General features: G+C 67.1%; 57 protein-coding genes, 12 pseudogenes and 1 other annotated feature. Of the genes and pseudogenes, 39 read left to right on the top strand and 30 right to left on the bottom strand.

Annotation, left to right across the window (positions count from 1 at the left end; translation table 11 throughout):
- Positions 1 to 287: 287 nt before the first annotated feature.
- Positions 288 to 872 (top strand): annotated as a pseudogene (locus KPF47_RS34120) (IS5/IS1182 family transposase); the annotation flags it as partial.
- Positions 873 to 902: 30 nt separating this feature from the next.
- Here KPF47_RS34120 and KPF47_RS34115 read toward each other — a convergent pair.
- The 8 genes and pseudogenes from KPF47_RS34115 to KPF47_RS34080 form a co-directional block, all read right to left on the bottom strand.
- Positions 903 to 1799 carry an IS3 family transposase gene (locus tag KPF47_RS34115; protein ID WP_224388528.1) on the bottom strand — a complete coding sequence of 299 codons (897 nt, stop codon included), beginning with the start codon at positions 1797 to 1799 and terminating at the stop codon, positions 903 to 905.
- On the bottom strand, positions 1796 to 2107 hold the full coding sequence (locus tag KPF47_RS34110) for a transposase (protein WP_224388530.1): 312 nt from the start codon (positions 2105 to 2107) through the stop codon (positions 1796 to 1798). Before KPF47_RS34110 ends, KPF47_RS34115 begins: the two co-directional genes overlap by 4 nt.
- A gap of 69 nt (positions 2108 to 2176) precedes the next feature.
- A pseudogene (locus tag KPF47_RS34105) lies at positions 2177 to 2713 on the bottom strand (IS1634 family transposase); the annotation flags it as partial.
- A 69-nt stretch (positions 2714 to 2782) separates the two neighbouring features.
- A pseudogene (locus KPF47_RS34100) lies at positions 2783 to 3295 on the bottom strand (transposase); the annotation flags it as partial.
- A pseudogene (locus KPF47_RS34095) lies at positions 3276 to 4010 on the bottom strand (IS5 family transposase); the annotation flags it as partial. The pseudogenes KPF47_RS34095 and KPF47_RS34100, both read right to left, overlap by 20 nt.
- 91 nt (positions 4011 to 4101) lie before the next feature.
- Positions 4102 to 4446 (bottom strand): annotated as a pseudogene (locus KPF47_RS34090) (transposase); the annotation flags it as partial.
- A gap of 59 nt (positions 4447 to 4505) precedes the next feature.
- Positions 4506 to 5339 carry an IS3 family transposase gene (locus tag KPF47_RS34085; protein ID WP_308015375.1) on the bottom strand — a complete coding sequence of 278 codons (834 nt, stop codon included), beginning with the start codon at positions 5337 to 5339 and terminating at the stop codon, positions 4506 to 4508.
- Between the two features lie 47 nt (positions 5340 to 5386).
- Entirely contained in the window at positions 5387 to 5680 is a 294-nt protein-coding gene (locus tag KPF47_RS34080) for a transposase (RefSeq protein WP_224392787.1), read from the bottom strand.
- A gap of 361 nt (positions 5681 to 6041) precedes the next feature.
- Here KPF47_RS34080 and KPF47_RS34075 point away from each other — a divergent pair, with 361 nt between their 5' ends.
- The 4 genes from KPF47_RS34075 (at position 6042) to KPF47_RS34060 (ending at position 8891) form a co-directional block, all read left to right on the top strand.
- The gene (locus KPF47_RS34075; protein WP_224392786.1) at positions 6042 to 6596 is read left to right on the top strand and encodes a hypothetical protein; all 555 of its coding nucleotides are present in this window, start codon (positions 6042 to 6044) and stop codon (positions 6594 to 6596) included.
- Between the two features lie 5 nt (positions 6597 to 6601).
- A complete protein-coding gene (locus KPF47_RS34070; protein WP_224392785.1) occupies positions 6602 to 7174 on the top strand; it encodes a hypothetical protein in 573 nt (190 codons plus the stop codon).
- A complete protein-coding gene (locus KPF47_RS34065) occupies positions 7171 to 8163 on the top strand; it encodes a hypothetical protein (RefSeq protein ID WP_224392784.1) in 993 nt (330 codons plus the stop codon). The genes KPF47_RS34070 and KPF47_RS34065 overlap by 4 nt, the downstream gene beginning before the upstream one ends.
- Before the next feature lie 86 nt (positions 8164 to 8249).
- Positions 8250 to 8891, top strand: coding sequence for a plasmid pRiA4b ORF-3 family protein (locus KPF47_RS34060; protein ID WP_224389088.1), 642 nt, complete (start codon positions 8250 to 8252; stop codon positions 8889 to 8891).
- Between the two features lie 34 nt (positions 8892 to 8925).
- Here KPF47_RS34060 and KPF47_RS34055 read toward each other — a convergent pair whose 3' ends face one another.
- Together KPF47_RS34055 and KPF47_RS34050 are read right to left on the bottom strand one after the other, a co-directional pair.
- Complete coding sequence (locus KPF47_RS34055) at positions 8926 to 10173, bottom strand: hypothetical protein (protein ID WP_224392783.1); 1248 nt, start codon at positions 10171 to 10173, stop codon at positions 8926 to 8928.
- Positions 10174 to 10490: 317 nt separating this feature from the next.
- On the bottom strand, positions 10491 to 10784 hold the full coding sequence (locus KPF47_RS34050; RefSeq protein WP_224392782.1) for a MobC family plasmid mobilization relaxosome protein: 294 nt from the start codon (positions 10782 to 10784) through the stop codon (positions 10491 to 10493).
- 664 nt (positions 10785 to 11448) lie between these two features.
- On the opposite strand from KPF47_RS34050, the gene KPF47_RS34045 reads away from it, so the two are divergent.
- Positions 11449 to 11742: a transposase gene (locus KPF47_RS34045; protein ID WP_224388526.1), complete on the top strand. Its 294-nt coding sequence runs from the start codon at positions 11449 to 11451 to the stop codon at positions 11740 to 11742.
- Positions 11743 to 11789: 47 nt separating this feature from the next.
- Positions 11790 to 12623: an IS3 family transposase gene (locus tag KPF47_RS34040; protein WP_308015423.1), complete on the top strand. Its 834-nt coding sequence runs from the start codon at positions 11790 to 11792 to the stop codon at positions 12621 to 12623.
- A 94-nt stretch (positions 12624 to 12717) separates the two neighbouring features.
- Here the strand turns inward: KPF47_RS34040 and KPF47_RS34035 are convergent, their stop codons facing one another.
- Entirely contained in the window at positions 12718 to 13098 is a 381-nt protein-coding gene (locus tag KPF47_RS34035) for a hypothetical protein (RefSeq protein WP_224392781.1), read from the bottom strand.
- 2 nt (positions 13099 to 13100) lie between these two features.
- Positions 13101 to 13559, bottom strand: coding sequence for a hypothetical protein (locus KPF47_RS34030; RefSeq protein ID WP_224392780.1), 459 nt, complete (start codon positions 13557 to 13559; stop codon positions 13101 to 13103).
- Between the two features lie 338 nt (positions 13560 to 13897).
- Here KPF47_RS34030 and KPF47_RS34025 point away from each other — a divergent pair, with 338 nt between their 5' ends.
- Both KPF47_RS34025 and KPF47_RS34020 read left to right on the top strand, forming a co-directional pair.
- Positions 13898 to 14275, top strand: a complete 378-nt coding sequence (locus KPF47_RS34025; protein WP_224392779.1) for a hypothetical protein — start codon at positions 13898 to 13900, stop codon at positions 14273 to 14275.
- 153 nt (positions 14276 to 14428) lie between these two features.
- Entirely contained in the window at positions 14429 to 14644 is a 216-nt protein-coding gene (locus KPF47_RS34020; protein ID WP_224392778.1) for a hypothetical protein, read from the top strand.
- 22 nt (positions 14645 to 14666) lie between these two features.
- Here KPF47_RS34020 and KPF47_RS34015 read toward each other — a convergent pair whose 3' ends face one another.
- Positions 14667 to 15500 (bottom strand): IS3 family transposase, encoded by an 834-nt coding sequence (locus KPF47_RS34015; protein ID WP_308015423.1) that lies wholly within the window; start codon positions 15498 to 15500, stop codon positions 14667 to 14669.
- A gap of 47 nt (positions 15501 to 15547) precedes the next feature.
- Positions 15548 to 15841, bottom strand: coding sequence for a transposase (locus KPF47_RS34010; protein ID WP_224388526.1), 294 nt, complete (start codon positions 15839 to 15841; stop codon positions 15548 to 15550).
- 153 nt (positions 15842 to 15994) lie between these two features.
- Between KPF47_RS34010 and KPF47_RS34005 the strand changes: the two genes are divergently transcribed.
- The 4 genes and pseudogenes from KPF47_RS34005 (at position 15995) to KPF47_RS33990 (ending at position 17618) form a co-directional block, all read left to right on the top strand.
- The gene (locus tag KPF47_RS34005; RefSeq protein WP_224392777.1) at positions 15995 to 16843 is read left to right on the top strand and encodes an Lsr2 family protein; all 849 of its coding nucleotides are present in this window, start codon (positions 15995 to 15997) and stop codon (positions 16841 to 16843) included.
- 94 nt (positions 16844 to 16937) lie between these two features.
- Positions 16938 to 17144: pseudogene (locus KPF47_RS34000) on the top strand (IS5/IS1182 family transposase); the annotation flags it as partial.
- Between the two features lie 46 nt (positions 17145 to 17190).
- On the top strand, positions 17191 to 17481 hold the full coding sequence (locus tag KPF47_RS33995) for a transposase (RefSeq protein ID WP_178374588.1): 291 nt from the start codon (positions 17191 to 17193) through the stop codon (positions 17479 to 17481).
- Complete coding sequence (locus KPF47_RS33990) at positions 17478 to 17618, top strand: hypothetical protein (protein ID WP_224392776.1); 141 nt, start codon at positions 17478 to 17480, stop codon at positions 17616 to 17618. The genes KPF47_RS33995 and KPF47_RS33990 overlap by 4 nt, the downstream gene beginning before the upstream one ends.
- A 22-nt stretch (positions 17619 to 17640) precedes the next feature.
- On the opposite strand, the gene KPF47_RS33985 is transcribed toward KPF47_RS33990, so the two are convergent.
- Both KPF47_RS33985 and KPF47_RS33980 read right to left on the bottom strand, forming a co-directional pair.
- A complete protein-coding gene (locus KPF47_RS33985; RefSeq protein ID WP_308015423.1) occupies positions 17641 to 18474 on the bottom strand; it encodes an IS3 family transposase in 834 nt (277 codons plus the stop codon).
- Between the two features lie 47 nt (positions 18475 to 18521).
- Positions 18522 to 18815 carry a transposase gene (locus KPF47_RS33980; protein ID WP_224387616.1) on the bottom strand — a complete coding sequence of 98 codons (294 nt, stop codon included), beginning with the start codon at positions 18813 to 18815 and terminating at the stop codon, positions 18522 to 18524.
- 7 nt (positions 18816 to 18822) lie between these two features.
- On the opposite strand from KPF47_RS33980, the gene KPF47_RS33975 reads away from it, so the two are divergent.
- The 8 genes from KPF47_RS33975 (at position 18823) to KPF47_RS33940 (ending at position 29226) form a co-directional block, all read left to right on the top strand.
- Positions 18823 to 19671 carry an IS3 family transposase gene (locus KPF47_RS33975; protein ID WP_308015564.1) on the top strand — a complete coding sequence of 283 codons (849 nt, stop codon included), beginning with the start codon at positions 18823 to 18825 and terminating at the stop codon, positions 19669 to 19671.
- 1232 nt (positions 19672 to 20903) lie between these two features.
- Positions 20904 to 22130 (top strand): IS110 family transposase, encoded by a 1227-nt coding sequence (locus KPF47_RS33970; protein WP_224388552.1) that lies wholly within the window; start codon positions 20904 to 20906, stop codon positions 22128 to 22130.
- 121 nt (positions 22131 to 22251) lie between these two features.
- Positions 22252 to 23292: a tripartite tricarboxylate transporter substrate binding protein gene (locus KPF47_RS40630; RefSeq protein WP_224388550.1), complete on the top strand. Its 1041-nt coding sequence runs from the start codon at positions 22252 to 22254 to the stop codon at positions 23290 to 23292.
- Positions 23293 to 23460: 168 nt separating this feature from the next.
- A complete protein-coding gene (locus KPF47_RS33960) occupies positions 23461 to 24051 on the top strand; it encodes a hypothetical protein (RefSeq protein ID WP_224388548.1) in 591 nt (196 codons plus the stop codon).
- 330 nt (positions 24052 to 24381) lie between these two features.
- On the top strand, positions 24382 to 24693 hold the full coding sequence (locus tag KPF47_RS33955; RefSeq protein ID WP_224388530.1) for a transposase: 312 nt from the start codon (positions 24382 to 24384) through the stop codon (positions 24691 to 24693).
- Positions 24694 to 27121: 2428 nt separating this feature from the next.
- Positions 27122 to 27691: a hypothetical protein gene (locus tag KPF47_RS33950; protein ID WP_224392775.1), complete on the top strand. Its 570-nt coding sequence runs from the start codon at positions 27122 to 27124 to the stop codon at positions 27689 to 27691.
- Positions 27692 to 28021: 330 nt separating this feature from the next.
- Entirely contained in the window at positions 28022 to 28333 is a 312-nt protein-coding gene (locus tag KPF47_RS33945; protein WP_224388530.1) for a transposase, read from the top strand.
- The gene (locus tag KPF47_RS33940; protein WP_224388541.1) at positions 28330 to 29226 is read left to right on the top strand and encodes an IS3 family transposase; all 897 of its coding nucleotides are present in this window, start codon (positions 28330 to 28332) and stop codon (positions 29224 to 29226) included. The genes KPF47_RS33945 and KPF47_RS33940 overlap by 4 nt, the downstream gene beginning before the upstream one ends.
- 328 nt (positions 29227 to 29554) lie before the next feature.
- Here the strand turns inward: KPF47_RS33940 and KPF47_RS33935 are convergent, their stop codons facing one another.
- Complete coding sequence (locus tag KPF47_RS33935) at positions 29555 to 30031, bottom strand: hypothetical protein (protein ID WP_224388546.1); 477 nt, start codon at positions 30029 to 30031, stop codon at positions 29555 to 29557.
- 286 nt (positions 30032 to 30317) lie between these two features.
- Between KPF47_RS33935 and KPF47_RS33930 the strand changes: the two genes are divergently transcribed.
- From KPF47_RS33930 to KPF47_RS33910, 4 genes are all read left to right on the top strand, one after another.
- Positions 30318 to 30551 carry a hypothetical protein gene (locus tag KPF47_RS33930; RefSeq protein ID WP_224388544.1) on the top strand — a complete coding sequence of 78 codons (234 nt, stop codon included), beginning with the start codon at positions 30318 to 30320 and terminating at the stop codon, positions 30549 to 30551.
- A gap of 723 nt (positions 30552 to 31274) precedes the next feature.
- Entirely contained in the window at positions 31275 to 32711 is a 1437-nt protein-coding gene (locus tag KPF47_RS33920; RefSeq protein ID WP_224388543.1) for a hypothetical protein, read from the top strand.
- Between the two features lie 330 nt (positions 32712 to 33041).
- Complete coding sequence (locus KPF47_RS33915) at positions 33042 to 33353, top strand: transposase (protein ID WP_224388530.1); 312 nt, start codon at positions 33042 to 33044, stop codon at positions 33351 to 33353.
- A complete protein-coding gene (locus KPF47_RS33910; RefSeq protein ID WP_224388541.1) occupies positions 33350 to 34246 on the top strand; it encodes an IS3 family transposase in 897 nt (298 codons plus the stop codon). Before KPF47_RS33915 ends, KPF47_RS33910 begins: the two co-directional genes overlap by 4 nt.
- A 328-nt stretch (positions 34247 to 34574) precedes the next feature.
- On the opposite strand, the gene KPF47_RS33905 is transcribed toward KPF47_RS33910, so the two are convergent.
- Entirely contained in the window at positions 34575 to 35051 is a 477-nt protein-coding gene (locus KPF47_RS33905) for a hypothetical protein (RefSeq protein WP_224388546.1), read from the bottom strand.
- Positions 35052 to 35337: 286 nt separating this feature from the next.
- Here KPF47_RS33905 and KPF47_RS33900 point away from each other — a divergent pair, with 286 nt between their 5' ends.
- Positions 35338 to 35571, top strand: a complete 234-nt coding sequence (locus KPF47_RS33900) for a hypothetical protein (RefSeq protein WP_224388544.1) — start codon at positions 35338 to 35340, stop codon at positions 35569 to 35571.
- A 721-nt stretch (positions 35572 to 36292) separates the two neighbouring features.
- Positions 36293 to 37729, top strand: a complete 1437-nt coding sequence (locus KPF47_RS33895; RefSeq protein WP_224388543.1) for a hypothetical protein — start codon at positions 36293 to 36295, stop codon at positions 37727 to 37729.
- Between the two features lie 293 nt (positions 37730 to 38022).
- Here KPF47_RS33895 and KPF47_RS33890 read toward each other — a convergent pair whose 3' ends face one another.
- The 3 genes and pseudogenes from KPF47_RS33890 to KPF47_RS33880 form a co-directional block, all read right to left on the bottom strand.
- Positions 38023 to 38919, bottom strand: a complete 897-nt coding sequence (locus KPF47_RS33890; protein WP_224388541.1) for an IS3 family transposase — start codon at positions 38917 to 38919, stop codon at positions 38023 to 38025.
- Complete coding sequence (locus KPF47_RS33885; RefSeq protein WP_224388530.1) at positions 38916 to 39227, bottom strand: transposase; 312 nt, start codon at positions 39225 to 39227, stop codon at positions 38916 to 38918. Before KPF47_RS33885 ends, KPF47_RS33890 begins: the two co-directional genes overlap by 4 nt.
- 35 nt (positions 39228 to 39262) lie before the next feature.
- A pseudogene (locus tag KPF47_RS33880) lies at positions 39263 to 39739 on the bottom strand (IS5/IS1182 family transposase); the annotation flags it as partial.
- 37 nt (positions 39740 to 39776) lie between these two features.
- On the opposite strand from KPF47_RS33880, the gene KPF47_RS33875 reads away from it, so the two are divergent.
- The gene (locus KPF47_RS33875) at positions 39777 to 40532 is read left to right on the top strand and encodes an IS30 family transposase (protein ID WP_224388539.1); all 756 of its coding nucleotides are present in this window, start codon (positions 39777 to 39779) and stop codon (positions 40530 to 40532) included.
- Here KPF47_RS33875 and KPF47_RS41185 read toward each other — a convergent pair.
- The 3 genes and pseudogenes from KPF47_RS41185 to KPF47_RS33860 all read right to left on the bottom strand — a co-directional run bounded on the left by KPF47_RS41185 (position 40418) and on the right by KPF47_RS33860 (position 41987).
- A complete protein-coding gene (locus KPF47_RS41185) occupies positions 40418 to 40690 on the bottom strand; it encodes a hypothetical protein (RefSeq protein ID WP_374108824.1) in 273 nt (90 codons plus the stop codon). The genes KPF47_RS33875 and KPF47_RS41185 overlap by 115 nt on opposite strands.
- 116 nt (positions 40691 to 40806) lie before the next feature.
- Positions 40807 to 41640 (bottom strand): annotated as a pseudogene (locus KPF47_RS33865) (IS3 family transposase); the annotation flags it as partial.
- Positions 41563 to 41694 (bottom strand) — a sequence feature (AL1L pseudoknot). (Overlaps the previous pseudogene by 78 nt.)
- Positions 41652 to 41987: a transposase gene (locus tag KPF47_RS33860; RefSeq protein WP_224388535.1), complete on the bottom strand. Its 336-nt coding sequence runs from the start codon at positions 41985 to 41987 to the stop codon at positions 41652 to 41654. Its footprint overlaps the feature before it by 43 nt.
- Positions 41988 to 42088: 101 nt before the next feature.
- On the opposite strand from KPF47_RS33860, the gene KPF47_RS33855 reads away from it, so the two are divergent.
- Positions 42089 to 42739 (top strand): hypothetical protein, encoded by a 651-nt coding sequence (locus tag KPF47_RS33855; RefSeq protein ID WP_224388533.1) that lies wholly within the window; start codon positions 42089 to 42091, stop codon positions 42737 to 42739.
- 218 nt (positions 42740 to 42957) lie between these two features.
- On the opposite strand, the gene KPF47_RS33850 is transcribed toward KPF47_RS33855, so the two are convergent.
- Positions 42958 to 44520 (bottom strand): CitMHS family transporter, encoded by a 1563-nt coding sequence (locus KPF47_RS33850; RefSeq protein ID WP_374108823.1) that lies wholly within the window; start codon positions 44518 to 44520, stop codon positions 42958 to 42960.
- Between the two features lie 200 nt (positions 44521 to 44720).
- Here KPF47_RS33850 and KPF47_RS33845 point away from each other — a divergent pair.
- Positions 44721 to 44909 (top strand): annotated as a pseudogene (locus tag KPF47_RS33845) (IS256 family transposase); the annotation flags it as partial.
- A gap of 24 nt (positions 44910 to 44933) precedes the next feature.
- Here KPF47_RS33845 and KPF47_RS33840 read toward each other — a convergent pair.
- A pseudogene (locus KPF47_RS33840) lies at positions 44934 to 45062 on the bottom strand (IS5/IS1182 family transposase); the annotation flags it as partial.
- 266 nt (positions 45063 to 45328) lie between these two features.
- On the opposite strand from KPF47_RS33840, the gene KPF47_RS33830 reads away from it, so the two are divergent.
- The 4 genes from KPF47_RS33830 to KPF47_RS33815 all read left to right on the top strand — a co-directional run bounded on the left by KPF47_RS33830 (position 45329) and on the right by KPF47_RS33815 (position 47827).
- A complete protein-coding gene (locus KPF47_RS33830) occupies positions 45329 to 45640 on the top strand; it encodes a transposase (protein ID WP_224388530.1) in 312 nt (103 codons plus the stop codon).
- A complete protein-coding gene (locus KPF47_RS33825) occupies positions 45637 to 46533 on the top strand; it encodes an IS3 family transposase (RefSeq protein WP_224388528.1) in 897 nt (298 codons plus the stop codon). The genes KPF47_RS33830 and KPF47_RS33825 overlap by 4 nt, the downstream gene beginning before the upstream one ends.
- A 119-nt stretch (positions 46534 to 46652) precedes the next feature.
- Positions 46653 to 46946 carry a transposase gene (locus tag KPF47_RS33820; protein WP_224388526.1) on the top strand — a complete coding sequence of 98 codons (294 nt, stop codon included), beginning with the start codon at positions 46653 to 46655 and terminating at the stop codon, positions 46944 to 46946.
- Positions 46947 to 46993: 47 nt separating this feature from the next.
- Positions 46994 to 47827, top strand: coding sequence for an IS3 family transposase (locus tag KPF47_RS33815; protein ID WP_308015423.1), 834 nt, complete (start codon positions 46994 to 46996; stop codon positions 47825 to 47827).
- A 485-nt stretch (positions 47828 to 48312) separates the two neighbouring features.
- On the opposite strand, the gene KPF47_RS33810 is transcribed toward KPF47_RS33815, so the two are convergent.
- Complete coding sequence (locus KPF47_RS33810; RefSeq protein ID WP_224392774.1) at positions 48313 to 49407, bottom strand: DUF1275 family protein; 1095 nt, start codon at positions 49405 to 49407, stop codon at positions 48313 to 48315.
- A 274-nt stretch (positions 49408 to 49681) separates the two neighbouring features.
- Here KPF47_RS33810 and KPF47_RS33805 point away from each other — a divergent pair.
- From KPF47_RS33805 to KPF47_RS33795, 3 genes and pseudogenes are all read left to right on the top strand, one after another.
- Positions 49682 to 50948 (top strand): annotated as a pseudogene (locus KPF47_RS33805) (IS256 family transposase).
- A 104-nt stretch (positions 50949 to 51052) separates the two neighbouring features.
- Positions 51053 to 51937 (top strand): IS5 family transposase, encoded by an 885-nt coding sequence (locus KPF47_RS33800; RefSeq protein ID WP_224388607.1) that lies wholly within the window; start codon positions 51053 to 51055, stop codon positions 51935 to 51937.
- A 215-nt stretch (positions 51938 to 52152) separates the two neighbouring features.
- Positions 52153 to 52992, top strand: coding sequence for an IS5 family transposase (locus tag KPF47_RS33795; protein WP_224386569.1), 840 nt, complete (start codon positions 52153 to 52155; stop codon positions 52990 to 52992).
- 31 nt (positions 52993 to 53023) lie between these two features.
- Here KPF47_RS33795 and KPF47_RS33790 read toward each other — a convergent pair.
- The 3 genes and pseudogenes from KPF47_RS33790 to KPF47_RS33780 all read right to left on the bottom strand — a co-directional run bounded on the left by KPF47_RS33790 (position 53024) and on the right by KPF47_RS33780 (position 55272).
- A pseudogene (locus KPF47_RS33790) lies at positions 53024 to 53616 on the bottom strand (plasmid pRiA4b ORF-3 family protein).
- Complete coding sequence (locus KPF47_RS33785) at positions 53594 to 54010, bottom strand: helix-turn-helix domain-containing protein (RefSeq protein ID WP_224388609.1); 417 nt, start codon at positions 54008 to 54010, stop codon at positions 53594 to 53596. Before KPF47_RS33785 ends, KPF47_RS33790 begins: the two are co-directional and overlap by 23 nt.
- A gap of 266 nt (positions 54011 to 54276) precedes the next feature.
- Positions 54277 to 55272: an acetylserotonin O-methyltransferase gene (locus KPF47_RS33780; protein ID WP_224388612.1), complete on the bottom strand. Its 996-nt coding sequence runs from the start codon at positions 55270 to 55272 to the stop codon at positions 54277 to 54279.
- Positions 55273 to 55632: 360 nt separating this feature from the next.
- Here KPF47_RS33780 and KPF47_RS33775 point away from each other — a divergent pair, with 360 nt between their 5' ends.
- Together KPF47_RS33775 and KPF47_RS33770 are read left to right on the top strand one after the other, a co-directional pair.
- Entirely contained in the window at positions 55633 to 56058 is a 426-nt protein-coding gene (locus KPF47_RS33775; protein ID WP_224388614.1) for a hypothetical protein, read from the top strand.
- A gap of 143 nt (positions 56059 to 56201) precedes the next feature.
- Entirely contained in the window at positions 56202 to 56561 is a 360-nt protein-coding gene (locus KPF47_RS33770; protein ID WP_224388616.1) for a hypothetical protein, read from the top strand.
- Positions 56562 to 57469 lie beyond the last annotated feature (908 nt).

The raw sequence follows: 57469 nt of genomic DNA, 5'->3' as shown, positions 1-57469 counted from the left end.
CCAAGTCGACCTCGCCCGGCACCTGCACCCGACGCCGGACCGCGGCACCACCACCTCGGTCAGGACGATCTCCAACTCGAAAATCTTCGTCTTCTCAGACACACGAGGCGCGACCATCAGCCGATGCTGCCAGCCCCGCCGTCACCGGCAGAACCGGGCCCACCACTTCTGAAACGACGTCTTAGAGCGTCCGGCAGTAGAGGTGGCCGTGTGTCGGTGTTGGTAGAGACACGGACCTGCAAGTGATCATGGGATTGCTGATGTCCTGATGGTCGCCTGGAGGGTCCGTGCCTCTATTGCCAGAATCGCTGATCGACCCCCTCTGGGTCGAGTTCGCTGCCCTGATCGAGGCAGAGCGGCGCCCGGAGTTCGACCCGGCCCATCCGTGGGGATGTCACCGCCGCCGTATCCCCGACCGCCTGGTGTTCGAGCACGTGCTCGCGGCGTTGGTGCACGGCAGCGGCTACGAACGCATTGCCACCCCCGGCTGCTCGGACCGCACGATCCGCCGCCGTCTCGCCCAGTGGGCCGCCGCCGGCGTCGGGGAGCAGGTCCTTCGGGCCGCGCTGGCCGGCTATGACTAGATGATCGGTCTCGACCTCGACGATCTGTCTGCCGACGGAGCGATCACCAAGGCTCCCTGCGGTGGCGAGGTCGCCGGCTGTAACCCGGTCGACCGGGGCAAACAGGGCACCAAACGCTCCGTGGTCTGCGACGGTGCGGGGATCCCGCTGCACCTGATCAGCGCCCGCGCCAATGACCACGACTCGCCGTTGCTGAAACCGACCCTGATCGGGATCTACGACATGATCGGGCCGCTGCCCGAGCGACCGTGCCTGCACCTGGACCGGGGCTATGACTCAGGCAAGACCTGAGCTTCCCCCGGTTTGCCGGAGTGCGGGTTACCTGTCGGCGTCGCGCTGGGCGCGACGATAGTCGTCTTCGTACTCGTCGGGTGAGAGCCCTCCGAGGCGGGCCTGGATCCGGCGCGGGTTGTACCAGCCGTCGAGGTAGCGGATCAGCGCATGCTCGGCCTCGCAGCGGGTCGCGAAGCCCGTCCCGGGCCAGTAGAGCAGCTCGATCTTGAGCGTGGACCACAGGTTCTCGGCGAGGGCGTTGTCATAGCTGTCCCCTGTGGACCCTGTCGACGGGGCGACACCCGCGTCGACCAGGCGCTGAGTGAATCGCAGTGCCGTGTATTGGGCCCCCTTGTCGCTGTGAAAGATCAACTGACCGGGACGCAGGCTCCGGGAGCGCAGCGCGTGGTTGAGCGCGGTCAGCACCAGCACCGTCGTGGCTCGCGGGTCGGTGGCCCAGCCGACGACCCGGTTGGAGAACGCGTCCCGCACCGAGGCCAGCCACAACACGCCCTCACCGGTGACGATGCGAGTCAGGTCCGCCACCCACACCCGGTTGGGCGCGGTCGCGGTGAAGTCGCGTTCGAGCAGGTCCGGCGCCGGGCGGTGGGCCGGATTCTGCCGGGTCGAGCCGCCCTTCCAGCCGCGACGCAGGTGCGCGCCCTGAAGGCCGTGCTCGCGCATGATCCGAGCGACGCGCTTGCGCCCGACGTGCACGCCCTGGCGGCGCAGCTCCAGCCACACCCGCGGGGATCCGTAGGTGGTGGCGAACTCGCTCACCGAGCGGATCTTCACGATCTGCTCAAGCAGGACGGCGTCGTCGAGCTGCCGCTGAGAGGGGTTCGCGCGGCGGGCGCGCCAGTCGTAGTAGGTCGGGGCCGCGATGTTCAGGACCCGTAGTACGAGACCGGCGGGGAAATCATGGGCATCGACGAAGCTCATGATTTCCTCCGGGTCGGGCCGATCTCGCTGGCGAAATAGGCGCTCGCCGCGCGCAGGACCTCGTTGACCCGCCGCAGCTCAGCGTTCTCCCGCGCGAGCCGGCGGTTCTCGGCGAGCATGTCGGTCGACGGCCGATCATGGCGCTCGCCGGTGTCTGCCTCGGCCTGACGGACCCAGTTGCGCAGGGCCTCGTGATGCACCCCGAGCTGCTCGGCGAGCCCCCGGAACGTCGGGCGAGGGTCGGACTCCCGATACAGCCGAACCGCTCGTTCGCGCAGCTCATCGGGGTACTTTTTCGGTGCGGGCACCAGTGCCTTCCTTCCTGGCCCTCAAGATCGAACCAGTGTTCAGACACTCCGGCAAAGCGGGGGAACCTCAAGCGTCGAGACGTCGTAGAGCACCAACGACGCCGGCCCCAGCGCCGCATGCGCGGCGCAGGCCGCGGCCAGCCCACGCCGCCAGCTGTCGTCGGCATAGCGCTGCAAACGGCGTTTCACCGTGGCATAGGAGACGGTCTCGACACCCGCCTCGGCCAGGACACGCAGGCTGTCGAGCTTGCTGGTCGCCTCGATGATCCGCGCCAGCACCAGGTGACAGAACACCTCATCGCCGCTGGTCGCAACGTCAAAACCGAGCTGGCCGTAGGCCGCGTTGAGCGCGTCCCACAGCGGAGTCATCCGCGAGGAGGCGATCGGCAACGGCCCCGATCCACTCGCCGCCGCCACAGCAGCACCGGCCTCGCCCAGGTCGAGTTCCAGCTCGCCCTGTCCACCGGCCAGGCGCTGGCGGGCCGCAGCCTTGAGCGCTTCGACCGCGTCCGGGTCGTGGGCGGAGCCCAGGTGCTCGATATCGCGGGAGCCAGCCCGTGAGCCGTGCACGATCTGGACCGCAGTCGCTCCCGACCCGGTCCGCACCGTGCGCACGTACGCCACAGACCCGAGCCTACGAACCCTCGTTTAGAGGTCGCGCGGATTGGTTGGTGATCATGGACGTCGTGCAGGTCGGGCGTTCCAGCGGTGTGTGGTCCAGGCCTGCCGAATCAAGCTACGGAGTGTGACGATCGTGTCGGCGAGGTCGAAGAACGCGTCGACGACGATTTCTCGTCGTTCGTAGCAGCGCTGCAGCCGGTTGAAGCTGTTGTGCCAAGCGTTGGTCCGCTCGACGTGCCAGCGGCGGGTGGCCTGGATCGGCGCTTTCTCACCCTTGTGCGCGATCTCGCCGTGCAGGCCTCGTTCGGCCAGCGTGTCGCGGGTCTTGCCGGAGTCATAGCCGGCGTCGAGGTGCACGGTGATGTCGTCGGGCAGCGGGCCGAGAGCATCGAGGCGGTCGAGGGTGGGGCCCAGTAGCGGGGAGTCGTGCCGGTTGGCTCCGGCCAGGACTCGGCCCAGCGGGATGCCGTATCCCTCGACGAGCACCGAACGTTTCATACCCTGTTTGCGCCGGTCCACCGGCGACGGACCGGCGACCTCGCCGCCGCCGGCGGAAGTCCAGCAGCCAGGACATGGTGCGCTCGACGACCCAGCGGACCCGCCCGAGCCGGGTGGAGTCCTCGATCCCGCGCCGGGCGATCCGCACCCCGATCCCACGCCCACTCAGGTAGCGGCGGCAGCGGGGATAGTCGTAGCCCTTGTCGGCGTGCACCTTGTCCGGCCGACGTCGCGGACGCCCCGGCTGTCCCGCCCGTTCGCGGACGCCGGGGTTGGTGTCCAGCAGCGGGGCGAGCATCCGACTGTCGTGGGTGTTCGCCCCGGTGACCAGCGCATGCAGCGGGAGCCCGCCTCGGTCGCAGAGCACGTGGTACTTGCTGCCCGCCTTCCCGCGATCGGTCGGCGAGGGCCCGGTGGCCTCGCCGCGGCGCTTGGCCCGCACGCTCACGCTGTCCACCGCCGCCCGCGACCAGTCCAGCAGGCCCTGCTGGGCGAGGCGGTCGAGCATCACCCGGTGCAGCTGGGCCCAGACCCCGGCCTGCTGCCACTGCCGTAGCCGCCGCCAGCAGGTCACTCCGGACCCACAGCCGAGCTCGGCGGGCAGCGCGTTCCAGCTGATCCCGGTCTTGAGCACGAACACGATCCCGGCCAGAGCGGCCCGATCCGGCACCCGCGGACGGCCTGTCCGTCCCCGCTTGTGCTTGCGCGGCTTGGGCAGCAGCGGCTCCACCAGCGCCCACAGCTCGTCGCTCACCAATCGCTCGACACAAGATCGCCGCGCCACGACCGGACATGATCAGCTACCAGCGCCGATCCACACAGGACCGACACGCCGACTTCTGAAACGACCTCTTAGAACGCCCGGCAATTGATCGTTACCGCAGCCGGCGGGTGGTGGGCCTATCCGGCCAGCGGTAGCGGTTGCGGGCCGCGTTGATCAGTCTGCGGATCACGGTGAGTGCGGCGGCGAGGTCGAGGTAGAACGCGGCGATGACGGTGCGCCGGTCGGTGAAGCGGCGGAGCTTGCCGTAGCCGTTCATCCAGGAATGGGTGCGCTCGACCGGCCACCGCTTACCGACCTGGATCGGGGCGGGCCGGCCCTTGGTGGCGATCTGTGCGTCGAACCCGAGTCGTTCGAGCAGATCGCAGGTCTTGCCTGAGTCATAGCCCCGGTCCAGGTGCAGGCACGGTCGCTCGGGCAGCGGCCCGATCATGTCGTAGATCCCGATCAGGGTCGGTTTGAGCTTGGCCCCGTAGTCCGGACACCGACGGTGTGGGGTCAGTGGGTGTGGTCGGGCGGGGTGTGGGCTGCTTCGAAGTCGTTCGGGGAGAGCATCCCAATACTGGAATGGCGCCGTAACGGATTGTACCAGCATTCTATCCATTCGAAGATGGCGGTGGCAAGCTCTGCGCGGGTTTTCCAGGTTCTGGAATCGAGCAGTTCGAGTTGCATGGTACCCCAGAATGATTCGACCAGAGAGTTATCGTAGCAATCTCCGATCGAGCCCATCGATGGGACGATTCCAGCGGCGACCAGACGTCGACCGAATGCCCATGATGTGAATTGGGTGCCGTGGTCGGAATGTAGGATCGTGGCGTGGTATTGCGGGCGTCGGCGGAGTATGGCCATGCCGAGGGCGTCGATGACGAGTTCGGTGCGCATGTTGTCGGCGATGGACCATCCGACTGCTTTCCGGGAGAATACATCGATGACTGCCGCGCAGTAGACTTTCCCTTCTCGGGTGGGGTGTTCGGTGATGTCGGTGCACCAGATCTCATCCGGTCCGTCGACGGTGAAGTCGCGGTCGACCAGGTCGGTGTAGGGGTCGGCGTGCTGGTCCCGGACGGTGCAGCCGTGGTTGCGTCGCCGGTAGAGGCCCTGGATCCCGGCCTGGCGCATCAGCCGAGCGACGCGTTTGTGGTTCACCGTGATACCGAGTCCGAGGGTGAGCTCGGCGTGCACACGTGGCCATCCGTAGGTGCCCCGGGACTCTGCGTGGATTTTCTCGATGTGTTTGAGGAGCAGTTCGTTCTCCTGCGTCCGTAGCGATGTCGCCCCGGAGTGCCATTCGTAGTAGCCCTGGCGGCGGACGCCAAGGACCCGGCAGGTCACCGCGACGTCGAATCCATCGTCGGCGAGTTCACGGACCAGCGGGAAAACTACTTTGGGAGGATGTTCTCCCGGGCGAAGTACGCGGCAGCACGCTTGAGGATCTCGTTCTCGATCTCGATCCGGCGGGCCTTCTTTCGGAGTTCGACGATCTCACTTTTCTCCGCGCTCGACAGACGTGTGGAGCGCAGGTCACCGTCGTCTGCGTCGGCCTGGGAGACCCAGTTCCGCAGACACGACTCCGACAACGACAGGTCCTTGGCGATTTCCGAGATCGGCTTGACCTTCGAACGGGCCAGGTCGATAGCGCGTTGCCGGAACTCCGGCGGGTGAGGAGCGGGCACGAACGACATCCTTCCCGGCGGACGGCGTCCGCCTCAGGACAGGTGTCCGGTACCAGGGGCCAAGCTCATATGGCAGCAGACGAGAGCCCCGACGCGACCCCACGGCCGCCGACACCATCACCAAGACCATCGACAGCGCAGCAGGAGCTGCCCCGGCGCAGCCCGCACCGACGCGACCGGCCCGATTCACGCGGAAACGACAGAACACCTACACACCACGACAACACCACTAATCAGACGACAACACGCATGTATGCGGTTTCCGGCAGCATCTGCACTAAATAACACGTTTCGCGGACGCATACACTCGATACGTACCCGATCTTGACTGACTCATCTGCGGCGTGCTGCACTGCAGAGCGTGAGCACGACGACGTACACACAACGCGCCGTCACCGTGATCCTGGCGGCCGCGATCCCGATGAGCATGACCACCGGATTCACCGCCACTGCACCCGTGCAGCACGCGCCGGCACCCGCTTCCATCAGTACGCCAGTCGCATCTCTTCGCGCGGCGCTCCCCTCCAATCACAGCGATGAAGAGATCGCACGAACGCTGGAGCGGATCGCGTCAGAGCTGGAACGCGCTCTGGCCTCTCTGCCTGCTGACCAGCGCGACAATTCGCACGCCGTCCGCAATGCACTCCTGCGGAGCGCATCTCACGATCGACTCAATCCGGTCGGGGTTGCAGCCTGTCTCGCCGCGCTGGGCGAGTTCATCATCACCACCGGGATCCCCGGAGCAAAAATCCTCAAGATTATCCGGGACGCGAAGAAGCTTCACGGCTCCTTGATGGCTGCGCTCAAGGCAGTACGGACAAATCCGAGCCTGTCAGAGCTGGGCAAGGAATCCATCGCGATCCTGCAGAAGATCATCGGGATCGACGGTGTCATCGCCAAGTGTGGGAACATCTGACAGGCATGTCAGACGACGCGCCGCAGCAGTCACGTTGCTCCCTCGCCGAAGTCCGATGGATCAGCTTTTGGGTCACCCTCATACTCGGATTTATTGGATGGCTCCCAGTCCTCGGCGCGGCACTCCTAGCGGGCTTCGGGTACCTCTGGGTGGGCCTACTGCAAGTACCTGAAAATCAGGAACTTCGGATAGCTGGCGCCGCCATATCGATCTACCTGATTGCCAATTTAATCGCCGCCTTTAAGGGCTTTATCCTAGCAAGGCTAAGGGGATGCCCCTGGTACTACTGGAACCTATTCTACGCTGTCCTCACATTTGGTGTCGCCATCGCTTCAGGCTGGATGTTCAGGATCGATCCCGCCTTTCTTGTCGTCTATTCAGGAACTGTGGCGCTCTGCGGAGGAATCGTCGAGATAGTGTGGTTAAAACCATGGCAACCCGGTCCGAGCGACGAACTCCTGGCAGCTCGCCGAGCCGCCCTACGCCGCGGTGACGATCCCTCACTAATCACCGAGGACGACATCCGCCGCACATCAGACCTCGCAAACAATCCCGCAGACGAAGAAGGTACTCCATGAACGCAGAGGGCCCCGCGGAATCCTGGGAGCCGGTGCCGCGTCCGGGGATCATAGCGTTGCAGGCGTTGCGGTGGCATCAGATCGCCGCCACGGCGGTCCGGTTCGTCCGGGCGAACCCGGTAGCGGTGCTGGTCCCGGCACTGCTGGAAGCACTCCTGCTGGTCGGGGGCGGTGTGTTGGCCGGGTGGTGGCTCCTCGACCCGGGCCCCGCCATCGCCGATGCCGCGGCAGCCGACCCGGCCGCAGCAGAAACCGCAGCGCAAGCCGCTCCCGTGGGGACTTCGCCGCAGGAGGTGTTGTTCACCCTCGCACTGGTCGCGCTCTGCTTCATCGTGGCCCCACCCGCCCTGGGGGTCGTGCTGTCCACCCTGCGCCCCGCCGTCCTCGGCCGACCCCGCCTCACCCTGTCCCAGGCCTGGGCCACCGCCCGCCCCCACCTGCGGGCCCTCTACACCGTGTGGGCGGTCGTCACCCTGATCAGCCTGATCCCGACCATCATCGAAACCGCCGCAGCAGCCCCGTCCTGGGGCACCCCCGACCCGGCCGGCAACGGCGACACCATCAGCACGGTCGCCGGGATCCTGACCGTGGCAGCGGTCCTGCTGCTGATCTACGTCTCGGTCCTGATCGCCTTCGCCCCCGCCGCGGTGATCGTCGAAGGACTCACCGCCGGGGCCGCGCTACGCCGCTCCTTCGACCTGGTCCACCGGTCCTGGTGGCGCTGCTTCGCCGTGCTGGCCGCGATCAGCGTGCTCATCCTGATCCCGACCACCCTGATCACCCTGCCTGCAATCGCTTTCGCCGCCGTGATCGGGATCGCCGGCCCACTCTGGGTCGCGATCGGCACCGCCGCCGCTGTGCTGACCGTGGTGTTCGGCCTCGGCTCCAGCTACGGCATCGGCGCGACCGCCCTGCTGTATCAGGACCAGCGCATCCGACGGGAGAACTACGCCACCGACCTCATCCGCGACGCAGCCCCCGAACTGTAGAAATGGAGCGGCCCGGGGACCGAAGCGTCCCCGGGCGAGGCAGTGTCCGAGGCCATGTCCTAGCCAATGGTGGGAGCATCGCCGCCATGACACAAGCGGACACCGCAGCACCAGCAGCAGCGCCCACGACCGGCGCTGCGCCGAACCCGGCAGCGGGGGCCGGCCCCGCGGCGATCTTCCGGATCGAGATCACACTGGTCGAGGTCGAACCAGCCGTCTACCGGGTCGTGGAGGTCCCCGGCGATGCCACCCTCGCGGTCTTGCACCAGGTCATCCAGGAAGCGATGGGCTGGGAGAACTCCCACTTGCACGAATTCACCATCAACCAGGACTGCTACAGCATCCCGGACCCGGACTGGGACCCCGCCGGGGACCTCGGCGACCGCACCCTCGACGAAGGGGCCACCACACTGGCCCGCGTGCTCACCCTCGGACAGGAAGCCGACTACGTCTACGACTTCGGCGACAACTGGCACCACACCCTGACCGTCACCGCACTCATCACCGCTGAGCCCGGAGTGCGCTACCCGCGCTGTATCGACGGCCACGGCGCCTGCCCACCCGAAGACGTCGGCGGAGCATTCGGCTACGCCGAATTCCTCGACGCACTCGCCGACCCCCACCACCCCGAACACGCCGACCGAGTCCACTGGTGGGGATCTGACCAGTACGACCCCCACCACTTCGACCTCGACGCCACCAACACCGCCCTCCACCTGATGCTGTGACACCCACAAGCTCAGCCGGGGACGTTGCAGCCCTCTACAGCCCAGGGCTCCGTTCCGGCCCCTGACCACGGTCCCGGAACGGGGCCCGCCGCGACGCCACCGGCCTCACCGGCCGCGGCGGCTCCTGCCCACGACTGTGCCCCACCTTCGGCGACCGAGACACCGACCACGCCGACACCACAGCAGCTGCAGCAACCGGGACAGCAGCCAACGTGTCATAGCTCCGCCGGGCCGCCGCGGCCTGCGCCGGACGCCGCTGTGCCTCCCGCAACGCCGCCACCTCCGCGACCACCGCCGCCAACGCGACGATCAACCGGGCCGCATCCGCCTCACCGGACTCACTCAGGTGCCGGACCGCCGCCAACTCCCACGCCGCCGACCGCAACCCCACAGCCACCAGAGGCCACCGCACCGGCAACACCCGCCCCGGGACCCGAGTCGCCCGGTCGAACACATCCCCCGCCACCCGCGACACCCGCCCCTCAGGATCCTGGACCGCGGTGACGACACCGACCGCGGCCAGCATGTCCCCCGCCGCGTGCGCGACACCGTCCCCATCCAGATCAGAGAGACTCCCCGACGACAGCGCTGCGGTCGCCTGCTCCATCGCCGACACCGCACCTTCCACCGCCGCCGCCCGACACTCCGAAGACACCCACACCGCCGCCGCCCGACTCCCCTCCGTGGTCGGCTGCCCGGGAACCGGAACAGCGGATGCCCACCGAGCTCTCAGATTCGGCAACGACAGATCCGCCGCCAACCGCCGACCCGAGAACCACACCGGCCGCCCCGCAGCGGTCTTATCCCCCGGCACCGACACCGCATACCCGACCATCCCACTGTCCCGGTCCCCCACCACCGCATAACGAGGCCGCACCGACACCCCCCGACGCGACAACACCGCCACGAACCCCTCCGCATCCCGCGCCTGCACCGCCACCGCACGCACCTGACGCCGCAACCACTCCCGCGACGACGACTCCGAGATCTCTCCCAGCCCCAGGCGGGCGGCCTTCTCCAACTCCGCCCGCGACGGACCCGTCACCGACGACCGATCCGCACCCGCCGTCCGCACCACACCCAGGCGCTCCTCCCACACCTGACATGTCTCCCGCGCCCGCACGAAGTCCCGGAACGGCGCCACCCGACGACCCGACACCTGCGACACCAACACCGCCGCCACATGCACATGATCAACAGCGTGGCGGATCGCGCCCCACCGACACCCATCCACATCACCCCGGCGCGCGATCCCCGTCCGATCCATCAAATCCTCGACCACCTGAGACCACTGCTCATCGCTGAGCCCCGGGTCCTCCGGTGCGCAACGCAACGAGCAATGCCACACCGGACCCTGCCTCGGACGCCCCGCCGCCGGCGGCGTCAACGACACCCCCGCCGCCACCGCAGGATCACTCAACTCCGCCACCACCCCCGCAACATCAAAGCCCCCATCCGCCCGCAGCGACGGCTGATGAACCTCCGGACAGCCATCCCACGACGCAACCACCCGCTGACCCACATGCTCGTTCGCCCGCCCAGGACCCATCAAATAAGCGACAAGCCCACCCGGACGCCACCCCCGACTGATCTTCGCGATCACCCCACACCCCCGGACTCACCCGGACCCGAACCCCGATCCCGCTGAGCTCGGGAACGCGCACGCGCCCGCACCACCGCACGCTCCACACCCACCTGCTCATCCACCGCCACGACCGTCGCATCAATTCGCTCCACCACCCTGCTGACAAGGTCCAGCACCCGCACCGCCGACACCTCCACCACACCATCGGTGTTCGCCACCCGCGCGATGTCATTGAGGTTCCCCCCGACATTGCGCAGCACCCGACGGTCCTCCATCAACTCCGCCCGCAACCCCATCAACGCCTGCATCCGCGCACCCGACAACCCGGCCGACCGCGCCGACCCCACAGCTACGCCACCCCCGCCTGCACCAGCCCCAGCCGCGTCAGCCTCCGCCGACCGGACACCCGCCGACCCCAGCCACGCCCCCACAGCCATCCCCGCCCGCACCGCCGCAGCCTCCACCACAACACGCTCCACGGTCGACAACCACACCAACACCCCATGCGGCCGCCCACCCTCAACACGACCACGACGTGTTCCTGCCACCTGCTCACGCCCTCCCACCCACTCACACCCAGCGCACCGCTCGCCCCGGGCCCCCGGGGGGGAGGGTCTCACGACCGGCGCCCCATCGGGTGTTTTCTTAAAGAAAACACCTAACTTGCTCCGCCGAAGGCGGCAGCAAGCTCCGCAGCAAGTGGCAGCAAGTGGCAGCAAGTTAGGCCGCGCAGCTACGCACACCGCAGCACACCTACGGTGCAGCACGTCAGGAAGCTCGAGCAGGAGCAGACCGGGCACGATCCGGGACGCCACCCGATACCATCGGGCGCATGAAGTCGAAGGCGGCGACGACACAGGCCAAGACCCACGCACGCACAGCAGCCCGAGACCTCCTCCGCGCATGAGCTTGGCCCCTGGTACCGGACACCTGTCCTGAGGCGGACGCCGTCCGCCGGGAAGGATGTCGTTCGTGCCCGCTCCTCACCCGCCGGAGTTCCGGCAACGCGCTATCGACCTGGCCCGTTCGAAGGTCAAGCCGATCTCGGAAATCGCCAAGGACCTGTCGTTGTCGGAGTCGTGTCTGCGGAACTGGGTCTCCCAGGCCGACGCAGACGACGGTGACCCGCGCTCCACACGTCTGTCGAGCGCGGAGAAAAGTGAGATCGTCGAACTCCGAAAGAAGGCCCGCCGGATCGAGATCGAGAACGAGATCCTCAAGCGTGCTGCCGCGTACTTCGCCCGGGAGAACATCCTCCCAAAGTAGTTTTCCCGCTGGTCCGTGAACTCGCCGACGATGGATTCGACGTCGCGGTGACCTGCCGGGTCCTTGGCGTCCGCCGCCAGGGCTACTACGAATGGCACTCCGGGGCGACATCGCTACGGACGCAGGAGAACGAACTGCTCCTCAAACACATCGAGAAAATCCACGCAGAGTCCCGGGGCACCTACGGATGGCCACGTGTGCACGCCGAGCTCACCCTCGGACTCGGTATCACGGTGAACCACAAACGCGTCGCTCGGCTGATGCGCCAGGCCGGGATCCAGGGCCTCTACCGGCGACGCAACCACGGCTGCACCGTCCGGGACCAGCACGCCGACCCCTACACCGACCTGGTCGACCGCGACTTCACCGTCGACGGACCGGATGAGATCTGGTGCACCGACATCACCGAACACCCCACCCGAGAAGGGAAAGTCTACTGCGCGGCAGTCATCGATGTATTCTCCCGGAAAGCAGTCGGATGGTCCATCGCCGACAACATGCGCACCGAACTCGTCATCGACGCCCTCGGCATGGCCATACTCCGCCGACGCCCGCAATACCACGCCACGATCCTACATTCCAACCACGGCACCCAATTCACATCATGGGCATTCGGTCGACGTCTGGTCGCCGCTGGAATCGTCCCATCGATGGGCTCGATCGGAGATTGCTACGATAACTCTCTGGTCGAATCATTCTGGGGTACCATGCAACTCGAACTGCTCGATTCCAGAACCTGGAAAACCCGCGCAGAGCTTGCCACCGCCATCTTCGAATGGATAGAATGCTGGTACAATCCGTTACGGCGCCATTCCAGTATTGGGATGCTCTCCCCGAACGACTTCGAAGCAGCCCACACCCCGCCCAACCACACCCACTGACCCCACACCGTCGGTGTCCGGACTACGGGGCCAAGCTCACAGACGACCTACTCAACCACTGCCGACCCGGTCAAAGAACATCGTTTATGCGACACTAGTTCGTGTCCTTGCTGGCGAAGTAGACCTCGCAGGCCTGCCCGTCACCGTCCTGATCGAGACCGTACGGGTCGCCGGGCAACAACTCCGCCTGCGCTTGGGTCTGGGTCGCGAAGCCCGAGCATTCCTTCCCACCAACGGCCGGGGCGGGAACCGTCGCCGACACATACGAGTCCTGAACAGGCTCGGCGGCGGGCGCTGCAGACGCAGACATCGGCGGCGGGGCCACTACCGTCGATGACGGCGTCGAGCGGCCCCCGTGGGAGCACGAGATCGCGAGCATCAACACGATCAGGAACACGAACAGCAGCCCACCACAGCCGACACCGGTGGCCAGCACCTTCTGCTTGCGATCTGTCGCAGCGTCGAGACCAGACATACTCACCCCGTCCAGGTGACCGGAGGGGAGGCACCGAACAGCGGCTCGTACTGGACACCAGTGACCTCAGCGGCGTCCACCATCGGGTCACTGCACACCGCGCCCGAAGCGGTCTCACCCGGGGCAAGGTTTCCGTAACCGAGGTCGTTCACGTGGCCTCCGAGGGAGTGACCGGCGAGGACATCGACACCGTCGTCGCCGGTGAACTTCCAGTCGAACGGATCGAACTGCACCACATCATCCCTGTTGTTCTTCACTGCCACCACCGAGCAGGCCTGAACCGCACTGAGCGCGTCGTGCTTCTGCAGCTCGGACGCGGTGACCGTAAGGGCATCGACAGTGGACTCGTGGCCGTAGGGCACGGGTTTGGCTGCACCCGACACGGCGCGCGCGCCGGAAAGCGTGGTCGATCCTGTACCGCAGCCAGCCGCGCCCGCGACCACCGCAACAGCAACGGCCACGCACCGCATCCTGCGGGCGGGGGGCGCACTCACGTCTGAGCCTCACGTTCCGTCAAGAACCAGCTGGCGCATACACCCAACTGAGCGATCCTGTAAACACAGACCGTACCGGGTCAGTGGTCGGTCACCGACAGCGACCCCAACGGCACCAACCGACCCCCAACACCACCCCCACTCGGGCCATCACGGCACGACCCGGGACAACGGTACGCAGTCACCGCGCAACGACCGGGTGATGACCGTTGACCTGCAGTTACCCGCCCTGAAGCGTCTCGTTACAGCCAGCACGGGCTCCCCCCTCGTATCTGAATACCAGCACTACCTGGAGGACATGCGTGATGTGGAAGAAGACGGGGATCGTCATGGCAGCATCAGCGGCATCGCTGATGGCGCTCTCCCCGGTGGCCATGGCCCACGGCGACAGCGACCACGGCGGTGATCAGGGTGACGGGATCGACAAGAGCGCCGAAGGTCTGATCGCCGGCCTCAACGGCAACAACGTCAATGTGCCGATCCAGGCCTGCAACAACAACATCCCGGTCAACCTCATCGGACTCCAGGTCCCGATCGAGGACGCCGCCGCCACGAACGGCCTGACCGGCGCACTGGGGATCCTCGGCTCCGCCACAGCCAAGTCCGGACACTCAGTCACCGACCAGTCCGACAACTGCACCCAGACCGGCGCGGCTGGGGACACGGTCAAGGACCGCAAGTAACACCCGCACTACTTCGCCGGCGGGAGCCCTCAACACACCACGCCGGCGATCACACGGCCTGTCTCTGTCCACGAACAGCAGACAGACCGCCTACACCGAGAGCCCCGCACCGAGGGACCACGGCACTGACGCACAGGGTGCCCACGACCCCCGGTGCGGGGCTCTCCCGCACCATCGACCCTGCAGCTCGGCAACGAGCCCAGACCGTCCGGGCGCCTCTACGCTGGTCCCCGCGGTGAGCACCTCACCGGCAGGATCGAAGCCATCGCCGACAGCATCGACCACGGCACCACCACCGCACTCGAGACCATGCACCGCGGCTTCACCATCCTCACCCACGCCCTACCCGACCTGAGCTTGGCCCCGTAGTCCGGACCCCGACGGTGTGGGGTCAGTGGGTGTGGTTGGGCGGGGTGTGGGCTGCTTCGAAGTCGTTCGGGGAGAGCATCCCAATACTGGAATGGCGCCGTAACGGATTGTACCAGCATTCTATCCATTCGAAGATGGCGGTGGCAAGCTCTGCGCGGGTTTTCCAGGTTCTGGAATCGAGCAGTTCGAGTTGCATGGTACCCCAGAATGATTCGACCAGAGAGTTATCGTAGCAATCTCCGATCGAGCCCATCGATGGGACGATTCCAGCGGCGACCAGACGTCGACCGAATGCCCATGATGTGAATTGGGTGCCGTGGTTGGAATGTAGGATCGTGGCGTGGTATTGCGGGCGTCGGCGGAGTATGGCCATGCCGAGGGCGTCGATGACGAGTTCGGTGCGCATGTTGTCGGCGATGGACCATCCGACTGCTTTCCGGGAGAATACATCGATGACTGCCGCGCAGTAGACTTTCCCTTCTCGGGTGGGGTGTTCGGTGATGTCGGTGCACCAGATCTCATCCGGTCCGTCGACGGTGAAGTCGCGGTCGACCAGGTCGGTGTAGGGGTCGGCGTGCTGGTCCCGGACGGTGCAGCCGTGGTTGCGTCGCCGGTAGAGGCCCTGGATCCCGGCCTGGCGCATCAGCCGAGCGACGCGTTTGTGGTTCACCGTGATACCGAGTCCGAGGGTGAGCTCGGCGTGCACACGTGGCCATCCGTAGGTGCCCCGGGACTCTGCGTGGATTTTCTCGATGTGTTTGAGGAGCAGTTCGTTCTCCTGCGTCCGTAGCGATGTCGCCCCGGAGTGCCATTCGTAGTAGCCCTGGCGGCGGACGCCAAGGACCCGGCAGGTCACCGCGACGTCGAATCCATCGTCGGCGAGTTCACGGACCAGCGGGAAAACTACTTTGGGAGGATGTTCTCCCGGGCGAAGTACGCGGCAGCACGCTTGAGGATCTCGTTCTCGATCTCGATCCGGCGGGCCTTCTTTCGGAGTTCGACGATCTCACTTTTCTCCGCGCTCGACAGACGTGTGGAGCGCGGGTCACCGTCGTCTGCGTCGGCCTGGGAGACCCAGTTCCGCAGACACGACTCCGACAACGACAGGTCCTTGGCGATTTCCGAGATCGGCTTGACCTTCGAACGGGCCAGGTCGATAGCGCGTTGCCGGAACTCCGGCGGGTGAGGAGCGGGCACGAACGACATCCTTCCCGGCGGACGGCGTCCGCCTCAGGACAGGTGTCCGGTACCAGGGGCCAAGCTCAGAGCGGGGTCGGCTCCCGTCGCATGTCCGGGATGCCTACCTTGCTGCGGTAGCGGGTACGGCGTCGTCCGGGTAAGCATGGACGGGTGAACGGACCCGACCCGGCTGGCGCGGTGCCTGGTGCTGCGGTGTCCGGTGTGGCGGGGGAGATCGCGCGGGTTCGCCGGTTCGCGGGGGTGGTGCGTGTCGCCCGGCGAGCGGCGCGGGGGGTGGAGCCGCATCCGGTGTGGGGCGAGCGGGAGGCTGATGCGTTGTCGGCGTTGCGGGTGGTGTCGGCGTTTCTGGATCATCATGCCCACACTGATGTCGCGCGGGTGTTCGTCGACACCCTGCTCACCTCCCTCGCTGATATCGAGGCCCCCGGTGACCTCGGGAATTTCGAGTCGGTCGGTGCTCGGGATGGGGCCGGTGTAGCTGCTGTTGTGCAGGACGGCGTGCGGTCGGGCTGCACAGCGTGTGGTGGTGCGGTCGAGATGCACCGCGGCCCCGCGGGCGGTGCGGGTGGTCTCGGCGTGGCTGGTTCTGTGGGATCAGGTCGGGGCCGTCAGCGCCGCGCGGCTGCACGCCGTGGTGTCGCGCGCGAGGGGGATGTGCCGCTGGCCCTGTGGTCACTCGCCGACCCCGGGTCTGGCGACACCGGGTCTGGCGGTTCTGCTGGCATCGCTTCCGCTGGAACGGCCGGTGTCGTGGATCGTGATGTCCCCGATCCCGCTCACGGTGCCCCCGACATGCAGGCGCCGGTTCTTGGACGGGCTCCTGGGGTGTCGGTGGCGTCGGTGCGGGCGTGGGCGCAGGCTCAGGGTTATCCGGTGGGTGTGCGGGGGCGGTTGTCGGCGCAGGTACGGGATGCCTATCTGCGGGCTCATCCGGAGCTGCTCGATCCTGATGGTGCGGGCCCCGAGACTGGTGCTGGTGTTAGAGGTCGCGCGGAATGATCACAGCCTGGTCGCGGCCGGGCATGGCAGACGAGGTGCGGGCACGGACCTGTCGATCATGAAGTTGTTGACGCTCCGTGATCATGGAGGCTCCGTGCCCGCCTTGCCATCCTGGTTGATCGAGCCCTTGTGGGGCGAGTTCGCCGCTCTGATCGGGTCTGACCGGCCCGAGTTCGACCCGACCCATCCGTGGGGCTGTCACCGTCGCCGGATCTCTGATCGGGTCGTGTTCGACCACGTCGTTGCCGCTCTGGTGCACGGTAGTGGCTACGAACGCATCGCCACGCCGGGTTGCTCGGACTGCGGTTCCCCCATGATCGGGGAGGCATCAGCTATAAGGGGTGGCGATGCCAGAGGTACGGAAGCGATACGACCGGGAGTTCCGTGACGGTGCGGTCCGGATCGTCGAGGAGACCGGCAAGCCGATCGCCCAGATCGCCCGCGACCTGGGGGTCAACGAGGGCACACTGGGCAACTGGGTGGCCCGAGCGCGGGAGGCCCGCGAGGACACCGAAGGCCTCTCCCGGGGTGACATCGCCGAGCTCAAGCGGCTGCGGGCGGAGAACGCCGAGCTGCGGATGGAGCGTGATGTCCTCAAACGATCCGTGGTCCTGTGGGTCAAGGAGGCGACGAAGTGAGCGTGGCACGTTTCATCGCCGACCAGAGGACCTTCCACCGGGTGCCGCACACGCTGGCCTGCGCGCTGCTCGGCGTGTCGATCTCCTGGCTGTACAAGTGGCTGAGTCGCGCCACCAGTCTGAGCTTGGCCCCGTAGTCCGGACCCCGACGGTGTGGGGTCAGTGGGTGTGGTTGGGCGGGGTGTGGGCTGCTTCGAAGTCGTTCGGGGAGAGCATCCCAATACTGGAATGGCGCCGTAACGGATTGTACCAGCATTCTATCCATTCGAAGATGGCGGTGGCAAGCTCTGCGCGGGTTTTCCAGGTTCTGGAATCGAGCAGTTCGAGTTGCATGGTACCCCAGAATGATTCGACCAGAGAGTTATCGTAGCAATCTCCGATCGAGCCCATCGATGGGACGATTCCAGCGGCGACCAGACGTCGACCGAATGCCCATGATGTGAATTGGGTGCCGTGGTTGGAATGTAGGATCGTGGCGTGGTATTGCGGGCGTCGGCGGAGTATGGCCATGCCGAGGGCGTCGATGACGAGTTCGGTGCGCATGTTGTCGGCGATGGACCATCCGACTGCTTTCCGGGAGAATACATCGATGACTGCCGCGCAGTAGACTTTCCCTTCTCGGGTGGGGTGTTCGGTGATGTCGGTGCACCAGATCTCATCCGGTCCGTCGACGGTGAAGTCGCGGTCGACCAGGTCGGTGTAGGGGTCGGCGTGCTGGTCCCGGACGGTGCAGCCGTGGTTGCGTCGCCGGTAGAGGCCCTGGATCCCGGCCTGGCGCATCAGCCGAGCGACGCGTTTGTGGTTCACCGTGATACCGAGTCCGAGGGTGAGCTCGGCGTGCACACGTGGCCATCCGTAGGTGCCCCGGGACTCTGCGTGGATTTTCTCGATGTGTTTGAGGAGCAGTTCGTTCTCCTGCGTCCGTAGCGATGTCGCCCCGGAGTGCCATTCGTAGTAGCCCTGGCGGCGGACGCCAAGGACCCGGCAGGTCACCGCGACGTCGAATCCATCGTCGGCGAGTTCACGGACCAGCGGGAAAACTACTTTGGGAGGATGTTCTCCCGGGCGAAGTACGCGGCAGCACGCTTGAGGATCTCGTTCTCGATCTCGAGCCGGCGGGCCTTCTTTCGGAGTTCGACGATCTCACTTTTCTCCGCGCTCGACAGACGTGTGGAGCGCGGGTCACCGTCGTCTGCGTCGGCCTGGGAGACCCAGTTCCGCAGACACGACTCCGACAACGACAGGTCCTTGGCGATTTCCGAGATCGGCTTGACCTTCGAACGGGCCAGGTCGATAGCGCGTTGCCGGAACTCCGGCGGGTGAGGAGCGGGCACGAACGACATCCTTCCCGGCGGACGGCGTCCGCCTCAGGACAGGTGTCCGGTACCAGGGGCCAAGCTCAGTCCCGGTGGCGGCCTGACTGCGACTGAGGAGCGCCGACGCGCGCTCGACGCCGCCGTGAGGGCCGGGTTCGACGCCGCCGAGCGTCTGCACGGCTCGCCGCGGTTGCACGCGGACCTACGTGAGGCGGGGTGGAAGGTGTCGGAGAAGACCGTGGCGGACTCGATGCGCCGACAGAGCCTGGTCGCCCGCCGCATCCGGAGGCGCAACGGGCTGACCCGCCAGGACAAGGCGGCGCCGAAGTTCCCGGACCTGCTGAACCGCGACTTCACCGCCGCCGAGCCGAACCGCCGCTGGGTCGGGGACATGACCGAGATCCCCACCGCGGCCGGGAAGCTGTATCTGGCCACGGTGATCGACCTGTACTCGCGCAGGTTGCTCGGCGCGGCCACCGGGCTGCACCCCAACGCCGAGCTGGCGTGTGAGGCCATCCGGATGGCCGTCGCGGCCCGCGGCGGCGCGGACGGGATCGCAGGGGTGATCTTTCACACCGACCGCGGCTCGACCTACACCGCCGGCGCGTTCGCCACGTTGTGTCGCCGCCTGGACATCCGCCAGTCCATGGGTCGGGTCGGGTCGTGTTTCGACAACGCCGCGGCGGAGGCGTTCTTCTCCAGCCTGGAGTGGGAAGTGCTGTCCCGCAACGACTTCGACACCACTGCGAAGGCTCGGGCGGTGGTTATCGACTGGTGCTACGGCTTCTACAACCACCGGCGACGACACAGCGCCGCCGCCGGGCTCGCACCGATCGTCTACGAGAACGCCGCCCTCACTCGAGACGCGGCATAGGGAACCCTCCACGATCTCGGGGGAACCACACTGGATGTTGCCGCCGTGGCAGTGGTGCTTGCCCGACCACCACAGGTCCACCCCGGCGGTGGGCCCGATCGCTCGGCACCGATCAGTGGTGATCAACGTTCCGTCGAGACTCACGTGGGTGTGGCCGGCTGCGCGGGCGGCCAGCAGGGCTCCATGGAGCCCGGGCGCGGCCGAGGCCAGGACGTCGATGCCCTCGTGCAGGTAGCGGTAGGCGGTTGCGGTGCTGATCGTGTTGTCGGCCGCCAGGCGCGCCACACGGCTCGCATCGAGGAACCACCGCAGGACCAGGACCGCCTGGGCGACGGGGGCCAGAGCACGGCGACCGGTTCGGGTGCCACAGCGGGCACGTTCACCGGCCAGAAGCCGAGCCAGGGAGCCCACGGTGGGCTCCCCGATCGGGAGCACACCGGTGTAGCTGACAGGATCGTGCATGCAGGACCTCGGTGGTGGAGTCGATCTTTGGTCGGACCGACCTGATCTACCGGGGTCCTGCCTGTTCTCCTGCGACCTCGCCGTCTTCGGCGTGTCGACCGATCTGTCACCGCGCTACTGAGAACACCTCAGTGCGTTCCATGCTCAGGTCTATCCACGCGAACTGTCGTGATGGTACCCGGGTCGTTGCGCTCCTCACCGACGCCGACGCGCCACTGACCCGGCCGGAACTCCGCACATACAAAATCGAATACACGATCGTGAAGGAATCGTCCGACGTCGTGGAACTAGACTTCACCGCTCACTGCGATCCTCTAGTGACGCTCCGGCTGCATGCACCCCGCCGAGACGTGCTCGACGACTGTCTCCGCTCAGAAGGATTCCGAGAGGTTCGCTGGGGGGGACTGCCCCGCATCCCCGGCCGGACTGGAACAATTCGGCGCCGATTACTGGGCCTCCTACCAGGAAACGATGCCGTGGATAACCTTCACGGCGATCACCTCGCCCTGAATGCGTCTACCTGTACGACAACCGACAACCCCATAGAGACACGTTACCTTCTTGATCAAGCCCGGTGAGGGCTTGTAGGCCACCGGCCACGGCATGACTTATCGCCCCTGTCGTTGATGATCTGGGGGGGTGTTGTCACCGTGGTCGGCGGGCGCCAACGACCGCTGATAGAGACCTGACCCGCTCGCGCGGTCTGCTCGTAACGTGGCGGCCGGCGCGGGTGTCCAGGTCGGCCTGCGGCGACGAGCGAGGAGACCTTCTTGTCGGAATCCGACAACACCGGCTTCGAGGTGTTCTGCGGCCTGGACGTGGGAAAGTCGGTGCACCACGCCTGCGCGTTGGACCGGGCTGGGAAGCGGCTGCACGACAAGCCGTTGCCCAACGACGAGGCCGCGCTGACCGAGGTCTTCACACGCCTCACCGAGCACGGCCGGACGCTGGTCGTGGTCGACCAGCCTGCCTCGATCGGTGCGCTGGCCGTCGCGGCGGCCCGCTCGCTGGGCATCGAGGTGGCCTACCTGCCCGGGCTGGCGATGCGCCGCATCGCCGACCTGCACCCCGGCCAGGGCAAGACCGACGCCCGCGACGCCCACGTCATCGCCGACGCCGCCCGCACCGTGCCGCACACGCTGCGCCGGGTCGGCACCGACGACGAGACCCTCGCCGAGCTCACCGTCCTCGCCGGCTACGACGACGACCTCACCGCCCAGTCGACCCGGCTGACCAACCGGCTGCGCGACGCCCTGCTCCACGTCCACCCAGCCCTGGAACGCCTGCTCGGCCCCCGGCTCGACCGCGGCGGAGTGCTCGATCTACTCGCCACCGCCCCGACACCGCAGGCCCTGCGCGACCTCGGCGAGGCCGTGATCGCCGCCGCCATGCGACCGCGTTCCCCGCGGCTGGCCAAAACACTGCCCGCCACGATCCCGGCCGCGCTCGACACCCAGACCGTCGTCGTCCCAGGCACCGCCGCGTTCGGGAGAGTGATCGCCGGGGTCGCCACGCAGCTGCGCGAGGTCCGCATCGAGCGAGACACCCTCGCCGCCGAGCTCGAGGACCTGCTGGAGACCCACCCTCTTGCCCGGGTCCTGACCTCGATGCCCGGTCTCGGGTTCAGGACCGCCTTGAAGATCCTCACGATCGTCGGAAACGGCGCTGCGTTCCCCACCGCCGGTCACCTCGCCGCTTACGCAGGCCTGGCCCCCGTGACACGCCGCTCGGGCAGCTCGATCAAGGGCGAGACCCGCTCCCAGCGCGGGAACCACGCCCTGAAATCGGCACTGTTCTTGTCGGCATTCGCCAGTCTCGCCGACCCGACCAGCCGCGCCTACTACGACCGTAAACGAGCCAGCGGCAAGCGCCATAACACTGCCCTGATCTGCCTCGCCCGACGCCGCACCGACGTCATCTACGCCATGCTCCGCGACCGCCGCCCCTACGCACCACCAAGCGTCCCGACGCTGCAGCCAGTGGCCGCAGCCGCTTGACCCCCCCCCCGAAGACAGCACGCCCTGAACCCGATAGCGCATGAACTCGTAACAGTATGTAGCAGAATTTGCCTCCTGGGTGGGTGACGTGAGTTCCTATCGAGGTCCACCCAATCGGAGCGTGCAGGAATTCGTGCAGATGTCTCAATCGTCCCCTTCAGTCGGATCGAAGATCCCCGTCACCCGGCGACAGCTGGGGGTTCTTCTCGGGCTCGCCGCAGTCGGCGGTGGCGCCGCGCTCGAGAGGCGACCCCTGATGGAGCTCGCAGATGGACGTATGCATGATTTGCGATTACTCGTCCCGAACTCACCCGGTAGTGGCTATGACATGCTAGCTCGAGCCGTTGGCGGAGTACTCGAAGCTGCCGGACTGACCAGCGCGGTTGAGATCTTCAACGTCACCGGGCACAGCGGCATAACCGGGATCCATTACGCCATCAACGAGGCCGGTGACGACCGACTGCTAGTGAGCATGGGACTCGGCCTGGTTGGTGGCCTGCTCAGTAACCAAGCAAATTCCATGCTCAGTGAGATCCTTCCGATCGCCCGACTAATGGAGGAGCCTGAGATAATCCTTGTCCCTGCGAACTCTCCGTACCGCAACATAAGTGATCTGATTACAGCATGGAAGGAATATCCTGCCGCGATTCTTGTAGGGGGCGGCTCCTCTCTCGGCGGCCCTGACCATCTCGCACCGATGCTGACGGCTGAATACGTTGGCCTGGCCCCGAAGTCGGTCAACTACATCGCCCACGATGGCGGGGGGCGTCTACTGGAGGCACTCCTCCGCGAAGAGGTCACTTTCGCTGCCACTGGCGCTAGCGAATTCGTCTACCATCTCAAGACAGGAGAACTTCGCGCACTAGCGGTCGCGGCGAACGAGCGGAAACCTGGATCGGACGTCCCCACTCTGCGTGAGTATGGAATTAACGTTACGTCATCCAACTGGCGGGGCCTGATGGCGCCGCCTGGGCTGGAATTGACGCAACGAGCCGAGCTGGAAAACACCGTCGAAGCCCTGGTCGCCTCACCAGAATGGAAACATTACCTCGCCGAAAACAACTGGCAGGACGCGTATCTATCCTCGGCGCAGTTCCACGCCTTCCTGAATGAAGAACGTGCGCGCGTCCGTCGGGTACTCGGTGGGCTCGGGCTCGCCTGACGTAACGACCTGATGCGCAGTAGCGATGTCGGTGTCGAAGGTGGGTGGCGGCACGATGTTTGACGATGATCATCGATCGTGACCCGGCCCGCTACGCGGTCCGTGCGGCCTGTTCGGCCGTCGCCGCCCCGGCAGGGCCGCCGCGAGGGGGACTGGTTCGATGAGCGGGTGCCCCTCACCCGCGGGGAAATGCTCGCCGCAGCACGTCAGCTGCGCGATGACCCGCTGCTGGCGCGGCTGTCGCCCCGCGCGATCCGGGCCGCGGTGAAGGCGTTCTGGCGAGCGGGGTGGACCAACAACGACCTGCGCCACGCCCTGGCCCACCAGCCCACTCTCAACGGGCCGTCCCGGCCCGTTGAGCGCTGCCCGGCCTCTCAGGTGCGCTGGCCGTCGGGGTGGCTGCGCCACCGCCTGGCCCCCTGGACCGGGCCTCGCGGGCCCCTGACCTCCCCGCACCTCGACGCCCGCCAGCGGGCCACTCTCGCCGCCCGGCACGGCCGCGCCGCCGCGCAGCGGCTGCCCTACGGCCACACCCAGCTCCCACCCACCGCTCTCCGGGTCGACGACCAACAGCCGGCCCTGGCTCGCACCACCCTGGCCTGTAACCAGGCCCGTGACCGACACGCGCTACTCACCGGGCTCGTCCCCGACCACGACACCGCCGGCGCCGCCACCCGGGAGAGCGCCCGCGCTCAGATCACCGCTCTGCTCCAGGCCCGGCGCTCCCGACGGGTCTCCTCTGCCGGGGCGTCATGCTGAACACCAGCTCGTGCTCCCACCCGGCGGCTGCCAAGTCCCACGAACGGTGCTGCCGCGTCGCTTCCGGTCCTCGCCCGCTAGCACGGGCTGCGGTCCGGGTCGACTTGCCCACGACCACCCCGGCGACCTGAACCCGCCAGAAATCCTCTCACCAGTCACGACAAGCCTGCCCGTCCCAGTCATGAACATCCCGTGGGGTCTGTCCGGGTCTGTCCAATGAACGGTGTGTGAGGCTCGGCGGTTTTCGAGCGTCCGGCGATTGAGGTTCCCCCGCTTTGCCGGAGTGTCTGAACACTGGTTCGATCTTGAGGGCCAGGAAGGAAGGCACTGGTGCCCGCACCGAAAAAGTACCCCGATGAGCTGCGCGAACGAGCGGTTCGGCTGTATCGGGAGTCCGACCCTCGCCCGACGTTCCGGGGGCTCGCCGAGCAGCTCGGGGTGCATCACGAGGCCCTGCGCAACTGGGTCCGTCAGGCCGAGGCAGACACCGGCGAGCGCCATGATCGGCCGTCGACCGACATGCTCGCCGAGAACCGCCGGCTCGCGCGGGAGAACGCTGAGCTGCGGCGGGTCAACGAGGTCCTGCGCGCGGCGAGCGCCTATTTCGCCAGCGAGATCGGCCCGACCCGGAGGAAATCATGAGCTTCGTCGATGCCCATGATTTCCCGCCGGTCTCGTACTACGGGTCCTGATCAACCTGGGAAAATCGAGCAATCGCGCGCAGGACTGTGTTCGCAGTCGGGTTCGTACGCCACGCACCGCGGAGAGCTCGCAGATAGTTAAGCGCTGATCGTTGGCCCTTCATCAGCGTGCTCCTGGAGCCACTGAGCAACCTCATTCGTCGATACGGACGGACGATCACGCACCGAACGGTCATAGACCGTGTCGAACAACATGTTGATCTTGTTGGCCAGTCTCTCGGCCGCTCGAACCTCTACCTCATCTGCCGTGGCACCCACACCGAACCGCCCTTCCGCCCCTCCTCATCGACGACCACCCGTATGCATGATCGCGCACACGCAGAGCATAGCTGCATTGACAGAGCGTGCCCAAGACATGCAAGCTCACAACATCGCTCCTGCGGTGTGCGCATGCAGCCAAGCAAGTGGCGCCCGGAGCTCCGGACCTCGGAGGAAGACCGTGCTCAACTCGCACCCCGAGCCACCCAACGAGCCTGATCCCGGCCCGCAGTGGATGCCACCGGGCCTCGTCTCCCCGCGGCCGGTCCGTCGTGTGGGGCGTGGTGGGGTGGATCTGGAGGAGAACTGGTTGCGGGACAAGATCCTCGCTGTGGCCCGGGAGCTGGTGTGGTGCAGCGGAGAAGGTCCGTAACCCGTACGGGGCGACCCTCGAAGATCAGGCGCCGCGGCTGGCATGTCCGGACCACTCAGGCGATCCTCGATGACTGCGTCGAGCACCTCGACGACCTCGATGACCGGGACGACCCTAGCGGGGCGCCGAAGCGGCCGACAGGCCGTAGCCCGGCCCTGTCGGCAGGGCCGCGAGTCAGGTCTGGCAGGATCGGAAGCTGAGCCGGGTCTTCCGGGTCTTCCGGGTCTTCCGGGTCTTCCGGGTCTTCCGGGTCTTCCGGGTCTTCCGGGTCCTTCCGGGTCTTCCGGGTCTTCCGGGTCTTCCGGGTCTTCCGGGTCTTCGGGTCTTCCGGTCTTCCTGGGTGGTCTTCCGGGTCTTCGGGTCTTCCGGGTCTTCCGGGTCTTCCGGGTCTTCCGGCTTCCGGGTCTTCCGGTCTTCCGGACCGAACGAAGGATCGACGACGATGCGCAGCTAGGCCCCCTGAACCAGCCACCACGTGCTGGTCGCACCGAACTCAACTCCACATGGCGGGCTGAAGCAGCAGTATGTGCTTCAGAACGTCGTAGGGCCCGACCTGACGGCCGGGCCCTACGACGGAAGTACAACGGAGTCACCACTCCGCTCCTTCAGCCCCCCCACCATCATCTGAAGGAGCGAACACGCCTTGCTAGCGTGCGACAAGAATAGCTCGGACACTGACCACCGGGCAACGCCCCTACCGGGTACGCCGACGGCGAGACGGCCAGGACGTCTGTCCGATCCGCCCCACCCCTGTCGGTAGTCTTTGGCCGCTGCCGGGGATCGGCCCCGGGCAGCTCGCTATCGCGGCAGCGGCCCTGACCGCCGCCCACCTGCTCACCGACCGTGCAGCCCTCGCCGCTCCAGCAGTGGCGCAGATGTGTACGCACTGTGTGCGTCGTTCCGGGGTCGACCGGGACACAGTGCTCGCCTCGATCCTCTGCACCGTGTGCTGGTCGGCGATCACCGCTGACACGGCCACCCCGAGCGGTGGCGAGGACGTTGCCGCGGCGATCCGGGGTTGCCGCGCACGGCCCGGCACTGGACCCACGCGCTGCGTGACTCCTCCTGGTTCCAGGGGCTGCGTAGCGATGTCCAGCGCCGTCTGCGCGCTCTGCTGACCGAGCTGGCCCGCCGGGCGGACTGGACCGATCACCTGACCCGGCCGACCTGGGCCCGGCTGCAGGAGACCACCGGATGGTCGAGAGCCTCGATCGCAGCCTGGATCGCCACGCTGAAAAAACTCGGCTGGCTCGTCCTCGTCGAACGCGGCACCACCCACCGCTACCGCAACCTACTCGAACGCCAGATCACCGCACAGACCAGCACCCACGCCGACCGCCGAGCCCAGACCGGGAACCGGGCCGCCGTATATCAACTCCGCCTCCCCGACCACGCCATCACCGAGTTGAACACCGCCGCCGCGCGCGACGTAGCCCCCGCTCACCGAGACCGTCGACATCCCCTCCGCAACCCCCTCAGGGGCCCCGCTCGAACCCCCCTCGGGATCGTTGCACGGCGAAAGTTGGACCCCAACGGGGTTTACTCTTACCGAAGGTAAGAGTTCCCCTCATACGCGCGCGAGAACGATCATCCACAATAAGCCACCGGCTGGACTCCGACCCTCAGCGCGGACCCCGCGGACCCCGCGGTCCGTGCGGCCTGTTCGGCCGTCGCCGCCCCGGCAGGGCCGCCGCGAGGGGGACTGGTTCGATGAGCGGGTGCCCCTCACCCGCGGGAAATGCTCGCCGCAGCACGTCAGCTGCGCGATGACCCGCTGCTGGCGCGGCTGTCGCCCCGCGCGATCCGGGCCGCGGTGAAGGCGTTCTGGCGAGCGGGGTGGACCAACAACGACCTGCGCCACGCCCTGGCCCACCAGCCCACTCTCAACGGGCCGTCCCGGCCCGTTGAGCGCTGCCCGGCCTCTCAGGTGCGCTGGCCGTCGGGGTGGCTGCGCCACCGCCTGGCCCCCTGGACCGGGCCTCGCGGGCCCCTGACCTCCCCGCACCTCGACGCCCGCCAGCGGGCCACTCTCGCCGCCCGGCACGGCCGCGCCGCCGCGCAGCGGCTGCCCTACGGCCACACCCAGCTCCCACCCACCGCTCTCCGGGTCGACGACCAACAGCCGGCCCTGGCTCGCACCACCCTGGCCTGTAACCAGGCCCGTGACCGACACGCGCTACTCACCGGGCTCGTCCCCGACCACGACACCGCCGGCGCCGCCACCCGGGAGAGCGCCCGCGCTCAGATCACCGCTCTGCTCCAGGCCCGGCGCTCCCGACGGGTCTCCTCTGCCGGGGCGTCATGCTGAACACCAGCTCGTGCTCCCACCCGGCGGCTGCCAAGTCCCACGAACGGTGCTGCCGCGTCGCTTCCGGTCCTCGCCCGCTAGCACGGGCTGCGGTCCGGGTCGACTTGCCCACGACCACCCCGGCGACCTGAACCCGCCAGAAATCCTCTCACCAGTCACGACAAGCCTGCCCGTCCCAGTCATGAACATCCCGTGGGGTCTGTCCGGGTCTGTCCAATGAACGGTGTGTGAGGCTCGGCGGTTTTCGAGCGTCCGGCGATTGAGGTTCCCCCGCTTTGCCGGAGTGTCTGAACACTGGTTCGATCTTGAGGGCCAGGAAGGAAGGCACTGGTGCCCGCACCGAAAAAGTACCCCGATGAGCTGCGCGAACGAGCGGTTCGGCTGTATCGGGAGTCCGACCCTCGCCCGACGTTCCGGGGGCTCGCCGAGCAGCTCGGGGTGCATCACGAGGCCCTGCGCAACTGGGTCCGTCAGGCCGAGGCAGACACCGGCGAGCGCCATGATCGGCCGTCGACCGACATGCTCGCCGAGAACCGCCGGCTCGCGCGGGAGAACGCTGAGCTGCGGCGGGTCAACGAGGTCCTGCGCGCGGCGAGCGCCTATTTCGCCAGCGAGATCGGCCCGACCCGGAGGAAATCATGAGCTTCGTCGATGCCCATGATTTCCCCGCCGGTCTCGTACTACGGGTCCTGAACATCGCGGCCTCGACCTACTACGACTGGCGCGCCCGCCGCGCGAACCCCTCTCAGCGGCAGCTCGACGACGCCGTCCTGCTTGAGCAGATCGTGAAGATCCGCTCGGTGAGCGAGTTCGCCACCACCTACGGATCCCCGCGGGTGTGGCTGGAGCTGCGCCGCCAGGGCGTGCACGTCGGGCGCAAGCGCGTCGCTCGGATCATGCGCGAGCACGGCCTTCAGGGCGCGCACCTGCGTCGCGGCTGGAAGGGCGGCTCGACCCGGCAGAATCCGGCCCACCGCCCGGCGCCGGACCTGCTCGAACGCGACTTCACCGCGACCGCGCCCAACCGGGTGTGGGTGGCGGACCTGACTCGCATCGTCACCGGTGAGGGCGTGTTGTGGCTGGCCTCGGTGCGGGACGCGTTCTCCAACCGGGTCGTCGGCTGGGCCACCGACCCGCGAGCCACGACGGTGCTGGTGCTGACCGCGCTCAACCACGCGCTGCGCTCCCGGAGCCTGCGTCCCGGTCAGTTGATCTTTCACAGCGACAAGGGGGCCCAATACACGGCACTGCGATTCACTCAGCGCCTGGTCGACGCGGGTGTCGCCCCGTCGACAGGGTCCACAGGGGACAGCTATGACAACGCCCTCGCCGAGAACCTGTGGTCCACGCTCAAGATCGAGCTGCTCTACTGGCCCGGGACGGGCTTCGCGACCCGCTGCGAGGCCGAGCATGCGCTGATCCGCTACCTCGACGGCTGGTACAACCCGCGCCGGATCCAGGCCCGCCTCGGAGGGCTCTCACCCGACGAGTACGAAGACGACTATCGTCGCGCCCAGCGCGACGCCGACAGGTAACCCACACTCCGGCAAACCGGGGGAAGCTCACGCTACCTCGGGCTCGAGGTCCTGGCCCGCGCCCGAGTCACCGTGGTCTCCGGCACCGCTTCCAACGGCGAGGAGGTGACCTCAACCGACACGATCCCGGCGCTCAGCGCCTGACAGAACAGGAGATCACGCGGTAGTCGTCACACACCACGCCGGCGGGCTTGACCGAATTCAGGCCGCCCTCGAAGCGCATGGTTCAGAGTTTCTGCAAGAGAACGATAACGGCGTTCCGCGCGACTCACAGCCTTCGAAAGGGACTGCTTCAGAGGTGGCGGACCTGCTTATATAGGATCAATCGCTACCTGGAAGAGGTGTCTTCCTGCTCTCGGCTCTCTCTTTCCCTGTGTGTCGGCAGAGTCTCTAGCATCTGCAATACCCAGGCCTGCGTGGAAGCGTCCAGCGATGCAGCGCGAGTAGCAATACCACGGGCGCTAGCATCGGCAAGGAGCCGAAGAGCAGACAGCTCCTGATGCAACTCTTCAGTCTTCCTGTCATCCGTTAAAAGATATCCCGGATCAACCTGGAAAAATCGAGCAATCGCGCGCAGACTGTTCGCAGTCGGGTTCGTACGCCACGCACCGCGGAGAGCTCGCAGATAGTTAGCGCTGATCGTTGGCCCTTCATCAGCGTGCTCCTGGAGCCACTGAGCAACCTCATTCGTCGAATACGGACGATCCCGCACCGAACGGTCATAGACCGTGTCGAACAACATGTTGATCTTGTTGGCCAGTCTCTCGGCCGCTCGAACCTCTACCTCATCTGCCGTGGCACCCACACCGAACCGCCCTTCCGCCCCTCCTCATCGACGACCACCCGTATGCATGATCGCGCACACGCAGAGCATAGCTGCATTGACAGAGCGTGCCCAGACATGCAAGCTCACAACATCGCTCCTGCGGTGCGCATGCAGCCAAGCAAGTGGCGCCCGGAGCTCCGGACCTCGGAGGAAGACCGTGCTCAACTCGCACCCCGAGCCACCCAACGAGCCTGATCCCGGCCCGCAGTGGATGCCACCGGGCCTCGTCTCCCCGCGGCCGGTCCGTCGTGTGGGGCGTGGTGGGGTGGATCTGGAGGAGAACTGGTTGCGGGACAAGATCCTCGCTGTGGCCCGGGAGCTGGTGTGTGCAGCGGAGAAGGTCCGTAACCCGTACGGGGCGACCCTCGAAGATCAGGCGCCGGCGGCGTGGCATGTCCGGACCACTCAGGCGATCCTCGATGACTGCGTCGAGCACCTCGACGACCTCGATGACCGGGACGACCCTAGCGGGGCGCCGAAGCGGCCGACAGGCCAGTAGCCCGGCCCTGTCGGCAGGGCCGCGAGTCAGGTCTGGCAGGATCGGAAGCTGAGCCGGGTCTTCCGGGTCTTCCGGGTCTTCCGGGTCTTCCGGGTCTTCCGGGTCTTCCGGGTCTTCCGGGTCTTCCGGGTCTTCCGGGTCTTCCGGGTCTTCCGGTCTTCCGGGTCTTCCGGGTCTTCCGGGTCTTCCGGGTCTTCCGGGTCTTCCGGGTCTTCCGGGTCTTCCGGTCTCTTCCGGGTCTTCCGGGTCTTCCGGGTCTTCCGGTCTTCCGGACCGAACGAAGGATCGACGACGATGCGCAGCTAGGCCCCCTGAACCAGCCACCACGTGCTGGTCGCACCGAACTCAACTCCACATGGCGGGCTGAAGCAGCAGTATGTGCTTCAGAACGTCGTAGGGCCCGACCTGACGGCCGGCCGGAACCTACGACGGAAGTACACGGAGTCACCACTCCGCTCCTTCAGCCCCCCCACCATCATCTGAAGGAGCGAACACGCCTTGCTAGCGTGCGACAAGAATAGCTCGGACACTGACCACCGGGCAACGCCCCCTACCGGGGACGCCGACGGCCAGGACGTCTGTCCGATCCGCCCCACCCCTGTCGGTAGTCTTTGGCCGCTGCCGGGGATCGGCCCCGGGCAGCTCGCTATCGCGGCAGCGGCCCTGACCGCCGCCCACCTGCTCACCGACCGTGCAGCCCTCGCCGCTCCAGCAGTGGCGCAGATGTGTACGCACTGTGTGCGTCGTTCCGGGGTCGACCGGGACACAGTGCTCGCCTCGATCCTCTGCACCGTGTGCTGGTCGGCGATCACCGCTGACACGGCCACCCCGAGCGGTGGCGAGGACGTTGCCGCGGCGATCCGGGGGTTGCCGCGCACGGCCCGGCACTGGACCCACGCGCTGCGTGACTCCTCCTGGTTCCAGGGGCTGCGTAGCGATGTCCAGCGCCGTCTGCGCGCTCTGCTGACCGAGCTGGCCCGCCGGGCGGACTGGACCGATCACCTGACCCGGCCGACCTGGGCCCGGCTGCAGGAGACCACCGGATGGTCGAGAGCCTCGATCGCAGCCTGGATCGCCACGCTGAAAAAACTCGGCTGGCTCGTCCTCGTCGAACGCGGCACCACCCACCGCTACCGCAACCTACTCGAACGCCAGATCACCGCACAGACCAGCACCCACGCCGACCGCCGAGCCCAGACCGGGAACCGGGCCGCCGTATATCAACTCCGCCTCCCCGACCACGCCATCACCGAGTTGAACACCGCCGCCGCGCGCGACGTAGCCCGCCCGCTCACCGAGACCGTCGACATCCCCTCCGCAACCCCCTCAGGGGCCCCGCTCGAACCCCCCTCGGGATCGTTGCACGGCGAAAGTTGGACCCCAACGGGGTTTACTCTTACCGAAGGTAAGAGTTCCCCTCATACGCGCGCGAGAACGATCATCCACAATAAGCCACCGGCTGGACTCCGACCCTCAGCGCGGACCCCGCGGACCCCGCGGTCCGTGCGGCCTGTTCGGCCGTCGCCGCCCCGGCAGGGCCGCCGCGAGGGGGACTGGTTCGATGAGCGGGTGCCCCTCACCCGCGGGGAAATGCTCGCCGCAGCACGTCAGCTGCGCGATGACCCGCTGCTGGCGCGGCTGTCGCCCCGCGCGATCCGGGCCGCGGTGAAGGCGTTCTGGCGAGCGGGGTGGACCAACAACGACCTGCGCCACGCCCTGGCCCACCAGCCCACTCTCAACGGGCCGTCCCGGCCCGTTGAGCGCTGCCCGGCCTCTCAGGTGCGCTGGCCGTCGGGGTGGCTGCGCCACCGCCTGGCCCCCTGGACCGGGCCTCGCGGGCCCCTGACCTCCCCGCACCTCGACGCCCGCCAGCGGGCCACTCTCGCCGCCCGGCACGGCCGCGCCGCCGCGCAGCGGCTGCCCTACGGCCACACCCAGCTCCCACCCACCGCTCTCCGGGTCGACGACCAACAGCCGGCCCTGGCTCGCACCACCCTGGCCTGTAACCAGGCCCGTGACCGACACGCGCTACTCACCGGGCTCGTCCCCGACCACGACACCGCCGGCGCCGCCACCCGGGAGAGCGCCCGCGCTCAGATCACCGCTCTGCTCCAGGCCCGGCGCTCCCGACGGGTCTCCTCTGCCGGGGCGTCATGCTGAACACCAGCTCGTGCTCCCACCCGGCGGCTGCCAAGTCCCACGAACGGTGCTGCCGCGTCGCTTCCGGTCCTCGCCCGCTAGCACGGGCTGCGGTCCGGGTCGACTTGCCCACGACCACCCCGGCGACCTGAACCCGCCAGAAATCCTCTCACCAGTCACGACAAGCCTGCCCGTCCCAGTCATGAACATCCCGTGGGGTCTGTCCGGGTCTGTCCAATGAACGGTGTGTGAGGCTCGGCGGTTTTCGAGCGTCCGGCGATTGAGGTTCCCCCGCTTTGCCGGAGTGTCTGAACACTGGTTCGATCTTGAGGGCCAGGAAGGAAGGCACTGGTGCCCGCACCGAAAAAGTACCCCGATGAGCTGCGCGAACGAGCGGTTCGGCTGTATCGGGAGTCCGACCCTCGCCCGACGTTCCGGGGGCTCGCCGAGCAGCTCGGGGTGCATCACGAGGCCCTGCGCAACTGGGTCCGTCAGGCCGAGGCAGACACCGGCGAGCGCCATGATCGGCCGTCGACCGACATGCTCGCCGAGAACCGCCGGCTCGCGCGGGAGAACGCTGAGCTGCGGCGGGTCAACGAGGTCCTGCGCGCGGCGAGCGCCTATTTCGCCAGCGAGATCGGCCCGACCCGGAGGAAATCATGAGCTTCGTCGATGCCCATGATTTCCCCGCCGGTCTCGTACTACGGGTCCTGAACATCGCGGCCTCGACCTACTACGACTGGCGCGCCCGCCGCGCGAACCCCTCTCAGCGGCAGCTCGACGACGCCGTCCTGCTTGAGCAGATCGTGAAGATCCGCTCGGTGAGCGAGTTCGCCACCACCTACGGATCCCCGCGGGTGTGGCTGGAGCTGCGCCGCCAGGGCGTGCACGTCGGGCGCAAGCGCGTCGCTCGGATCATGCGCGAGCACGGCCTTCAGGGCGCGCACCTGCGTCGCGGCTGGAAGGGCGGCTCGACCCGGCAGAATCCGGCCCACCGCCCGGCGCCGGACCTGCTCGAACGCGACTTCACCGCGACCGCGCCCAACCGGGTGTGGGTGGCGGACCTGACTCGCATCGTCACCGGTGAGGGCGTGTTGTGGCTGGCCTCGGTGCGGGACGCGTTCTCCAACCGGGTCGTCGGCTGGGCCACCGACCCGCGAGCCACGACGGTGCTGGTGCTGACCGCGCTCAACCACGCGCTGCGCTCCCGGAGCCTGCGTCCCGGTCAGTTGATCTTTCACAGCGACAAGGGGGCCCAATACACGGCACTGCGATTCACTCAGCGCCTGGTCGACGCGGGTGTCGCCCCGTCGACAGGGTCCACAGGGGACAGCTATGACAACGCCCTCGCCGAGAACCTGTGGTCCACGCTCAAGATCGAGCTGCTCTACTGGCCCGGGACGGGCTTCGCGACCCGCTGCGAGGCCGAGCATGCGCTGATCCGCTACCTCGACGGCTGGTACAACCCGCGCCGGATCCAGGCCCGCCTCGGAGGGCTCTCACCCGACGAGTACGAAGACGACTATCGTCGCGCCCAGCGCGACGCCGACAGGTAACCCACACTCCGGCAAACCGGGGGAAGCTCACGCTACCTCGGGCTCGAGGTCCTGGCCCGCGCCCGAGTCACCGTGGTCTCCGGCACCGCTTCCAACGGCGAGGAGGTGACCTCAACCGACACGATCCCGGCGCTCAGCGCCTGACAGAACAGGAGATCACGCGGTAGTCGTCACACACCACGCCGGCGGGCTTGACCGAATTCAGGCCGCCCTCGAAGCGCATGGTTCAGAGTTTCTGCAAGAGAACGATAACGGCGTTCCGCGCGACTCACAGCCTTCGAAAGGGACTGCTTCAGAGGTGGCGGACCTGCTTATATAGGATCAATCGCTACCTGGAAGAGGTGTCTTCCTGCTCTCGGCTCTCTCTTTCCCTGTGTGTCGGCAGAGTCTCTAGCATCTGCAATACCCAGGCCTGCGTGGAAGCGTCCAGCGATGCAGCGCGAGTAGCAATACCACGGGCGCTAGCATCGGCAAGGAGCCGAAGAGCAGACAGCTCCTGATGCAACTCTTCAGTCTTCCTGTCATCCGTTAAAAGATATCCCGGATCAACCTGGAAAAATCGAGCAATCGCGCGCAGACTGTTCGCAGTCGGGTTCGTACGCCACGCACCGCGGAGAGCTCGCAGATAGTTAGCGCTGATCGTTGGCCCTTCATCAGCGTGCTCCTGGAGCCACTGAGCAACCTCATTCGTCGAATACGGACGATCCCGCACCGAACGGTCATAGACCGTGTCGAACAACATGTTGATCTTGTTGGCCAGTCTCTCGGCCGCTCGAACCTCTACCTCATCTGCCGTGGCACCCACACCGAACCGCCCTTCCGCCCCTCCTCATCGACGACCACCCGTATGCATGATCGCGCACACGCAGAGCATAGCTGCATTGACAGAGCGTGCCCAGACATGCAAGCTCACAACATCGCTCCTGCGGTGCGCATGCAGCCAAGCAAGTGGCGCCCGGAGCTCCGGACCTCGGAGGAAGACCGTGCTCAACTCGCACCCCGAGCCACCCAACGAGCCTGATCCCGGCCCGCAGTGGATGCCACCGGGCCTCGTCTCCCCGCGGCCGGTCCGTCGTGTGGGGCGTGGTGGGGTGGATCTGGAGGAGAACTGGTTGCGGGACAAGATCCTCGCTGTGGCCCGGGAGCTGGTGTGTGCAGCGGAGAAGGTCCGTAACCCGTACGGGGCGACCCTCGAAGATCAGGCGCCGGCGGCGTGGCATGTCCGGACCACTCAGGCGATCCTCGATGACTGCGTCGAGCACCTCGACGACCTCGATGACCGGGACGACCCTAGCGGGGCGCCGAAGCGGCCGACAGGCCAGTAGCCCGGCCCTGTCGGCAGGGCCGCGAGTCAGGTCTGGCAGGATCGGAAGCTGAGCCGGGTCTTCCGGGTCTTCCGGGTCTTCCGGGTCTTCCGGGTCTTCCGGGTCTTCCGGGTCTTCCGGGTCTTCCGGGTCTTCCGGGTCTTCCGGGTCTTCCGGGTCTTCCGGGTCTTCCGGGTCTTCCGGGTCTTCCGGGTCTTCCGGGTCTTCCGGGTCTTCCGGGTCTTCCGGGTCTTCCGGGTCTTCCGGGTCTTCCGGGTCTTCCGGGTCTTCCGGACCGAACGAAGGATCGACGACGATGCGCAGCTAGGCCCCCTGAACCAGCCACCACGTGCTGGTCGCACCGAACTCAACTCCACATGGCGGGCTGAAGCAGCAGTATGTGCTTCAGAACGTCGTAGGGCCCGACCTGACGGCCGGGCCCTACGACGGAAGTACAACGGAGTCACCACTCCGCTCCTTCAGCCCCCCCACCATCATCTGAAGGAGCGAACACGCCTTGCTAGCGTGCGACAAGAATAGCTCGGACACTGACCACCGGGCAACGCCCCCTACCGGGGACGCCGACGGCCAGGACGTCTGTCCGATCCGCCCCACCCCTGTCGGTAGTCTTTGGCCGCTGCCGGGGATCGGCCCCGGGCAGCTCGCTATCGCGGCAGCGGCCCTGACCGCCGCCCACCTGCTCACCGACCGTGCAGCCCTCGCCGCTCCAGCAGTGGCGCAGATGTGTACGCACTGTGTGCGTCGTTCCGGGGTCGACCGGGACACAGTGCTCGCCTCGATCCTCTGCACCGTGTGCTGGTCGGCGATCACCGCTGACACGGCCACCCCGAGCGGTGGCGAGGACGTTGCCGCGGCGATCCGGGGGTTGCCGCGCACGGCCCGGCACTGGACCCACGCGCTGCGTGACTCCTCCTGGTTCCAGGGGCTGCGTAGCGATGTCCAGCGCCGTCTGCGCGCTCTGCTGACCGAGCTGGCCCGCCGGGCGGACTGGACCGATCACCTGACCCGGCCGACCTGGGCCCGGCTGCAGGAGACCACCGGATGGTCGAGAGCCTCGATCGCAGCCTGGATCGCCACGCTGAAAAAACTCGGCTGGCTCGTCCTCGTCGAACGCGGCACCACCCACCGCTACCGCAACCTACTCGAACGCCAGATCACCGCACAGACCAGCACCCACGCCGACCGCCGAGCCCAGACCGGGAACCGGGCCGCCGTATATCAACTCCGCCTCCCCGACCACGCCATCACCGAGTTGAACACCGCCGCCGCGCGCGACGTAGCCCGCCCGCTCACCGAGACCGTCGACATCCCCTCCGCAACCCCCTCAGGGGCCCCGCTCGAACCCCCCTCGGGATCGTTGCACGGCGAAAGTTGGACCCCAACGGGGTTTACTCTTACCGAAGGTAAGAGTTCCCCTCATACGCGCGCGAGAACGATCATCCACAATAAGCCACCGGCTGGACTCCGACCCTCAGCGCGGACCCCGCGGACCCCGCGGTCCGTGCGGCCTGTTCGGCCGTCGCCGCCCCGGCAGGGCCGCCGCGAGGGGGACTGGTTCGATGAGCGGGTGCCCCTCACCCGCGGGGAAATGCTCGCCGCAGCACGTCAGCTGCGCGATGACCCGCTGCTGGCGCGGCTGTCGCCCCGCGCGATCCGGGCCGCGGTGAAGGCGTTCTGGCGAGCGGGGTGGACCAACAACGACCTGCGCCACGCCCTGGCCCACCAGCCCACTCTCAACGGGCCGTCCCGGCCCGTTGAGCGCTGCCCGGCCTCTCAGGTGCGCTGGCCGTCGGGGTGGCTGCGCCACCGCCTGGCCCCCTGGACCGGGCCTCGCGGGCCCCTGACCTCCCCGCACCTCGACGCCCGCCAGCGGGCCACTCTCGCCGCCCGGCACGGCCGCGCCGCCGCGCAGCGGCTGCCCTACGGCCACACCCAGCTCCCACCCACCGCTCTCCGGGTCGACGACCAACAGCCGGCCCTGGCTCGCACCACCCTGGCCTGTAACCAGGCCCGTGACCGACACGCGCTACTCACCGGGCTCGTCCCCGACCACGACACCGCCGGCGCCGCCACCCGGGAGAGCGCCCGCGCTCAGATCACCGCTCTGCTCCAGGCCCGGCGCTCCCGACGGGTCTCCTCTGCCGGGGCGTCATGCTGAACACCAGCTCGTGCTCCCACCCGGCGGCTGCCAAGTCCCACGAACGGTGCTGCCGCGTCGCTTCCGGTCCTCGCCCGCTAGCACGGGCTGCGGTCCGGGTCGACTTGCCCACGACCACCCCGGCGACCTGAACCCGCCAGAAATCCTCTCACCAGTCACGACAAGCCTGCCCGTCCCAGTCATGAACATCCCGTGGGGTCTGTCCGGGTCTGTCCAATGAACGGTGTGTGAGGCTCGGCGGTTTTCGAGCGTCCGGCGATTTGTGAGCTTCCCCCGGTTTGCCGGAGTGCGGGTTACCTGTCGGCGTCGCGCTGGGCGCGACGATAGTCGTCTTCGTACTCGTCGGGTGAGAGCCCTCCGAGGCGGGCCTGGATCCGGCGCGGGTTGTACCAGCCGTCGAGGTAGCGGATCAGCGCATGCTCGGCCTCGCAGCGGGTCGCGAAGCCCGTCCCGGGCCAGTAGAGCAGCTCGATCTTGAGCGTGGACCACAGGTTCTCGGCGAGGGCGTTGTCATAGCTGTCCCCTGTGGACCCTGTCGACGGGGCGACACCCGCGTCGACCAGGCGCTGAGTGAATCGCAGTGCCGTGTATTGGGCCCCCTTGTCGCTGTGAAAGATCAACTGACCGGGACGCAGGCTCCGGGAGCGCAGCGCGTGGTTGAGCGCGGTCAGCACCAGCACCGTCGTGGCTCGCGGGTCGGTGGCCCAGCCGACGACCCGGTTGGAGAACGCGTCCCGCACCGAGGCCAGCCACAACACGCCCTCACCGGTGACGATGCGAGTCAGGTCCGCCACCCACACCCGGTTGGGCGCGGTCGCGGTGAAGTCGCGTTCGAGCAGGTCCGGCGCCGGGCGGTGGGCCGGATTCTGCCGGGTCGAGCCGCCCTTCCAGCCGCGACGCAGGTGCGCGCCCTGAAGGCCGTGCTCGCGCATGATCCGAGCGACGCGCTTGCGCCCGACGTGCACGCCCTGGCGGCGCAGCTCCAGCCACACCCGCGGGGATCCGTAGGTGGTGGCGAACTCGCTCACCGAGCGGATCTTCACGATCTGCTCAAGCAGGACGGCGTCGTCGAGCTGCCGCTGAGAGGGGTTCGCGCGGCGGGCGCGCCAGTCGTAGTAGGTCGAGGCCGCGATGTTCAGGACCCGTAGTACGAGACCGGCGGGGAAATCATGGGCATCGACGAAGCTCATGATTTCCTCCGGGTCGGGCCGATCTCGCTGGCGAAATAGGCGCTCGCCGCGCGCAGGACCTCGTTGACCCGCCGCAGCTCAGCGTTCTCCCGCGCGAGCCGGCGGTTCTCGGCGAGCATGTCGGTCGACGGCCGATCATGGCGCTCGCCGGTGTCTGCCTCGGCCTGACGGACCCAGTTGCGCAGGGCCTCGTGATGCACCCCGAGCTGCTCGGCGAGCCCCCGGAACGTCGGGCGAGGGTCGGACTCCCGATACAGCCGAACCGCTCGTTCGCGCAGCTCATCGGGGTACTTTTTCGGTGCGGGCACCAGTGCCTTCCTTCCTGGCCCTCAAGATCGAACCAGTGTTCAGACACTCCGGCAAAGCGGGGGAACCTCAGCGGGATGCCCTGGTCATCGCAGGCCACGGACCGTTTCGTGCCCTGCTTGCCGCGGCCGACAGGGCTGCGGCCGGCCACCTCGCCTCCGCCTGGTGCCTTGGTGATCGATCCGTCGACCGCCAGATCGTCAAGATCCAGGCCGAGTATCTGGTCGTAACCGGCCAGCGCGGTGCGGAGCAGTTCCTCGCTGACTCCCGCGGTGGCCCAGTCATCGAGACGGCGGCGGATGGTGCGGTCCGAGCAACCCGGCGTGGCGATGCGTTCGTAGCCACTACCGTGCACCAGAGCGGCAACGACGTGGTCGAACACGACCCGATCAGAGATCCGGCGACGGTGACAGCCCCACGGATGGGCCGGGTCGAACTCGGGCCGGTCAGACCCGATCAGAGCGGCGAACTCGCCCCACAAGGGCTCGATCAGAGATGCTGGCAGCAGAGGCACGGACTCTCCACACGATCATCAGGACATCAGCAATCCCATGATCACTTGCAGGTCCGTGTCTCTACCAACACCGACACACGGCCACCTCTACTGCCGGACGCTCTTACCTCGGCTCTACCCGACCGACAAGACTTGCCGGGTGTCCCACGAGGCGATCTACCAGTGGATCTATGCCACCCCGGTGTCCATCCTGGCTCGCGAGCTGATCGCGTTACGGACCCGCCGGACCGCCCGACGTGGCGGCCGTAGGCCTCCACCTGCTCCCCGGATCATCGAACCGGCCTACATCGACGACCGGCCCACCGAAGCTGAGAGCCGGGCGGTGCCCGGGCACTGGGAGGGCGACCTGATCATCGGCAAAACAGGCAAGACCGCGGTGGCGACGCTGGTCGAGCGCACCTCGCGGTTCCTGGTCCTGGTCCCGCTGCACGGACGCGACTCCCACACCGTCAGCCGTGCCCTGATCACCGCGACCGCCGGGCTCCCCGAGGTGATGCGCCGGTCGTTGACCTGGAACTGCGGCACAGAGATGGCCGCCCACCACACCGTAACCAAGGGCTCGATGCCAGTCTACTCCGACCGGCCGCGTTCCCCCTGGCAGCGGGGCAGCAATGAGAACCTCAACCGCATCGTGCGCGAGTACCCCCCCAAAGGCGTGGAGATCCCCTCCGACCCCACCTATCTGGCCATGATCGCCAGCGACATCAACGACCGACCCCGTAAAATCTTCGACTGGAAGAAACCCTCCGAGGTATTCAGCGAACTCATCGAGGCAAATGCTTCCACCGCCTGAGCGCGCCCGGTGCTCACCCCCGGCCGGTCACCGTCGTCGATCTCGGCCTGGTTGACCCAGCCCTGCAGCGTTTCGGGGTTGATCCCAAGCTGGTCACCAACGCGCCGGCAGGCGCCCTTGGCCGAGCCGCCGGGCTCGGCCTTGATGTCGCGGACCATGCGGACCGCTCGTTCCCGTATCTCATCGGGGTACTTCTGTGGGGCAGCCATCGCTTCTCATCCTCGCTGGAGTTGCTGCCCTCCACCAAACCCGGCACGAGACAGTTGAACCAGTGCACCCAGGACGCGGTGGCGAGCTCGAGGTCCTCCACGGTGCGCAGCGGCCCGTCGCGGCGGACGCACTCGGACTTGTAGAGCCCGATCAGCGACTTGGCCATGGCGGCGTTGTCGTAGGAGTCGCCGACCGACCCGATCGAGGCCACCGCGCCGGCTTCGGCGAGCCGGTTGCCGTAGCGGATGGCTGTGCACTGGGACCCGGCATCGGAGTGGTGAATCAACCCGTCCAGACGTCCGTCGGTGGTCTGACCTGCGCGTTCACGGGTCCATAACGCCATCTCCAGGGCGTCGAGCGGGAGCTCGGTGGGCATCCTGGACGCGCAGCGCCACCCGACCACCCGGCGTGAGTACACATCGGACACGAATGCGGTGAACACCGTCCCCGACCACGTCGGCACATACGTCATGTCCACCACCCACAGCTGGTTCGGGCTCGCCGCGGTGAAGTCCCGATCGACCAGGTCCGGTGCCCGCCCGGCCTGGGCGTCGGGGCGGGTGGTGATCACCGGCTGCCCGCGGCGCACCCCGCGCAGCCCGAGACGGCGCATCAGCCGCTCCACCGTGCAGCGCGCCACCGGCCGACCTGTTCGACCGGTGACCCCGTCGCGGCGCAGTTGGTGCCACATCTTGCGGGCGCCGTAGACCCCACGGCCCTTGTCGCGGTCGAAGAACGCGGCCTCGATCGTCTCCGCCAACGTCGCGTCGCTCAGGGTCCGCCGCGACGGAGCCCGGTTCTTGTGCGCGTAGTAGCCCGACGGGGCGACCGCGATGCCCTGGGCGCGCAGGACAGCGCAGATCGGCTCGACCCCGAACCGGTGCTTGTGAGCGTCGATGTAGGCGACGATCAGCGGATACGGCGGTCGAGCTCCGCCGCCGCGAAAAACGCCGACGCGGTCTTGAGGATCTCGTTCGCCCGCCGCAGCTCGGCGTTCTCCTGCCGTAGCCGCTTGAGCTCGTCGGATTCCACCGTGGTCACACCTGGGGTGACGCCGTCATCGATGTCGGCCTGGCGACACCACCCCCGGAGGGCGTCGGGCAGGATCCCCAGCTGCGGACCGATCCTCTTGCACGCAGCGTTGACCGACAGCCCCGGATCCTCCTGACGCGCCTGGCGGACCATCCGCTTCGCGCGCTCACGCATCTCGTTGCTGAACTTCCTCGGTGCCGGCACGATCTCCACCCTTCCGTGGGATCAGAGCCTCCACCACTCCCGGGGCGCTTCAGGAGGTCAGCGCGAACCTGCGGGTCAAGGAAGTCAAGATCAGCGACACCGAGCGGTTCGTGGTCTGCCACAACCCCGACGCCGCCGACCGGGACGCCGCGGTCCGCGCGAACCTCGTCGAGCGGCTCGAAACGATGATCGAGACCTCCGATCGGTTGTCGCCGACGAAGCGGGCCGAGCTGCGCGGGGTGATCTCCACCAAGCCTGGGCTGAACCGGTTCCTGCGCGTCACACCGGGCGGGCTGCTCCGCGTCGACGCCGCAAGGATCACCGCGGACGCGAAGCTGGACGGGAAGTACCTGCTGCGCACCTGCGATCCGCACCTGCCGACTGAGGACATCGCGCTGGGCTACAAGCAGCTGCTGGAGGTCGAGCGCGGCTGGCGGGACATGAAGCAGGTCCTGGACCTGCGGCCGGTCTATCACCGACTCGAGGACCGCATCCGCGCGCACGTCGTGCCCTGCTGGCTCGCACTGCTCCTGGCCCGCGTCGTCGAGACCCAGGCCGGCGCCCCCGACCAGGCCACGACCTGGCCCCGCGCCCGCGACCAGTTACAGCGCCTGCACGTCGGCATCTTCACCGGCCCGGCCGGGCTGTTCCGCCAGACCACCCCACCCAGCGCCGAGGTCCGGCGGCTGCACCAGGTCCTCGACATCGCCCTGCCGCCGCGGATCCTCGACCTCGACACCGAGCCGTCCACAACGCCCTGACCAGGGACAACACCGCCGCCTAGTGACACGACATGTCACCAGGCCGACACCCGTCTCCCCAGCTCAGACTCCCTATCCGGGCACTTTCATCGGACAGCAGCTGCGGAACCCAGGTCTGCCCACGAACTGCGGAACCCGGGCAGAACGCCCGCACGCACCGGTGGGGCGGCCCCCGGGGAGTCGAGGCCGCCCCACCGGGCGAGGCAACGCAGCACTGGTCAGCCGAGGGGGATGACTCCCAGCGCGATCGCCGTTGCCATCATCACCAGCGAGCACACCGCAGCCCGCCAGATGACCTTCTTATGGTGATCAGCCAGGTCGACCTTGGCCAACGACACCAACAACAGCATCGCCGGAACCAGCGGGCTGGTCATGTGCACCGGCTGCCCGATGAGCGCCGCCCGGGCCATCTCCACCGGTGTGATGCCGTAGTGCCCGGCCGCCTCGGACAGGATTGGCAGGATCCCGAAGTAGAACGCGTCGTTGGTGAGGAAGAACGTCAACGGCATGCTCAGCACGCTGACGATCACCGCGAACCAGGACCCAACCTCCGGCGGCACCGTCGCGACGATCCCGTTCGCCATCGCCGTGACCATCCCGGTACCCGACAGCACTCCAACCAACACCGACGCGGCGAACACCATCGCCACCACTGCCACGATCGAACTCGCGTGCGCAGTGACCGCAGTGACTTGATCAGCAGGACGGGGGAAGTTCACCACCAGCGCGATCGCCGCCGCAGCGACGAACACCAGCGACAACGGCAACGCGTCCAACCCCAGCACCATCAGCAGCGCCACGGTCAAAGCCAGGTTGAACCAGATCAACTTCGGACGCAGCGTCGGCCGGTTCGGATCCAACACCCCACCCACAGCGATGAACCCATCCCCAGGACCGGTTCTCACCCCACCAGTACCGTCCCCCCCAGCCACGACGGCCCCACCGCCCGTGACATCTGCACCGGCCGCGGCGGTTGCACCGAGCGGGAGCTGCCCGTCAGAACCGGCCCCCCCGATACCGCCGGTGCCGGGTTCTGTCGGCGCGAGCTGCGCCGCGCCGACCTTCTCAGGGACCTGCTCAGGAACGCAGTCACCGCCACGGTCGGGGTCGAACTCGGCGGCGACGACCGGCAACGACCGACCCGCCGCGGCAAGCCTCTTCCGCTCCGACCGGCCGAGGAGCCAGGCTAGGACCAGCACCGTGACCATTCCCAGCGCCATACTCGGGACCATCGGGTTGAACAGCTCCGAAGGCGACACGTTCAACGCTGTCGCCGCCCGAGCGGTCGGCCCACCCCAGGGCAGAATGTTGAGCACCCCGTTAGCCAGATTCGCGACCACGGTCAACACCACCGGGCTCAAACCCAGGCGCAGATAGATCGGTAGCAACGCCGAGACCGTGATGATGAACGTGGTCGACCCGTCCCCGTCGAGCGAGACCACCCCGGCCAGGACCGCGGTCAGCACGACCAGGCGGACCGGGTCGTTGCTCACCGCGCGCAGCACGAACCGGATCAACGGATCGAACAACCCGACATCGATCATCGTCCCGAAGAAGATGATCGCGAAGAACAACAACACCGCGGTCGGCGCGAAGTCCTTCATCGCCGCCGTGATCGACTTGACGACCCCGTCCTCGCTCGGCTCCGCGATCCCCGTACCGACCGCGACTAGAGCGAAGCTCAACGGCACCAACACCAGCGCCAAAGTCGGCGCAAGCCGCTTCGACAAGATCAAATACATGAAGACCGCGATCATCGCGGACCCCAGAGCGATAAGCATGCAGGCCCTCACCAAGGTCGACCGATTCGCGGACAGTAACCAGCCACCCAGCCCTGTCCGCAACATATGATCACGAAGAAACTAACGGTCACGCTGCGCACTAAACCCGCTGGGTCGCCTCCCTGGAGGGTTTGTCCCAGGAACGGTGTTTTCGGCCCGACGCGCCGGGCGGGGGTCCGGCGGGATGGGCACTGTGAGTGATGACATCGGACCGTGTGAGTCCAGGTGAGTACGAGTCCGGGCCGGGGCGTGAGCTGACGGCCGAACAGGCCGCTGCGGCAGCGATGGTGACCGACGCGCGCGCCCGGGGGTTGGCGTTGACCGGCCCGGACGGGCTGTTGAAGCTGTTCACCAAGAACGTGCTGGAAGCAGCGTTGAACGAGGAGATTGAGGTGTTCTCAGTAGCGCGGTGATCATGTTGTGCGGTCGTGTTCGATGTGGAGTAGCACGAGCGCGGCGGCGGTGATAGCGCCGATCCGCCAGGGACACAGCGTGATCCGCCGTAGCGCTGCGAAGGTGGTTTTGAGCAGGGCGTTTCCTCGTGCAGGTAGCGGTAGGCGGTTGCGGTGCTGATCGTGTTGTCGGCCGCCAGGCGCGCCACACGGCTCGCATCGAGGAACCACCGCAGGACCAGGACCGCCTGGGCGACGGGGGCCAGAGCACGGCGACCGGTTCGGGTGCCACAGCGGGCACGTTCACCGGCCAGAAGCCGAGCCAGGGAGCCCACGGTGGGCTCCCTGAGGTTCCCCCGCTTTGCCGGAGTGTCTGAACACTGGTTCGATCTTGAGGGCCAGGAAGGAAGGCACTGGTGCCCGCACCGAAAAAGTACCCCGATGAGCTGCGCGAACGAGCGGTTCGGCTGTATCGGGAGTCCGACCCTCGCCCGACGTTCCGGGGGCTCGCCGAGCAGCTCGGGGTGCATCACGAGGCCCTGCGCAACTGGGTCCGTCAGGCCGAGGCAGACACCGGCGAGCGCCATGATCGGCCGTCGACCGACATGCTCGCCGAGAACCGCCGGCTCGCGCGGGAGAACGCTGAGCTGCGGCGGGTCAACGAGGTCCTGCGCGCGGCGAGCGCCTATTTCGCCAGCGAGATCGGCCCGACCCGGAGGAAATCATGAGCTTCGTCGATGCCCATGATTTCCCCGCCGGTCTCGTACTACGGGTCCTGAACATCGCGGCCCCGACCTACTACGACTGGCGCGCCCGCCGCGCGAACCCCTCTCAGCGGCAGCTCGACGACGCCGTCCTGCTTGAGCAGATCGTGAAGATCCGCTCGGTGAGCGAGTTCGCCACCACCTACGGATCCCCGCGGGTGTGGCTGGAGCTGCGCCGCCAGGGCGTGCACGTCGGGCGCAAGCGCGTCGCTCGGATCATGCGCGAGCACGGCCTTCAGGGCGCGCACCTGCGTCGCGGCTGGAAGGGCGGCTCGACCCGGCAGAATCCGGCCCACCGCCCGGCGCCGGACCTGCTCGAACGCGACTTCACCGCGACCGCGCCCAACCGGGTGTGGGTGGCGGACCTGACTCGCATCGTCACCGGTGAGGGCGTGTTGTGGCTGGCCTCGGTGCGGGACGCGTTCTCCAACCGGGTCGTCGGCTGGGCCACCGACCCGCGAGCCACGACGGTGCTGGTGCTGACCGCGCTCAACCACGCGCTGCGCTCCCGGAGCCTGCGTCCCGGTCAGTTGATCTTTCACAGCGACAAGGGGGCCCAATACACGGCACTGCGATTCACTCAGCGCCTGGTCGACGCGGGTGTCGCCCCGTCGACAGGGTCCACAGGGGACAGCTATGACAACGCCCTCGCCGAGAACCTGTGGTCCACGCTCAAGATCGAGCTGCTCTACTGGCCCGGGACGGGCTTCGCGACCCGCTGCGAGGCCGAGCATGCGCTGATCCGCTACCTCGACGGCTGGTACAACCCGCGCCGGATCCAGGCCCGCCTCGGAGGGCTCTCACCCGACGAGTACGAAGACGACTATCGTCGCGCCCAGCGCGACGCCGACAGGTAACCCGCACTCCGGCAAACCGGGGGAAGCTCACCCTGATCGGGAGCACACCGGTGAGCTTGGCCCCTGGTACCGGACACCTGTCCTGAGGCGGACGCCGTCCGCCGGGAAGGATGTCGTTCGTGCCCGCTCCTCACCCGCCGGAGTTCCGGCAACGCGCTATCGACCTGGCCCGTTCGAAGGTCAAGCCGATCTCGGAAATCGCCAAGGACCTGTCGTTGTCGGAGTCGTGTCTGCGGAACTGGGTCTCCCAGGCCGACGCAGACGACGGTGACCCGCGCTCCACACGTCTGTCGAGCGCGGAGAAAAGTGAGATCGTCGAACTCCGAAAGAAGGCCCGCCGGATCGAGATCGAGAACGAGATCCTCAAGCGTGCTGCCGCGTACTTCGCCCGGGAGAACATCCTCCCAAAGTAGTTTTCCCGCTGGTCCGTGAACTCGCCGACGATGGATTCGACGTCGCGGTGACCTGCCGGGTCCTTGGCGTCCGCCGCCAGGGCTACTACGAATGGCACTCCGGGGCGACATCGCTACGGACGCAGGAGAACGAACTGCTCCTCAAACACATCGAGAAAATCCACGCAGAGTCCCGGGGCACCTACGGATGGCCACGTGTGCACGCCGAGCTCACCCTCGGACTCGGTATCACGGTGAACCACAAACGCGTCGCTCGGCTGATGCGCCAGGCCGGGATCCAGGGCCTCTACCGGCGACGCAACCACGGCTGCACCGTCCGGGACCAGCACGCCGACCCCTACACCGACCTGGTCGACCGCGACTTCACCGTCGACGGACCGGATGAGATCTGGTGCACCGACATCACCGAACACCCCACCCGAGAAGGGAAAGTCTACTGCGCGGCAGTCATCGATGTATTCTCCCGGAAAGCAGTCGGATGGTCCATCGCCGACAACATGCGCACCGAACTCGTCATCGACGCCCTCGGCATGGCCATACTCCGCCGACGCCCGCAATACCACGCCACGATCCTACATTCCAACCACGGCACCCAATTCACATCATGGGCATTCGGTCGACGTCTGGTCGCCGCTGGAATCGTCCCATCGATGGGCTCGATCGGAGATTGCTACGATAACTCTCTGGTCGAATCATTCTGGGGTACCATGCAACTCGAACTGCTCGATTCCAGAACCTGGAAAACCCGCGCAGAGCTTGCCACCGCCATCTTCGAATGGATAGAATGCTGGTACAATCCGTTACGGCGCCATTCCAGTATTGGGATGCTCTCCCCGAACGACTTCGAAGCAGCCCACACCCCGCCCAACCACACCCACTGACCCCACACCGTCGGGGTCCGGACTACGGGGCCAAGCTCAAGAGTCCATGCAAGCCACGACTGCGAGCTTCTTCTCCGGGACAGCCCAGTCGTTGGGTGCCGCCGCAGCCGGTGTGTTACCAGGGCCAGAAGATTCGACCGTGACAAGCATCCATACCCTGCCCGCCGAGGGCGATCACGAACAACACGATGACAATCGGCCTCGCTCTGGTATCGACCGTGTCGACTGGGCTGCCTATCTGATGCTAACGGGGGTTCCGAGGAGAACAGATGACAATCAGGTCATCTGCTGTCGGCAGGCAGGTGATGAATTCATGCCGCACGAGTCCGAGGGTCGGCCCAGGTCAGAACCTTCCCGTGTGGCCGCCGACCCGCAACGTTCGGTACGGACTCGGCCGCGATGGCGGGGCCGTCGAGACAGCCGAGGTCGTAATAGCCGTCCCCGGCGCCGCGGGGTCCGGCTGCGGTGGCGCTGGTCCAGTGAGTTCAGTCAGCATCCTGGAGGGTGAGATCGTGAACGACAGGGCGGGCAGGGCATCCGCGCCGGGGTCGTGACACCGTGACCGTCGTGGCCCGCGGCCACAGAACACCACCACCAGCGCCACCAGTAGCAGTGGTGGCGTGCTGGTCGGGGTCCGGGCTGCCGACGATGGTGTGCACACCCGCCGCGGTCGGCCGTAGGTGATAACGGCCGTCGTCATCGGTATCGCGACGCGCCACACACCGGCCCTGATCATCAAGCAAGGTCACCACCGCCGGCACCCCCAATCCGTCCGGCCCCACCACCCGACCGCACACCGCCGACCCCACCGCAGCCGCCGGCACTGGCGCACCGCCGTGGCCGGCATCGGCGGGTGATCCATGCTCGGATCCGCGTTCGATGTTCTCCGCGAGCCGGGTCAGATCCCGGAACTGGGGACCCCCAGCAAGTAGCCCACCGTGATTGACCCGAACAACCCGAGCCATCAACCCCACCGCGACCGCCACCAGTACCACCGGCAGAACGTAAGCCGCACCAGGCACCAGCCGCTGCACCACAGCAGCCCCACCGGCCGCACACACGAACGCCGCGATCCGCAACACCGAATTACTGTCCCAACTGGGCCTGTGCAGCTCGACCATAGCCGATACCAAATTCGTCACCGTACCGGTCAGAAAATTTGTCGGTGTCCCCGCTGGGCCCACATACCTGAGCCCGGCAGCTTGAATTCCCATCGCCGCCGCACCACCGGTCACCAACACCACCGCCCGCACCGTATTGTATTCCGGACTCACGAAACCGTAAAATCCGATACCGACCGTCACCAACACCACCAGCTCGACAACCAGAACGGTGGCGACCGCAGTCCGCCACGGCAACCGATGCATCACCAGACCAGCAACGATCGTGCCCACCATCAACCCGACGACATACCCAGCGACCGCGCACAACGCCTCAACAGACGACAACCAACGCCCGAGCCCGAGCCCGAGCCCGAGCACAGCCAGATTCCCCGTCATCGTACTGGCGAAAACCTCATTGAACACGAAAAACGTCACCGCATCCAACGCACCCGCAGCACCTGCCAACACCACCGTCACCGCACCCAACAACCGCGGAACAACCTCCGGATGATCAAAACCAGTCACATCCGACAACTGTGGCGCATACCACCGCTATCTCGGAACACGCGCCTATAAATTTCTCGTGAATACGAGCCCAAGATACAGAGTGTCACCGATCTACTGACACTCGTGAACGCCAGACGAGCACCATTCACTCGACCGGGGACTGTCTGAATAACGGTGGGTGGGGTCCGGCCTGATCCGGAAGGAGACGGCCGTGGCTGACACGACCGAGTTGTTGGACGACGCGATGATCGATCCCGTGACGGGAGAGATCATTGATCAGAAGGACCTCGCCGAGCGCCTGCTGACGCAGGCGAAGAAGCAGGGCGTGAGCCTCGTCGGCCCGGGTGGGCTGCTGAACCAGCTCACGAAGAACGTCCTGGAGACGGCGCTGAGCGCCGAGCTGACCGAGCACCTCGGTCACGAGCATGGTGAGACCCCGCTGGGGGCGAACATGCGTAACGGCAGCCGGACGAAGACGGTGCTCACCGAGATCGGCCCCGTGCAGATCGAGGTCCCCCGGGACCGGGACGGGTCGTTCGAGCCGGTGATCGTCCCCAAGCGCAAGCGCCGCCTGGACGGCATCGACCAGATCGTGCTGTCGCTGACCGCGCGTGGACTGACGACCGGGGAGATCGTCGCGCACTTCGACGAGGTCTACGGGGCGAAGGTCTCCAGGGACACGGTCAGCCGAATCACCGAGAAGGTCACCAGCGAGCTCGCCGAATGGGCGAGCAGGCCGCTGGATGTGCTCTACCCGGTGATCTTCGTCGACGCGATCGTGGTGAAAGTCCGGGACGGGCAGGTCCGCAACACCCCGTTCTACGTCGTCATGGGCGTCACGACGAACGGAGAACGCGACATCCTCGGCATCTGGGCCGGCGACGGCCAGGAAGGCGCGAGGTTCTGGCTGCAAGTGTTCACCGAGCTGAAGAACCGCGGCGGCGAGGACGTGCTCATCGCCGTCTGTGACGGCCTCAAGGGTCTCCCGGAGGCGATCAACACCACCTGGGAGCAGACAGTCGTGCAGCAGTGCATCGTCCATCTGATCCGCAACAGCTTCCGTTACGCCGGACGGCAGCACCGCGACGCGCTCGTCCGTTCGCTCAAGCCCGTCTACTCGGCCCCGTCCGAGCAGGCGGCGAAGGACCGGTTCGAAGAGTTCGCCGCCGAGTGGGGACAGCGGTATCCGGCGATCGTCCAGCTCTGGCGCAGCTCCTGGGCGGAGTTCGTGCCGTTCCTGGAGTACGACGTCGAGATCCGGCGAGTGATCTGCACGACCAACGCGATCGAGTCCATCAACGCGAGGTATCGCAGAGCCGTTCGAGCGCGTGGACACTCGAGCGCGTGGACACTTCCCCAACGAGGCCGCGGCGCTGAAGTGCCTCTACCTCGTGACCCGCTCGCTTGACCCCACCGGCGGAGGCCGGGCACGCTGGATGATGAGGTGGAAGCCCGCGCTGAACGCGTTCGCGATCACCTTCGCCGCACGATTCGAGAGAACCACTCACTGAAGAGCGTCCGGCAGTAGAGGTGGCCGTGTGTCGGTGTTGGTAGAGACACGGACCTGCAAGTGATCATGGGATTGCTGATGTCCTGATGGTCGCCTGGAGGGTCCGTGCCTCTATTGCCAGAATCGCTGATCGACCCCCTCTGGGTCGAGTTCGCTGCCCTGATCGAGGCAGAGCGGCGCCCGGAGTTCGACCCGGCCCATCCGTGGGGCTGTCACCGTCGCCGGATCTCTGATCGGGTCGTGTTCGACCACGTCGTTGCCGCTCTGGTGCACGGTAGTGGCTACGAACGCATCGCCACGCCGGGTTGCTCGGACCGCACCATCCGCCGCCGTCTCGATGACTGGGCCACCGCGGGAGTCAGCGAGGAACTGCTCCGCACCGCGCTGGCCGGTTACGACCAGATACTCGGCCTGGATCTTGACGATCTGGCGGTCGACGGATCGATCACCAAGGCACCAGGCGGAGGCGAGGTGGCCGGCCGCAGCCCTGTCGGCCGCGGCAAGCAGGGCACGAAACGGTCCGTGGCCTGCGATGACCAGGGCATCCCGCTGCACCTGGTCGCGGCGCGAGCCAACGACCATGACTCGCCCCTGCTGGAACCGACCTTGACCGGCATCGTGACGATGATCGGCCCGCTGCCCCGCCACCGCGACGCCCACGGTGGTGATCTGTTCCCGACCGTGCACCTGGACCGCGGCTATGACTCCGGCAAGACCCGTACTCTGCTGCACACCCTGGGCTTCACCGGCGAGATCGCGACCACGGGGGTCCCGGCTCCGATCCAGGCAGGACGACGGTGGCCCATCGAGCGCACGCACTCCTGGATGAACGGCTACGGCAAGCTGCGCCGGTTCACCGATCGCCGGAAGATCATCGTCGAGTTCTACCTCGACCTCGCCGCCGCGCTCACCGTGATCCGCCGGCTGATCAACCGTGCCCGCAGCCGCTACCGCTGGACAACCCGACCCACGACCCGTCGACTCCGATAACCATCAATCGCCGGACGCTCTAAGAGGTCGTTTCAGAACGACTTGTCGAGTTTCCATTGACCCCTCGACGACAGATCAAACGGCAGGTCAGATAGCCGCTTGTCGTCTACAACAGACACGTCGACCTCGTTCTGAAATGACCTCTAAGAGGTCGTTTCAGAAGTCGGCGTGTCGGTCCTGTGTGGATCGGCGCTGGTAGCTGATCATGTCCGGTCGTGGCGCGGCGATCTTGTGTCGAGCGATTGGTGAGCGACGAGCTGTGGGCGCTGGTGGAGCCGCTGCTGCCCAAGCCGCGCAAGCACAAGCGGGGACGGACAGGCCGTCCGCGGGTGCCGGATCGGGCCGCTCTGGCCGGGATCGTGTTCGTGCTCAAGACCGGGATCAGCTGGAACGCGCTGCCCGCCGAGCTCGGCTGTGGGTCCGGAGTGACCTGCTGGCGGCGGCTACGGCAGTGGCAGCAGGCCGGGGTCTGGGCCCAGCTGCACCGGGTGATGCTCGACCGCCTCGCCCAGCAGGGCCTGCTGGACTGGTCGCGGGCGGCGGTGGACAGCGTGAGCGTGCGGGCCAAGCGCCGCGGCGAGGCCACCGGGCCCTCGCCGACCGATCGCGGGAAGGCGGGCAGCAAGTACCACGTGCTCTGCGACCGAGGCGGGCTCCCGCTGCATGCGCTGGTCACCGGGGCGAACACCCACGACAGTCGGATGCTCGCCCCGCTGCTGGACACCAACCCCGGCGTCCGCGAACGGGCGGGACAGCCGGGGCGTCCGCGACGTCGGCCGGACAAGGTGCACGCCGACAAGGGCTACGACTATCCCCGCTGCCGCCGCTACCTGAGTGGGCGTGGGATCGGGGTGCGGATCGCCCGGCGCGGGATCGAGGACTCCACCCGGCTCGGGCGGGTCCGCTGGGTCGTCGAGCGCACCATGTCCTGGCTGCTGGACTTCCGCCGCCTCGCGCTGCGCTACGACCGCGCCGAATCCACGATCACCGCGCTGTTATCGCTGGCCTGCGCCCTGATCTGCCACCGCCGCCTCACCAAGCCGAAGCCGAAGTGATGGTCGACCCAGCCCTCGCTGAGGCACTCGCCTACGAGGTCGGGGCCAGCGGCCGCCAGGCCAGCCACTCCAAGGCCCGGTCGGCCTCGTCAGGGTCGAAGCGGTGCGGGTCGAACGGCCCGCCCGCCCACTCCAGGCGCTCGGCGCGGTCGGGATGGTCAGGGTCGGCGAGCACGGCCTGGAAGTCCTCATACCCCCGATCCCGCCGACGTCCTCGGGCGGGCACGCCCCCTGCCCGGCGACGCATCGCGGATAGCACACTCCCGGCTCGACGGCCGCGACCGCCTCGACGGTGATCTCGTGGGCCCAGTTGTCACCGAAGTCGTAGACGTAACCGAACCGGTCACCAGCCTTGACCAGCCGAAACAGCTTCTCTTTCGTCTCGTCGGCGACATCCTGTCCGGGCCAGTCCGGGTCTGGGATCCCGTAGCGGCGCCCGACGATCTCGAACTCGTGCAGATGAGAGTTCGTCCAGCCCATCACTGACTGCACCACCTCGTGCAACACCGCCAAGTCGACCTCGCCCGGCACCTGCACCCGACGCCGGACCGCCGGCACCACCTCGGTCAGGACGATCTCCAACTCGAAAATCTTCGTCTTCTCAGACACACGAGGCGCGACCATCAGCCGATGCTGCCAGCCCCGCCGTCACCGGCAGAACCGGGCCCACCACTTCTGAAACGACGTCTAAGCGACCCGCGATCGAGGCCGGGGACCAGCCGATCTTCAACAACCCGGTCACCACCGCCTGTAATCGCGGTGACCGGTCCACCGCGAACCTCTTCGGTCGGGCCCGCGCTGCGCGCGCGGCTTCCTCGGCCGGACCTGCCCGGTAGTCCTCCCGACCGCCGTGGCGGGCGACCTCACGAGAGATCACCGACCGATCCCGACCCAGCACCTCAGCGATATCACACAACCGCCAGCCTGCGGCCAACCCCCGCGAGATCTTCTCCCGATCAGTCAAAGTGAGCACTTCCCGCACGTCATGATCCTGTTCTCCACCGAACAACAAGATCAAGTGCTACGACCGCCTGAGCGCGCCACTATCAGAGTCGGATGCAAATACCCAGCGCCATCACTCCGAATCGCCTCGCCGCACCGCTCCTGGTCACAGCGCCCCACCAACGGGCCTGTGCAGTGAACAAGCACTCCGAGCCGGCGGGGGAACCTCACCAGCGTTCGGCCAACGACACGACATTGTCCGGAACCCAAAGCCCCGGACAACAAAGCAGCGGGTCGCCCGACCAGCAGCACCGGCCAGCAGATCGCCCTGCCGCTCGGGGTTCACAGAACGGCCTCCACGATGGAGTACGGGGTCGAGGTCCCGACGACGCGCTCGACGGTAAACCCGGCCCCGTCGAGCAAGTCCCGATAGTGCTGTTCCGTGCGTTCCTGACCAGGAAGAAGCCCGAGCATGGTCAGGTCAAAGATGCCGGCCAACCCAGAGTCGGTGGCATCAGAGGGCAGCAGAGCCTCGATGACCAGCAGCCGGGCACCCGACCGGGCAGCGCGCGCGATCGTGGTCAGGATGCGATGACTCTCTTCATCACTCCAGTCATGAAGCACATGAGCCAACACATAGACATCCGCAGCAGGGACAGCAACGAAGAAATCCCCGCCGACAACCTCGACACGATCAACCAGGCCGGCCGCGGTCAACACCGGAGTGGCGGCAGGAGTTGTGGTCGGGAGATCGAACAGGATCCCCCGCCGAGAACGATCGCCCCGGTCACGGGTGAGCAGCTCGACCAACAGGCTGCCATCAGCACCACCGAGATCAGCAACCACACGCCCGGGCGGGAGCCGATACCCCTCGAACATGCCCGCCCGCAGACCTCGGGTGATATCAGCCATGGCCTGGCTGAACAGCTGCGCCCGGTCAGGATCCCGGTGAAGCCACTCCCAAAACGGCGCACCGAGATACCGCTCCCCACCAGGGGTATCGGTCCGCACGCTGTGACCGAGCTCGGAGAACGGCAGATAATTGATCTGCATCCACATCCGCACCAGCCGGGCCTGCGAAGCCGGATGAGTCTCCGACAACAACGCCCCCGCCTCGGTAACCCCGAACCGACCGGCCTCATCGAGAGTGAGCACCCCCACCGGAACCAACGCCCGCAACAGACGAGCCAACCGATCCGGCCGAGTACCCGTCCGCTCCGCAAGATCACCCACCGTGGTGGGGCCTTCCTGCTCCAAGCAGGTGGCAACCCCGGTATCGACGACCACGAACAGCGCCTGAGAGATCTGGAACCCCGTCGACAACTGCACGATCAGCATGCCCGGCGACACCATCGACATATCACAGCGTGACGACATACCCCGCCACTGTCCTCACCCCAGCGCAACATCACCAGCCGACATTCGAAGGACACCCCGCCGCCGAATGCTCCAGTGAAGCTGCACCCGGTTGGCCCACGAGCACCTACCAGGCAGACCAACCGCTACAGGCTGTCGACGGCACGGTGAACTGACCCCTCGCCACCCCGCCCGCCGTCAGCGACCCCGAGCCAGCCGACCGTCGCCCTCGGCACGCTATGGGCTGCAGACCCAACGGCCTGGACCCATCCCAACAAGTCAGAGACACCCCCTGGTCAGGTTCGGCGTAGCATGCCGGGGGTGTCCGATAGGTCTGATCCGATGGGCCCCGATGACATCCTGGTCATCGCCGCCCAGGAGTTCACCCTCCGCGGCAAGGACCTCTACCAGGCCTCGTATGCGTTGATGAGCTACTTCTCCGGCCACTGCCGCCGCGGAACGATCGCCGACGGCTACGCCGGACCCGCACAGCTCCCACCCGCCGATGCTCCCTACGACCCCGGCGACACCGGCGGCAACATCCTCGCGGTGCGGGTCGAGGTCATCGCCGACACCCTCGACCGCGGCACCACCACCGCGATCGAGGTCATGCACCGCGGCTTCGACACCCTCGGACGGGCGCTGCCCGACCAGTACACCGCCGATGAGATTCAACTGTTGACGATCGCCATCGGCGGTGACGCACTCACCGTGTCCCACCTGGACCGCGATACCGCCTACCGCCGCGCGGGCAGCACCGAGCCGTGAACCCCCATCGACGGGCGTAGTCGTTTCGTGGCTGCCGGACGGCTGTTCGGTGCCGGTCTCATGAACACCCCGATTGTCACCCGTTCGGGTAGTAGCGTGCGGTGTGTCCGAAAGATTTCGCACGTGAAGGAGAGACGCTCGTGGTGAAAAAGACCGGACTCCTCACCGCCACCACTCTGGCTGGGCTGTTGCTGGCCGCCCCGGCCGCGTTCGCCGACACCGATGATCACCGCGGCAAGCCCGGCGGGGGCTCTGGTGGTTCTGGTGGGTCGGGGGATGTGGTGCAGGTCAACGAGATCGACCAGAACCGGGAATCGGCGCAGTCCGGGCTGGTCAACGTCGGCGACGTCAACGCCCTCAACAACGCCAATGTGCTGTCGTGCAGCCTCAACAACGCTGATATCGCCGCCGGGGTCCTCGGCGCCGCGAGCAACGGGACTGACGCACCCAGCAGCTCCGAGTGCTCACCCGGATCGATCGCCCAGAACAACACCAACAACTGACTCTCGACGCCCCTGCAGGGGCGCGCACCGCACCAGGCCGGCGCAGCGATCACGGTGACGACGGTGGCGGCCTGACCAGGCCCGGTGTCGCTTTCCCATAGCAGCCGGCACACGCCGCCCGCAGGGCGGCGGGACACTTCCGGCGAGGGCCGGGGACGACCCGCTCCAAGAGTGAGCCTTTGCCAACCTGGTCAGGTGTTGGCGATCATGAGGGTCTGAACTGCGGGCCCGGTTCGAGCTCAGCAACTCCCCGACCACCGCGTCCACCGCCTCCCGGATCTCCGCCGGCGGGGCGAGTCGATCGAGAACCATCCTGATCCGCCGCGCCAAGGTCGTCCGATCGGCTGGATGGATGAGCGCTGTCGGTGTCGGTTGCAGCTGTGGGTCCACCCGGTACCACGCCCACGGCCCCGCGTACGTCTGACCGCCGGGATTCTTTTTCTTCTTCTCGTAGCCCAGCGTAGAACGTGCACGGTCCAGATCTGCTTCATCGGTCTGCCGCTCTCGTGCTGGTCGGCTCGGTCGGCGTGTGCTGATGGGGAGTTCGGAGAGGGGGGTGCCGAGCGCGACGGCGTAGGGGCGTTCCTCGATTCACCGATCCGGCCTCCGCCGCCCAGCCGGGCTGGCCCGCCCCACGGGACGGCCGGGGCAACCACGGCACGGAACCCGGCTCCATCGGTGGTCTGGCCGATGACGCCGAGCGCGGCGTTCACGCGAGCGGTCTGCGCGCTCCGGGTGTCCGCGGTGAGCAGCGCTGACAGCGCTCACGCCCTGGCCGGGCCCAGCCTCGCCACACCCGATGTCGTTCCAGGAACGACGCGATACTGCGCCCTGACGTGAGTTGGTGGCACGGACACGAATAGATCGTGAACTGCGCCGCCCCCCTCACTACGCCATCATCAATTTAG

Origin of the sequence: Pseudonocardia sp. ICBG1293 (assembly GCF_020131355.1) — a bacterium.
Classification (GTDB): domain Bacteria; phylum Actinomycetota; class Actinomycetes; order Mycobacteriales; family Pseudonocardiaceae; genus Pseudonocardia.
The sequence above is the reverse complement of the archived record's forward strand: the minus strand, read 5'-3'. Positions and strand labels throughout refer to the sequence as shown.

Coding starts and splice junctions, on each gene's coding strand:
- KPF47_RS34115 (WP_224388528.1), bottom strand. CDS start 1,799: ATGAGCTTCGTCGATGCCCATGATTTCCCCGCCGGTCTCGTACTACGG.
- KPF47_RS34070 (WP_224392785.1), top strand. CDS start 6,602: ATGTCAGACGACGCGCCGCAGCAGTCACGTTGCTCCCTCGCCGAAGTC.
- KPF47_RS34065 (WP_224392784.1), top strand. CDS start 7,171: ATGAACGCAGAGGGCCCCGCGGAATCCTGGGAGCCGGTGCCGCGTCCG.
- KPF47_RS34060 (WP_224389088.1), top strand. CDS start 8,250: ATGACACAAGCGGACACCGCAGCACCAGCAGCAGCGCCCACGACCGGC.
- KPF47_RS34050 (WP_224392782.1), bottom strand. CDS start 10,784: ATGCAGGCGTTGATGGGGTTGCGGGCGGAGTTGATGGAGGACCGTCGG.
- KPF47_RS34035 (WP_224392781.1), bottom strand. CDS start 13,098: ATGTCTGGTCTCGACGCTGCGACAGATCGCAAGCAGAAGGTGCTGGCC.
- KPF47_RS34025 (WP_224392779.1), top strand. CDS start 13,898: ATGTGGAAGAAGACGGGGATCGTCATGGCAGCATCAGCGGCATCGCTG.
- KPF47_RS33995 (WP_178374588.1), top strand. CDS start 17,191: ATGCCAGAGGTACGGAAGCGATACGACCGGGAGTTCCGTGACGGTGCG.
- KPF47_RS33950 (WP_224392775.1), top strand. CDS start 27,122: ATGCTCGCCGCAGCACGTCAGCTGCGCGATGACCCGCTGCTGGCGCGG.
- KPF47_RS33940 (WP_224388541.1), top strand. CDS start 28,330: ATGAGCTTCGTCGATGCCCATGATTTCCCCGCCGGTCTCGTACTACGG.
- KPF47_RS33920 (WP_224388543.1), top strand. CDS start 31,275: ATGTGTACGCACTGTGTGCGTCGTTCCGGGGTCGACCGGGACACAGTG.
- KPF47_RS33910 (WP_224388541.1), top strand. CDS start 33,350: ATGAGCTTCGTCGATGCCCATGATTTCCCCGCCGGTCTCGTACTACGG.
- KPF47_RS33895 (WP_224388543.1), top strand. CDS start 36,293: ATGTGTACGCACTGTGTGCGTCGTTCCGGGGTCGACCGGGACACAGTG.
- KPF47_RS33890 (WP_224388541.1), bottom strand. CDS start 38,919: ATGAGCTTCGTCGATGCCCATGATTTCCCCGCCGGTCTCGTACTACGG.
- KPF47_RS33875 (WP_224388539.1), top strand. CDS start 39,777: ATGATCACTTGCAGGTCCGTGTCTCTACCAACACCGACACACGGCCAC.
- KPF47_RS41185 (WP_374108824.1), bottom strand. CDS start 40,690: ATGGTCCGCGACATCAAGGCCGAGCCCGGCGGCTCGGCCAAGGGCGCC.
- KPF47_RS33850 (WP_374108823.1), bottom strand. CDS start 44,520: ATGCTTATCGCTCTGGGGTCCGCGATGATCGCGGTCTTCATGTATTTG.
- KPF47_RS33825 (WP_224388528.1), top strand. CDS start 45,637: ATGAGCTTCGTCGATGCCCATGATTTCCCCGCCGGTCTCGTACTACGG.
- KPF47_RS33780 (WP_224388612.1), bottom strand. CDS start 55,272: ATGCTGATCGTGCAGTTGTCGACGGGGTTCCAGATCTCTCAGGCGCTG.
- KPF47_RS33775 (WP_224388614.1), top strand. CDS start 55,633: ATGGGCCCCGATGACATCCTGGTCATCGCCGCCCAGGAGTTCACCCTC.